General features: G+C 29.7%; 58 protein-coding genes (2 of these 58 cut by a window edge). 51 read left to right on the plus strand and 7 right to left on the minus strand.

Features of this window, described 5'->3' with window-relative positions; translation table 11 throughout:
• The 6 genes from rlmN to H8S10_RS00305 all read left to right on the plus strand — a co-directional run.
• Positions 1–853: the 3' portion of a 23S rRNA (adenine(2503)-C(2))-methyltransferase RlmN gene (gene rlmN / locus H8S10_RS00280; protein WP_055263247.1), read on the plus strand. 179 nt of this gene lie to the left of the window's left edge; the window shows 853 of its 1032 coding nt (coding positions 180–1032); its start codon lies beyond the left edge, outside the window; its stop codon occupies positions 851–853.
• A 17-nt stretch (positions 854–870) separates the two neighbouring features.
• The gene (locus H8S10_RS00285; RefSeq protein ID WP_186837558.1) at positions 871–1581 is read left to right on the plus strand and encodes a Stp1/IreP family PP2C-type Ser/Thr phosphatase; all 711 of its coding nucleotides are present in this window, start codon (positions 871–873) and stop codon (positions 1579–1581) included.
• Positions 1582–1583: 2 nt separating this feature from the next.
• Positions 1584–3599 (plus strand): Stk1 family PASTA domain-containing Ser/Thr kinase, encoded by a 2016-nt coding sequence (gene pknB, locus H8S10_RS00290; protein WP_186837559.1) that lies wholly within the window; start codon positions 1584–1586, stop codon positions 3597–3599.
• A gap of 183 nt (positions 3600–3782) precedes the next feature.
• Positions 3783–4646 (plus strand): ribosome small subunit-dependent GTPase A, encoded by an 864-nt coding sequence (gene rsgA / locus H8S10_RS00295; RefSeq protein ID WP_055263253.1) that lies wholly within the window; start codon positions 3783–3785, stop codon positions 4644–4646.
• Complete coding sequence (gene rpe / locus H8S10_RS00300; RefSeq protein ID WP_055263255.1) at positions 4646–5293, plus strand: ribulose-phosphate 3-epimerase; 648 nt, start codon at positions 4646–4648, stop codon at positions 5291–5293. The genes rsgA and rpe overlap by 1 nt, the downstream gene beginning before the upstream one ends.
• A gap of 1 nt (position 5294) precedes the next feature.
• Positions 5295–5933, plus strand: a complete 639-nt coding sequence (locus tag H8S10_RS00305) for a thiamine diphosphokinase (RefSeq protein ID WP_055263257.1) — start codon at positions 5295–5297, stop codon at positions 5931–5933.
• 276 nt (positions 5934–6209) lie between these two features.
• On the opposite strand, the gene rpmB is transcribed toward H8S10_RS00305, so the two are convergent.
• Positions 6210–6401, minus strand: a complete 192-nt coding sequence (gene rpmB / locus H8S10_RS00310; protein WP_005213497.1) for a 50S ribosomal protein L28 — start codon at positions 6399–6401, stop codon at positions 6210–6212.
• 217 nt (positions 6402–6618) lie between these two features.
• On the opposite strand from rpmB, the gene H8S10_RS00315 reads away from it, so the two are divergent.
• The 6 genes from H8S10_RS00315 to H8S10_RS00340 all read left to right on the plus strand — a co-directional run bounded on the left by H8S10_RS00315 (position 6619) and on the right by H8S10_RS00340 (position 12468).
• Positions 6619–6969, plus strand: coding sequence for an Asp23/Gls24 family envelope stress response protein (locus tag H8S10_RS00315; protein ID WP_055263259.1), 351 nt, complete (start codon positions 6619–6621; stop codon positions 6967–6969).
• An 11-nt stretch (positions 6970–6980) separates the two neighbouring features.
• On the plus strand, positions 6981–8621 hold the full coding sequence (locus H8S10_RS00320; protein WP_055263261.1) for a DAK2 domain-containing protein: 1641 nt from the start codon (positions 6981–6983) through the stop codon (positions 8619–8621).
• A 79-nt stretch (positions 8622–8700) separates the two neighbouring features.
• A complete protein-coding gene (gene recG, locus H8S10_RS00325) occupies positions 8701–10731 on the plus strand; it encodes an ATP-dependent DNA helicase RecG (RefSeq protein WP_186837560.1) in 2031 nt (676 codons plus the stop codon).
• 140 nt (positions 10732–10871) lie between these two features.
• Complete coding sequence (rsmD, locus tag H8S10_RS00330; protein WP_055263265.1) at positions 10872–11426, plus strand: 16S rRNA (guanine(966)-N(2))-methyltransferase RsmD; 555 nt, start codon at positions 10872–10874, stop codon at positions 11424–11426.
• 12 nt (positions 11427–11438) lie between these two features.
• Positions 11439–11930: a pantetheine-phosphate adenylyltransferase gene (coaD, locus tag H8S10_RS00335; protein ID WP_055263267.1), complete on the plus strand. Its 492-nt coding sequence runs from the start codon at positions 11439–11441 to the stop codon at positions 11928–11930.
• Position 11931: 1 nt separating this feature from the next.
• Positions 11932–12468 carry a hypothetical protein gene (locus tag H8S10_RS00340; protein WP_055263269.1) on the plus strand — a complete coding sequence of 179 codons (537 nt, stop codon included), beginning with the start codon at positions 11932–11934 and terminating at the stop codon, positions 12466–12468.
• Here H8S10_RS00340 and ylbJ read toward each other — a convergent pair.
• Both ylbJ and H8S10_RS00350 read right to left on the minus strand, forming a co-directional pair.
• Positions 12454–13629 (minus strand): sporulation integral membrane protein YlbJ, encoded by a 1176-nt coding sequence (ylbJ, locus tag H8S10_RS00345; RefSeq protein WP_186837561.1) that lies wholly within the window; start codon positions 13627–13629, stop codon positions 12454–12456. The genes H8S10_RS00340 and ylbJ overlap by 15 nt on opposite strands.
• A gap of 51 nt (positions 13630–13680) precedes the next feature.
• On the minus strand, positions 13681–14886 hold the full coding sequence (locus H8S10_RS00350) for a nucleotidyltransferase (protein WP_055263273.1): 1206 nt from the start codon (positions 14884–14886) through the stop codon (positions 13681–13683).
• A 216-nt stretch (positions 14887–15102) separates the two neighbouring features.
• Between H8S10_RS00350 and pta the strand changes: the two genes are divergently transcribed.
• The 19 genes from pta to H8S10_RS00445 all read left to right on the plus strand — a co-directional run bounded on the left by pta (position 15103) and on the right by H8S10_RS00445 (position 32241).
• On the plus strand, positions 15103–16107 hold the full coding sequence (gene pta / locus H8S10_RS00355; protein ID WP_055263275.1) for a phosphate acetyltransferase: 1005 nt from the start codon (positions 15103–15105) through the stop codon (positions 16105–16107).
• Positions 16108–16128: 21 nt separating this feature from the next.
• The gene (locus tag H8S10_RS00360; RefSeq protein WP_055263277.1) at positions 16129–17328 is read left to right on the plus strand and encodes an acetate kinase; all 1200 of its coding nucleotides are present in this window, start codon (positions 16129–16131) and stop codon (positions 17326–17328) included.
• A gap of 168 nt (positions 17329–17496) precedes the next feature.
• On the plus strand, positions 17497–17997 hold the full coding sequence (locus H8S10_RS00365) for a DUF177 domain-containing protein (protein ID WP_055263279.1): 501 nt from the start codon (positions 17497–17499) through the stop codon (positions 17995–17997).
• 12 nt (positions 17998–18009) lie between these two features.
• Positions 18010–18195 carry a 50S ribosomal protein L32 gene (gene rpmF / locus H8S10_RS00370; RefSeq protein ID WP_005213472.1) on the plus strand — a complete coding sequence of 62 codons (186 nt, stop codon included), beginning with the start codon at positions 18010–18012 and terminating at the stop codon, positions 18193–18195.
• Positions 18196–18252: 57 nt separating this feature from the next.
• Entirely contained in the window at positions 18253–19251 is a 999-nt protein-coding gene (gene plsX / locus H8S10_RS00375; protein ID WP_186837562.1) for a phosphate acyltransferase PlsX, read from the plus strand.
• 76 nt (positions 19252–19327) lie between these two features.
• Positions 19328–19558, plus strand: coding sequence for an acyl carrier protein (gene acpP / locus H8S10_RS00380; protein WP_032118133.1), 231 nt, complete (start codon positions 19328–19330; stop codon positions 19556–19558).
• 112 nt (positions 19559–19670) lie between these two features.
• Positions 19671–20369 carry a ribonuclease III gene (gene rnc / locus H8S10_RS00385; protein WP_186837563.1) on the plus strand — a complete coding sequence of 233 codons (699 nt, stop codon included), beginning with the start codon at positions 19671–19673 and terminating at the stop codon, positions 20367–20369.
• Complete coding sequence (locus H8S10_RS00390) at positions 20362–21396, plus strand: radical SAM protein (RefSeq protein ID WP_055263285.1); 1035 nt, start codon at positions 20362–20364, stop codon at positions 21394–21396. Before rnc ends, H8S10_RS00390 begins: the two co-directional genes overlap by 8 nt.
• 244 nt (positions 21397–21640) lie before the next feature.
• Positions 21641–25198 (plus strand): chromosome segregation protein SMC, encoded by a 3558-nt coding sequence (smc, locus tag H8S10_RS00395; RefSeq protein WP_186837564.1) that lies wholly within the window; start codon positions 21641–21643, stop codon positions 25196–25198.
• Between the two features lie 10 nt (positions 25199–25208).
• Positions 25209–26117 carry a signal recognition particle-docking protein FtsY gene (gene ftsY, locus H8S10_RS00400; RefSeq protein ID WP_055263289.1) on the plus strand — a complete coding sequence of 303 codons (909 nt, stop codon included), beginning with the start codon at positions 25209–25211 and terminating at the stop codon, positions 26115–26117.
• Positions 26118–26363: 246 nt separating this feature from the next.
• Positions 26364–26693, plus strand: coding sequence for a putative DNA-binding protein (locus H8S10_RS00405; protein WP_055263291.1), 330 nt, complete (start codon positions 26364–26366; stop codon positions 26691–26693).
• Between the two features lie 20 nt (positions 26694–26713).
• On the plus strand, positions 26714–28063 hold the full coding sequence (ffh, locus tag H8S10_RS00410; protein ID WP_186837565.1) for a signal recognition particle protein: 1350 nt from the start codon (positions 26714–26716) through the stop codon (positions 28061–28063).
• A 41-nt stretch (positions 28064–28104) separates the two neighbouring features.
• Positions 28105–28350 (plus strand): 30S ribosomal protein S16, encoded by a 246-nt coding sequence (rpsP, locus tag H8S10_RS00415; RefSeq protein ID WP_032118140.1) that lies wholly within the window; start codon positions 28105–28107, stop codon positions 28348–28350.
• Between the two features lie 44 nt (positions 28351–28394).
• Positions 28395–28634: a KH domain-containing protein gene (locus tag H8S10_RS00420; RefSeq protein ID WP_032118141.1), complete on the plus strand. Its 240-nt coding sequence runs from the start codon at positions 28395–28397 to the stop codon at positions 28632–28634.
• Between the two features lie 102 nt (positions 28635–28736).
• Positions 28737–29234, plus strand: coding sequence for a ribosome maturation factor RimM (gene rimM, locus H8S10_RS00425; RefSeq protein ID WP_055263295.1), 498 nt, complete (start codon positions 28737–28739; stop codon positions 29232–29234).
• Positions 29224–29937, plus strand: a complete 714-nt coding sequence (gene trmD, locus H8S10_RS00430) for a tRNA (guanosine(37)-N1)-methyltransferase TrmD (protein ID WP_055263297.1) — start codon at positions 29224–29226, stop codon at positions 29935–29937. The genes rimM and trmD overlap by 11 nt, the downstream gene beginning before the upstream one ends.
• Before the next feature lie 113 nt (positions 29938–30050).
• Positions 30051–30401, plus strand: coding sequence for a 50S ribosomal protein L19 (gene rplS, locus H8S10_RS00435; protein ID WP_055263299.1), 351 nt, complete (start codon positions 30051–30053; stop codon positions 30399–30401).
• A gap of 147 nt (positions 30402–30548) precedes the next feature.
• Complete coding sequence (gene ylqF, locus H8S10_RS00440; RefSeq protein ID WP_055263301.1) at positions 30549–31421, plus strand: ribosome biogenesis GTPase YlqF; 873 nt, start codon at positions 30549–30551, stop codon at positions 31419–31421.
• Between the two features lies 1 nt (position 31422).
• On the plus strand, positions 31423–32241 hold the full coding sequence (locus H8S10_RS00445) for a ribonuclease HII (RefSeq protein WP_186837566.1): 819 nt from the start codon (positions 31423–31425) through the stop codon (positions 32239–32241).
• Here H8S10_RS00445 and H8S10_RS00450 read toward each other — a convergent pair.
• A complete protein-coding gene (locus H8S10_RS00450) occupies positions 32238–32609 on the minus strand; it encodes a YraN family protein (RefSeq protein ID WP_055263305.1) in 372 nt (123 codons plus the stop codon). The genes H8S10_RS00445 and H8S10_RS00450 overlap by 4 nt on opposite strands.
• 110 nt (positions 32610–32719) lie before the next feature.
• Here H8S10_RS00450 and H8S10_RS00455 point away from each other — a divergent pair, with 110 nt between their 5' ends.
• The 16 genes from H8S10_RS00455 to H8S10_RS00530 all read left to right on the plus strand — a co-directional run bounded on the left by H8S10_RS00455 (position 32720) and on the right by H8S10_RS00530 (position 53290).
• Complete coding sequence (locus tag H8S10_RS00455) at positions 32720–34246, plus strand: YifB family Mg chelatase-like AAA ATPase (protein WP_186837567.1); 1527 nt, start codon at positions 32720–32722, stop codon at positions 34244–34246.
• Positions 34247–34268: 22 nt separating this feature from the next.
• Positions 34269–35324, plus strand: a complete 1056-nt coding sequence (gene dprA / locus H8S10_RS00460; RefSeq protein WP_186837568.1) for a DNA-processing protein DprA — start codon at positions 34269–34271, stop codon at positions 35322–35324.
• A 52-nt stretch (positions 35325–35376) separates the two neighbouring features.
• The gene (gene topA, locus H8S10_RS00465; protein WP_186837569.1) at positions 35377–37461 is read left to right on the plus strand and encodes a type I DNA topoisomerase; all 2085 of its coding nucleotides are present in this window, start codon (positions 35377–35379) and stop codon (positions 37459–37461) included.
• Positions 37462–37604: 143 nt separating this feature from the next.
• Positions 37605–38381, plus strand: coding sequence for a GTP-sensing pleiotropic transcriptional regulator CodY (gene codY / locus H8S10_RS00470; protein WP_055263313.1), 777 nt, complete (start codon positions 37605–37607; stop codon positions 38379–38381).
• 262 nt (positions 38382–38643) lie between these two features.
• On the plus strand, positions 38644–39345 hold the full coding sequence (gene rpsB / locus H8S10_RS00475; protein ID WP_055263315.1) for a 30S ribosomal protein S2: 702 nt from the start codon (positions 38644–38646) through the stop codon (positions 39343–39345).
• A gap of 84 nt (positions 39346–39429) precedes the next feature.
• A complete protein-coding gene (gene tsf / locus H8S10_RS00480) occupies positions 39430–40341 on the plus strand; it encodes a translation elongation factor Ts (protein WP_186837570.1) in 912 nt (303 codons plus the stop codon).
• Between the two features lie 70 nt (positions 40342–40411).
• On the plus strand, positions 40412–41122 hold the full coding sequence (gene pyrH, locus H8S10_RS00485; protein ID WP_055263318.1) for a UMP kinase: 711 nt from the start codon (positions 40412–40414) through the stop codon (positions 41120–41122).
• A 14-nt stretch (positions 41123–41136) separates the two neighbouring features.
• On the plus strand, positions 41137–41694 hold the full coding sequence (gene frr, locus H8S10_RS00490) for a ribosome recycling factor (protein WP_055263320.1): 558 nt from the start codon (positions 41137–41139) through the stop codon (positions 41692–41694).
• A gap of 75 nt (positions 41695–41769) precedes the next feature.
• Positions 41770–42525 (plus strand): isoprenyl transferase, encoded by a 756-nt coding sequence (locus H8S10_RS00495; RefSeq protein WP_055263322.1) that lies wholly within the window; start codon positions 41770–41772, stop codon positions 42523–42525.
• A gap of 16 nt (positions 42526–42541) precedes the next feature.
• On the plus strand, positions 42542–43336 hold the full coding sequence (locus H8S10_RS00500; protein ID WP_186837571.1) for a phosphatidate cytidylyltransferase: 795 nt from the start codon (positions 42542–42544) through the stop codon (positions 43334–43336).
• 211 nt (positions 43337–43547) lie between these two features.
• Entirely contained in the window at positions 43548–44708 is a 1161-nt protein-coding gene (locus tag H8S10_RS00505; protein ID WP_055263326.1) for a 1-deoxy-D-xylulose-5-phosphate reductoisomerase, read from the plus strand.
• A gap of 11 nt (positions 44709–44719) precedes the next feature.
• On the plus strand, positions 44720–45739 hold the full coding sequence (locus H8S10_RS00510) for a M50 family metallopeptidase (protein WP_186837572.1): 1020 nt from the start codon (positions 44720–44722) through the stop codon (positions 45737–45739).
• Positions 45740–45750: 11 nt separating this feature from the next.
• On the plus strand, positions 45751–46800 hold the full coding sequence (ispG, locus tag H8S10_RS00515; RefSeq protein WP_055263330.1) for a flavodoxin-dependent (E)-4-hydroxy-3-methylbut-2-enyl-diphosphate synthase: 1050 nt from the start codon (positions 45751–45753) through the stop codon (positions 46798–46800).
• 142 nt (positions 46801–46942) lie between these two features.
• Positions 46943–47902, plus strand: coding sequence for a patatin-like phospholipase family protein (locus H8S10_RS00520; protein ID WP_055263332.1), 960 nt, complete (start codon positions 46943–46945; stop codon positions 47900–47902).
• Positions 47903–48007: 105 nt separating this feature from the next.
• Positions 48008–52345, plus strand: coding sequence for a PolC-type DNA polymerase III (locus tag H8S10_RS00525; RefSeq protein ID WP_186837573.1), 4338 nt, complete (start codon positions 48008–48010; stop codon positions 52343–52345).
• A gap of 153 nt (positions 52346–52498) precedes the next feature.
• On the plus strand, positions 52499–53290 hold the full coding sequence (locus H8S10_RS00530) for a class I SAM-dependent methyltransferase (RefSeq protein ID WP_055263338.1): 792 nt from the start codon (positions 52499–52501) through the stop codon (positions 53288–53290).
• A 58-nt stretch (positions 53291–53348) separates the two neighbouring features.
• Here the strand turns inward: H8S10_RS00530 and H8S10_RS00535 are convergent, their stop codons facing one another.
• Positions 53349–53507, minus strand: coding sequence for a hypothetical protein (locus H8S10_RS00535; protein WP_156334246.1), 159 nt, complete (start codon positions 53505–53507; stop codon positions 53349–53351).
• A 310-nt stretch (positions 53508–53817) separates the two neighbouring features.
• On the opposite strand from H8S10_RS00535, the gene H8S10_RS00540 reads away from it, so the two are divergent.
• Positions 53818–54012 (plus strand): hypothetical protein, encoded by a 195-nt coding sequence (locus H8S10_RS00540; RefSeq protein ID WP_186837574.1) that lies wholly within the window; start codon positions 53818–53820, stop codon positions 54010–54012.
• Between the two features lie 72 nt (positions 54013–54084).
• Here H8S10_RS00540 and H8S10_RS00545 read toward each other — a convergent pair whose 3' ends face one another.
• The gene (locus H8S10_RS00545; RefSeq protein WP_186837575.1) at positions 54085–54507 is read right to left on the minus strand and encodes a hypothetical protein; all 423 of its coding nucleotides are present in this window, start codon (positions 54505–54507) and stop codon (positions 54085–54087) included.
• 119 nt (positions 54508–54626) lie between these two features.
• Positions 54627–55694: a nitronate monooxygenase family protein gene (locus tag H8S10_RS00550; protein ID WP_186837576.1), complete on the minus strand. Its 1068-nt coding sequence runs from the start codon at positions 55692–55694 to the stop codon at positions 54627–54629.
• Positions 55695–55886: 192 nt separating this feature from the next.
• Here H8S10_RS00550 and H8S10_RS00555 point away from each other — a divergent pair, with 192 nt between their 5' ends.
• The 3 genes in view from H8S10_RS00555 to fabK are tightly spaced (at most 42 nt apart) and all read left to right on the plus strand, a layout consistent with a single transcriptional unit that may run on beyond the window.
• Positions 55887–56861 carry a beta-ketoacyl-ACP synthase III gene (locus H8S10_RS00555; RefSeq protein WP_055263346.1) on the plus strand — a complete coding sequence of 325 codons (975 nt, stop codon included), beginning with the start codon at positions 55887–55889 and terminating at the stop codon, positions 56859–56861.
• Positions 56862–56903: 42 nt separating this feature from the next.
• Positions 56904–57128, plus strand: coding sequence for an acyl carrier protein (gene acpP, locus H8S10_RS00560; RefSeq protein ID WP_055263348.1), 225 nt, complete (start codon positions 56904–56906; stop codon positions 57126–57128).
• 18 nt (positions 57129–57146) lie between these two features.
• Positions 57147–57671: the 5' portion of an enoyl-[acyl-carrier-protein] reductase FabK gene (gene fabK / locus H8S10_RS00565; RefSeq protein ID WP_055263350.1), read on the plus strand. It continues 402 nt past the right edge of the window; 525 of the gene's 927 nt are visible here — the first part of the coding sequence; it begins with the start codon at positions 57147–57149; its stop codon lies beyond the right edge, outside the window.

Genomic DNA, 57671 nt, shown 5'->3' on the forward strand with positions numbered 1-57671 from the left:
AGGAATACCTAAAATTGAAGAAGTATATGAGTCTTCTTTAGATGGAACTAAAAAAATGCTTTTAAGATTTAGAGATGGAAACATAATAGAATCAGTAATAATGCAATATAAACATGGAAATTCAATATGTATTTCAACACAAGTAGGGTGCAGAATGGGATGTAAGTTCTGTGCTTCTACCTTAGGTGGGCGTGTTAGGGATTTAACTTGTGGAGAGATTTTAGCACAAGTTATTATAGGTAAAAAAGTATGTGGTGATAGAATTTCAAATATAGTACTTATGGGAAGTGGGGAACCTCTAGATAATTTTGATAATGTTATGAAGTTCCTTAAACTAGTAAATGCTGATTATGGATTAAATATTGGTCAAAGACATATTACTTTATCTACATGTGGTATAGTACCTAAAATAATTGAATTAGCAGATAAAGAGATGAGCATAACATTAGCGATTTCATTACATGCATTTAGCGATGAGAAGAGAAAAGAAATAATGCCTATAGCAAATAAGTATACTATATCTGAAATTTTAGATTCCTGTAGATATTACATAGAAAAAACAGGAAGAAGAATTACTTTTGAATACTCATTAGTTTCAGGAGTAAATGATAGTAAAGAAGATGCTAGATCGCTAGGAAGAATTTTAAAAGGTATGTTATGTCATGTTAATTTAATTCCTGTAAATGAGATAAAAGAAAATACGCTAAAAAGACCATCTAAAAAGGTTATAGAGGAATTTGAAGAGATATTAAAGAATAATGGTATTGAAGTTACTGTAAGAAGGGAAATGGGTGCAGACATAAATGCTGCTTGTGGACAGTTAAGAAAGAGTTACATAGAGTCTGCTAAGTAAAAGGAAGGGGTTATTGTATGGTTAGTATGAAGAGTGATAAAGGGATAGTTAGAAGTTTAAATGAAGACTATGCTGATTTTTATGAAGGAAATAACTATAAGATTTATGTTGTAGCTGATGGAATGGGAGGCCATAATGCTGGAGAAGTAGCAAGTAAAATGGCTGTGGAATCAGTAATTGAATATATAAATAAGCAGGACTTATTAGAACACTCTTTAGAAGAAGCTATTTTATATGCCAATAGAAAAATATATGATCTTTCAATAAAAGAAAAGAGTTATGGTGGCATGGGAACAACATTAACCGCTTGTCTTGTAAGAGATAATATAATTGAGATTGCAAATGTTGGAGATAGTTGCTGTTTTGGTTTGAATGAAAAAGGAATAATCAAATTAACAAAAGATCACTCGTTGGTACAAGAACTTATAGATTCAGGATCTTTGACAGAAGAGGAAGGTAGAAATCATCCTAAGAAGAACATAATAACAAGAGCATTAGGTACTTCGAAAGATGTAGTAGTAGATATATTTAAAATTGAAAAGAATAAGTTTAAAGTCTTTTTACTTTGTTCAGATGGATTGATTAATGAAGTATCTAAAGAAGAAATTTTTAATATTATTACTAATAGTAAAGATTTAGATCAGGCTACTAATGAGCTGGTTTCTTTAGCAAAAGAACAAGGGGGAAGAGATAATATTACTGTCTTGCTGTTTGGAGGAGAGGTGTAGAAATGATCGGGATGATATTAGGGGATAGATATGAGTTATTAGAAGTAATAGGTGAAGGTGGAATGGCTGTAGTTTACAAGGCTAGAGATAAAAAGCTTAATAGACTAGTAGCAGTAAAAATTCTAAAAAAAGAATTTGCTGATAATAAAGATATATCTGAGAAGTTTAAAAAAGAAGCTACAGCTATAGCTAATTTATCTGATATGAATATAGTTAATGTATTAGATGTAGGACATGAAGATGAAGATAATATAGACTATTTTGTAATGGAATTAGTTGAAGGAAAAACATTAAAAGAGATAATATTATCAAATGGAAAGATTAGTTGGTCTACAGCAAGTACAATTGCAATTCAAGTAGCTAAAGCTTTAGACTGTGCTCACAGAAATGGAATTATTCATAGAGATGTAAAACCACAAAATATACTAATAACTGAGCATGGTGATGTTAAAGTAACAGATTTCGGAATTGCAAAAAGTGCAACATCTTCTACTATTACAAATACAACAACAATTATGGGATCAGCTCACTATTTATCTCCAGAACAAGCTAAAGGTACATTTATAGATTATAGAACAGATTTATATTCTTTAGGGATAGTATTATATGAAATGGTAACAGCTAAGCTTCCTTTTGATGGAGAATCACCAGTTACTATTGCTTTAAAGCATATACAGCAAGAGCCAATCGAGCCTAAAAAGTTAAATGATGCAATACCAGAAAGTTTAAATAATTTTATTCTTAAAGCTATTAGCAAGGATCCTATTTTAAGATATCAAACTGCAAAAGAAATGATTAGTGACTTACAAAGAATAAAAGAAAATCCTATGGTAGGAATACAACCACCTTCTGAAAATGATGGTGGAAGAACTATCGTGATGAGTCCTATTAAGACTGATGTTAATCCAAAACCCAAAAAAGCTGATAAAGTAATCCAACACCAAAATCGAATAGATAATGAAGAGTATGAAGAAGATGAAGAAGATTTTGATGATGATTATTTTAAGAAGAAAAATAAGAAAAAAGGCAAAGGATTAATAGTTGGTGGAATAATAGTAGTTCTTTTATTACTAGTAGGAATCTTTACAACTATATTTCTTAGTGGAAATAAAGTTGAACAAATTAAAGTTCCTAATATAGTAGGTAAGAATTTCGATGAAGCAAAAAAAGAAATTGAAGCATTAGGTTTAAAACTTGAGGTAGAGAAAACAGAAAATAGTGATAAACCAGATGGTGAAATTTTAAGTAGTAATCTGTTAGCTGATGCAATGATAGATAAAGGATCAATTATTAAAGTTGTTGTTTCAGGTGGAGTAGAAAAAGTTATTGTACCAAATTTAAGAGATTATGAAGAAAATGTAATAAAGCAATATTTAGATTCTAAAGGATTTAAATATGAATTAAATTATGAATTTAATGATGATGTTGAAAAAGGATATTATGTTAGTCAAGATCCTAAGGCTGGAACTGAAATACCTAAAGGTGATACTATTTATGTAACTATAAGTAAGGGCCCTGAGGTTAAATTAGTTAAAGTTAAAAACTATATTGGATATAATGTTAATGATGCAAAAGCAGATTTAGAAAATCAAAAGTTTATAGTTAATATTATTGAACAAGAAACAGATAGACAAAATGAAGATGGAAAAGTAATAGATCAACCTGTTAAAGATATTGAAGTTAAAGAGGGAACATCTATTGATCTTTATGTAGGAAAATACGTTGAACCTACAACAGATATAAATCAATTTATATCAGAAGGAATGCTACTATCAGATGCAATTGTTGTATTAGATTCTAATAATATTAAGTATAGCGTAGATGGAGGAATGCCTCCAGCAGCAGAAACTAACCAATATAAGGTGGTAGGATTTACACCAAGCATAAAAGATGGTGAACTTGTTAAAATACAAGTAGAAAAGATAGAATCATTACCTACGGATACATCTCCAGAAAGTCAATCTTCAGAAAATCAACCTTCAGAAAATCAATCGCCAAATAACGAAGGATCAAATTAAAATACTAAATGGTATTAGACTAATTTATATAATGAATACCCCTTTATAGTAGAAGTTTCATAGATAAAATTGCTTCTATAAAAGGGGTATTCTTATTATATTTATAGGTAATAGCTTAAATATATTGCATTTTTTATTAAAAGGTGTTTATTATAATAAGAGAACAAATTCTTTGGAGGAAATATGAAAGGAAAAATAATTAAGGGAATTGGTGGTTTTTACTATGTAAAAACATCAGAAGGACTTATTGAATGTAAGGCCAGAGGTAAATTTAGACATAAAGATATGAAGCCTATGGTTGGAGATGATGTAGAAATAGAAGTTAGTAATGGTAAAGGGGTAATTGAAGATATATTTGAGAGGAAATCTCAATTGATTAGACCTACTGTTGCAAATGTAACTCAGGCTTTTGTTGTTTTTGCTGTCAAAAATCCAGATATAAATTTTGATTTATTAAATAGGTTTTTGATTTTATGCGAACACAATAATATTAAAGCAGTAGTATGTTTAAATAAGGTGGATTTAGTTTCAGAAGAAGAGAAAGAAGCTATAAGGCAAAGAATAGTAGATATAGGCTATGAAGTGTTATACATAAATGCAAAAAAAGGAATTGGAGTAGAAAAGCTTAGAGAGAAGTTAGATAATAATGAAACAGTTTTATGTGGGCCGTCAGGGGCTGGTAAATCAACACTAATTAATACATTAACTCAAAAGTTCCATATGGAAACAGGGGAAGTATCAGAAAAGATAGGAAGAGGTAAACATACAACAAGGCATAGTGAATTAATAGATGTAGTTGGTGGATATATAGTAGATACTCCAGGATTTTCAACGTTAGAAGTAAACTTTATTGAAAAAGAAGATTTAAGATATAGTTTTCCGGAATTTGAAGAGTATAATAATTTGTGTAAATTTAGAGGGTGTCTTCATTATAAAGAACCTAACTGTGCAGTAAAAAAAGCAGTTGAAGAAGGCAAAATTAACAAATATAGATATGATTTTTATATAAGAACATTAGAAGAGAAAATGGATGGGAGGAAATATTAATGATAAAGATTGCACCGTCAATATTATCAGCAGATTTTTCGAAATTAGGAGAGGATATAGAGAAACTTCATAATGCTGGAGCTGATTTCATTCATATTGATGTTATGGATGGAAGATTTGTTCCAAACATAAGTTTTGGTATGCCAATAATAAAAGCTATAAGAAATAGAACAGATAAAGTTTTTGATGTTCATTTAATGATTGAAGAACCATCAAAATATATTGATGACTTTATAGCAGCAGGAGCAGATTTAATCACTATACATTATGAAGCAGAGAAGCATATAGATAGAGCTATACAGTATATTAAATCTAAAGGTGTTAAGGCTGCTGTAGCGCTTAATCCAGGAACACCTACAACTGTTTTAAAGGATATAATAAGTGAATTAGATATGGTGCTTATAATGTCTGTAAATCCTGGATTTGGTGGGCAGAAGTTTATAAAATATTCTATAGATAAAATAAAAGAAGTTAAAGCTATGAGTGAAAAGGTTAATAAAGATTTGCTTATTCAAGTTGATGGAGGAATTGACCCTTCTAATGTTTTAGATGTTATTGAAGCAGGAGCAAACGTTATTGTAGCAGGTTCAGCAGTGTTTAAAAATGGAGAGATAGAAAAGAATATTTCATTATTAAGAGGAAGATAGTATGAAGGCTTTAATAGTTTCAGGAGGAGAAAGACCGTCTATAGAGTTGTTAAAAGAAATAGCGGCTGAATCAGAGCTAATTATTGGTGCTGATAAAGGTTGTGATTCTTTATATGATTCAAAAATAATACCTAAATATATAGTAGGAGATTTTGATTCTGCTAATATTAAAAAAGTCAATTATTTAAAAGAATATGGAGCTATAAAGTTAGAATTTAACCCGGAAAAAGATTTTACTGATTCAGATAGTGCACTAAATTTAGCAATAGAAGAAGGGGCTAATGATATAATATTATTAGGGGTTACAGGTAGTAGATTAGATCATACCTTTGGAAATTTAGGATTACTAATTAGCGCGTTGAATAAAAATGTTAAGGCTACCATTATAAATGAAAATAATAAAATATTTATCGTTAGAAATAGTGTTTCTTTAAATAAAGATATAAGATACAAGTACATATCATTTTTATCTTATGGAGATGTAGTAAAAGGGCTAACTATAAGAAATGCAAAATATAATTTAAAAAATTATGATCTTTTTATAGGAGATACTATGACAGTGTCTAATGAATTTATAGATGAAAATATAGAAGTAGAATTTAAGTCAGGTAAACTTTTAGTAATTTACTCTAATGATTAAATAAATTGTCTAAAAATAAAATAATATTTATTTTAAAATTTCTTAAAAATTAATCACCTAATTCCTTACTAATGCATAATATGAATATGTAGGAAAGGTGATTTTTTTTAGGAGGGATTTTAATGAGGATAATAGCAATAAAATTACCGAAGTTTTTATCATCTATTATTAAGTTTTTTACAAGAAAAAAATAATTACATAGGGATATAATGATACCTATAAAATTAAAAAATAAAAAATGCAATTGAGTTAATCAATTGCATTTTTTATTTGAACTTATATTGCTCTTTCAACCTTACCAGATCTAAGGCATCTTGTACATACATGAACAGTTTTTGGTGTTCCGTTAACTAAAGCCTTTACTCTCTTTATGTTAGGAGCCCAAGTTCTCTTAGATTGACGATGTGAGTGTGAGTATTGAGTTCCAGATACAACACCTTTGTTACAAACTTCGCATCTTCTTGCCACTTGAAAACACCTCCTTATTATGTGAAGATAAATTCTCTTCAATAGGACAAAATAGATTCTATCATAAAATATATACAATTTGCAAGCGAAAATAAAAAAAAATAGAAATATACTAATAATATTTTTTATGAAAACCTATATAAGGATAATTTTACTTGAATTAATAGGTTAACTAATATACAATATTTTATAAGGATAATTATAAGGAGGATTCTATATGGTTGGATATGTAAACAATCTTGGAAATATACGTTACTCTGAGGAAGTACTTGCTAAAATAGTAGGTTTATCTACTATGGAGTGCTATGGCGTTGTTGGAATGGTTTCTAAAAATGCTACAGAAGGATTTTGGGAACTTATAAGAGTTGAAAACTTAAGTAAAGGTGTAAAATTAAAATTTAATGATGATGATAAATTAGAAATAGAATTATTTGTTATGGTTGAATACGGAACTAAGATTTCTGTTATAGCAAATAATATAATACAAAAGGTTCGTTATAGCGTTGAAAATTATACTGGATTAAGTGTGGCTTCAGTAACAGTAAACGTTCAAGCGGTTAGAGTCTAGGAGGTAACATAATGAAATATGAAAGAATAAACGGCCATGATTTTTATAATATGGTTGTTAATGCTAGCAATAGACTTGTAGAGGAAAGCGATTTTGTAAATGCTTTAAATGTTTTCCCAGTTCCAGATGGAGATACAGGAACTAACATGTCTATGACATTTAAGGCTGCAGTTAAAGAAATTGAAAATTTAAACTCAGAATCTATAGGAGAAACTTCTAAAAAGTTAGCTAAAGGTGCCCTAATGGGTGCTAGAGGAAACTCAGGTGTTATTTTATCACAAATTCTTAGAGGAATATCTAAAGGATTAGAAGGAAAAAATGATGTAGACTCTACTGAACTTGCGTTAGCATTTTTAGAAGGGAGCAAAGCTGCGTATAAAGCAGTAATGCGTCCTACAGAAGGAACTATTCTTTCAGTTATAAGAGCAGCGGCTGAAGCAGCTGTAAAAGAAGAAAAACAAGATGTGGTAGAGTTGTTAAAAGTTGTTGTTGATGCATCAAAGGTAATGCTTGATAAGACTCCAGATCTTTTACCAGCTTTAAAGAAGGCTAAAGTAGTTGATTCAGGTGGTATGGGATTATATATAATTTTACAAGGAATGTATGATGCCCTTAAGGATGATATAAAAGCTGAAATAAAAGATGTGGTTGTAAAAGATGCAAATATGTCAGGTGCTGGAGCTGGATCTGCTAATGATGTAGATATTAAGTTTGGATACTGTACAGAATTTATTATATTAGGTGATGCTAAGAAAGCTAAAGCATTCCAAGATGAAATTGAGCCATTAGGTGACTCTATGATAGTAGTTGGATATGATGATGTAATAAAAGTACATATTCATACTAATAATCCAGGACTAGTTTTAGAAAAAGCAGTAGCAGTAGGTGAATTATCTAAAATTAAAATAGATAACATGAGAGAAGAGCATAGAGAAATGCTTGAGAAAGAAGAACTATTAGCAGATAAGCTTGAAGAAACTGAAGAAGTAGAAAAGAAGAAGTATGCTTTTGTATCTGTTGCAATGGGAAGTGGAATCACTAGTGTTCTTAAAGATTTAGGTGTTGATTACGTTATTGAAGGTGGTCAAACAATGAATCCATCTACTCAAGATATGATGGAGTGTATTTCAAAGTTAAATGCTGAGCATATATTCATACTTCCAAATAATAAAAATATAATAATGGCAGCAAATCAAGCAGCTGAAATAGCGGATAAAGATGTTAGAGTAATACCTACTAAGAGTATTCCACAAGGTATAACTTGTATAACTATGTTTAATCCAGAGGAAGATGCAGAAGTAAATGAAGCAAATATGATGGAAGCTCTTGATATGGTTAAGACAGGCTCTGTAACATATGCTGTAAGAGATACTGAAATGGATGGTATCGAAATAAAAGAAGGAAATATGTTAGGTTTAGTGGAAGGTAAAATCAAAAAAGTTGGAGATGACTATTTTGAAGTTGCTAAAGAAATACTTGAGTCTATGATAGATGATGAAAGTGAACTTATAACTATTTTCTATGGTAGTGATGTTGAAGAAAGTAAAATAGAAGATTTTGTAGCTGAATTAGAAGAGAAATATGAAGACTTCGATGTACAATGCTATAAAGGAGATCAACCTTTATATTACTTCATAATGTCAGTAGAATAATAATAAAAGGCTGTTGCAAATGCACAGCCTTTTTGCGTATAATTATTAAAATATACTTAATTTGGGATGAGGTGTATTTATGGATGTTACTAAAGATATAGGAAGTTTAAAAGGTGTGGGGCCAAAGCTTAAAGAGAAGCTTAATAAATGTGGAATTTTTACTATTTTAGATTTGCTTTTATATTTTCCTAGAGATTATGAGTTCTTAAGAAGTAATATATCAATTGATGAAATTGATGAAAAAGAAAAGCAGGTTTTGACTTGTAAGTGTACTAGTATAGAAAGAGATGTAAAGACGAGAACAGGAAAATTTATAACTACTATAAAATTTGATTATTTAGGGCATATTGTAGATGGAAAATGGTTTAATCAAAGATTTATAAAAAACTCATTTAAAGTTGGAGAAAGTTATGATTTGTTGGGGAAATATAAAAAGATAGGCAATAGGTTAGAAATAGTTAATCCTATTGTTGGAGTAAAAGTTGCTAAAGAAAATGAAATTGTACCAAAATATAGCTTGAAAGGAGATATGACAGATAAAATTTTAATAAAGCTTATAAATCAATGTATAGAGGATTTGAAAATTGAAGATAATCTTCCTAAAGAGTTAATAGAAAAGTATAAGCTTACTGATTTAGATTTTGCTATAAGAAATATTCATTTTCCTTCAGGTAGAGAAGCATTAGAAAAAGCTATAACAAGATTAAAATTTCAAGAGTTATTTAATTATTCTATGAAGTTGCTTATATTAAAAAGAAAGCTAAAGAGTAAAAATGGAATAAAATTTGAATGGGCAAAGGAGTTAACAGATCTTAAAGAATCTCTCCCATATAGTCTTACTGAAGCTCAAACAAGAGTAGTTAGAGAAATACTTAGAGATCAAAAAAGCCCATTTCCTATGAATAGACTTGTACAAGGAGATGTTGGAAGTGGTAAAACTGTAGTAGCTCTTATAGCAATGTTTAATGTTGTAAAAAATGGGTATCAGGCTACTTTGATGGTGCCTACAGAGATATTAGCTAACCAACATTATTTGGAAGCGAGAAAGTTATTAGAACCATTTAATGTACATATAGAACTTTTAACTGGTAGTACATCGCTAAAGGAAAAAAAGAGAATAAAAGAACTTATAGCAACAGATACTCCTATGATAGTAATAGGAACGCATGCATTAATTCAAGAAGATGTAGATTTTGCAAATTTAGGTCTAGCAATAACAGATGAGCAGCATAGATTTGGAGTTGAGCAACGAAATAAACTTATTAATAAAGGGAGAAGACCTGATGTATTAGTTATGACTGCTACCCCTATACCTAGAACCTTGGCTTTATATGTGTACTCTGACTTAGATATATCGGTTATTGATAAGTTACCACCTGGAAGAAAGCCGGTTGAAACAAAATTCTTCTTAGAAAATGATAGGGATGCTGGTTATTCTTTAGTTATGGATGAAATTAATAAAGGGCGACAAGTGTATATTGTATGTCCGTTAATTGAAGAAGATGAAAAGATGGAGCTTAATTCTGTTGAAAAGTTATATAGAGAACTAAAGGAAGGAATTTTTAGAAATGTAGAAGTTGAGATTTTGCATGGTAAAATGAAGCCTAAGGAAAAAGACGATATAATAAATAGATTTAAGAAAAATGAGACAAAGGTGATTATTTCAACTACAGTAATTGAAGTAGGAGTAAATGTTCCTAATGCTTCGGTTATGATAATTGAAAATGCTGAGAGGTTTGGTTTAGCTCAGCTACATCAATTAAGAGGAAGAGTTGGAAGAGGGCAGTATGAATCTTATTGCATTTTAATCGGTAAAGCTAAAAGTGAAGTAACTAAAAAAAGAATGGAAATCATGACTTCATCAACTGATGGATTCTATATATCAGAACAAGATTTGAAGTTAAGAGGATCAGGTGAAATGTTTGGGATGAGACAAAGTGGTGATGAAGGATTAATATTAGCTAATATATATGAGGATTTAGCGATTTTAAGGTGCGCAAGAGAAGAGGGTAAGCAATTATTAAATTCAACTGATCCAGAAAAGATACGACTTTGTAATGAGATAGCTGAATCACTTGATAGATGGAGTCAGTATATCTGCTTTAATTAAAGCAGAGTTCAAATTTTAATTTAGAGATAATCGAGCTCGTACAATAGACGTTACGAGAAGATGTTTGATTAAATAAATAAATTGTTAAGTGGAAAATTATATGATAGAATTAAAATGTTAAAAAAAAAGGAGGAATTACAGTGAGAATTATAGCAGGAAAAGCAAGAGGACGTAAATTAATACCTCCAGCAACGATGGAAACAAGACCTACTCTAGATAGAGTAAAGGAATCTATGTTTAGCATAATACAAAATCATATTCCAGATGCTGTAGTAGTGGATGTTTTTGCAGGAACAGGGAGTTTAGGATTAGAAGCTGCAAGTAGAGGTGCTAAAGAAGTTTATTTGGTAGATAGAAGCAAAGATGCATTTTCTTTATTGAAACAGAATATTGAAAATCTTAAGTTTGAGGATACATGTTATGCATTGAATAAAGATTCGTATGAAGCTTTAAAGTATCTAGCTGATAAAAATAAAGTTTTTGATGTTATTTTTATAGATCCACCATATTGTAGAGAAATGATACCAGAGGCAATGAAGATAATTCATGATAGAAAGTTATTAAATGAAGATGGAATTATAGTAACTAAAATTGATTCTATTGAGGAAATATATGAAGGAAATGATAATATAGCTTTATTTAAAAGTAGAAAATATGGTAATACAACAATATGTTTATATAAAATTGAGGAGTAAAAAAGAAAGAAAATGAAAGTAGCAATTTATCCAGGTAGCTTTGATCCAATTACAAATGGGCATTTAGATATTATAACTAGAGGCTCCAAAATATATGATAAACTTATAGTAGGAGTACTAGTGAATATAGATAAAAAAGGTTTATTTAGTATAGAGGAGAGAGTTGAGTTAATAAAGAAAGTAACTATGCATTTGCCAAATGTTGAAGTTATATGTTTTAATGGACTTTTAGTTGATTTAGCAAGGAAGTATGAAGCTAAAGTTATTTTAAAAGGGTTAAGAGCGGTTTCGGATTTTGAATATGAATTTCAAATGGCTCTTATGAACTCTCAATTAGATCCGAATATTGAGACCTTATTTATGATGACTTCATCAGAGTATTCTTATTTAAGTTCATCATCTGTAAAACAGGTAGCTAAGTTTGGTGGGAACATAAGTGGGTTAGTGCCTGATGAGATAATTACAGAAGTGTATAATAAGATAAGAGATTTAGGGGGGGAGTAGCTTGAATAAGCTAGAATTGAATATTATTGATTTGTTAGAATATTTACAAGAGATGTTAGATAGTTCTGCAAAAATGCCTATTACTGGCAAGGTTATGGTTGATAAAAAAGAATTTAAGGAAGTTATAGACCAAGTTATTAATTATTTACCAGATCAACTAAAAAAAGCTGAATGGGTAATGAATGAAAAAGATAGAATACTTTCAGAAGCTCAAAAGGAATTTGAGATTGCAAGAAGAGAAAGTGCTCAACTTATGAAAGAGAAAGTTGAAAATCATGATTTAGTTAAAGAAGCTAAAATTCGTGCAAATGAAATAATAGCTTTAGCACAAAGAGATGCAAAAGCTATTAGAGTAGGTTCAAGAGAATATTCTAATGAAATTCTTTTAGAACTTGATAAAGAGGTTGAAAATAAAAAGATTGAACTTATAACAGCAATGCAAGAATCCTTTGAAAAAGCTGCTAAAGAAATTGATGAAAAATTAAGTGATACTGGTAAGATTATAAAAGAAAATATTGCTGAATTAAGAAACATGTAAATTCTTTTTATATCTTATAAAAGTACATATAAGTGATAATATCAATATACAGTAGATAATAAGAAGTATTTTATTATCTATATAAAAAGTTTGAATTGGAAAAGTTGATACTGGGGTATCTTTTACAAAAAAGATACATGCTATAAATGTAATTATAAAACTTATTATTCCTTGAATAAATTTTAAAAATGAGTATTTAAATAATGAAATATTTAAGTCTCCAATAAAAGAACTTATTTGTGCTATAACAGATAATCCGGAAAAAGAACAAATAAAACTTATTATAGATAGCTTTAATATTAACGGTAATGTAGATGAACTGATAAGCTTACAACCGTTAGTGAATTCGATGCTACCTAGTAAAGTTCCATATAAAGAAGATGAAGGTATATTTAAAAAATCTTCTATGTTTTTAAAAGTAATGCTTATATAAGCATTACTTTTTATTATGCTTATAATAATTGAAAAAATGATAACGAACGCACCAACTTGTAATGTTGTGTTTACACTGTTTTCAATAGAAGTTTTTAAAGCAGAGCCTATAGATACTTTTTTGAATCCGGAATGCATAACCTTTGAATTTTTATTAAAATCTCCTTTAGGAATAGTAATAATTCCAATGATTAGTGGAGAAAGATAGTTAGCTATTAAAAGTATAAAGCCTAATTTGGTATTTCCAAACATGGTAGCTCCTACAGAACCTATTAAAAACATAGGACTAGCATTTGATGCTATATTTAATAATCTTTCGAATTCTTTCTTATTAATATATCCTAAATTGTATAAATCGCAACAATACTTACAACCTAATGGATAACCGCATAGCACACTTGCTGCTATAGGAAATGAAGAATTCTTTGAAAGTTTTAAAGGTCTACATAATAAAGGTCCAAGGATTTTTGAATATAATGATATCCCATCATAACAAATTAAAAGATTACATATAAAAGAAAAAGGAAATATAGTTGGTAATATAGTTTTTATAACTAAATTTAAACCGACTAAAGAAGCGTTTATACAATCTTTCAGATTTAATACAAATAAAATAATACAAAATGAAATTAAAAAGCTTACAAAATAATTCTTATTTATATTAAGAAGTTTTAGTAATACAAATATAAGAATAAAAATTGAAAGCCATAAGAATATAATACTATGCATAGAAACTCCTCCCATCTATAGTATTTATATGCTTATGACTTTATAATATTATTATTTTATTATCGGATTTTTTAAATAATCTGATTTTGGATTTAAATTTGGGTTAAGAATAGAATAAGCTTTTGTTGCTAAAATATCTAATTCCAATAATGGATTATTAGGGTGTTTAGGAACTTTTGTAATCAAAGGTATAGAAGAGGTCTTTTTTATTGAAGATAAAATTTCTCTTCCTTTTGAATTAAACCCTAAAATTCGTCCAAAATTATATTGACTTATAGTGTTTTTATCAAAGTTATAATTATCAAAGCCGATAAAGATTTGAGTAAGTAATCTTGAAATTTTTGTGTAAGTATATCTTTTGCTTTTTACTCTAAGAATTAAATCATCATAAGAAGTGCTGTCTATAACTTCTTTTAATATTTTCTTATCTAAACCTTCTGATGCTTCATAAAGATTGTTAAAATTTACGCAATTAGTTGAGATTTTATATCTTAAAAATTTATATAAATCTTCATCAAAAGAAAAAGTGTATCCATCGTTTTTTAGGGATTTTAAAATATTATATGATGGTTCTGGCATTACTGAACTCAAAGTGTTAATAGAGTATTCATTATCAGAAAGTGCTTTTCTAATAGATGTAGCAGAAGAGAAAGTACTTTCTATATTAGTTTCATTGTAATTGCTGCCTTCACGTTTTAAAGTATATGGTTTTATTTTGCTTTTTTCTAATAGAATAGCTTTAATATATTCTATTCCTAATATATTATTTGAAGATGAAATAACATCTTTAATAGAATCATCCTTTGAAAAATCTATTAGTGATTTTTCCCTAGCTTTAGCAAAAGAAATTCCTTCTTTAAGATTGTTTTTTAACATATTGTTAAAAGAGTCATTATTTGTAGTTAAAATTTTAGCAATTTTATAAAGTGAATCCACGTCTCCGCATTCAGAACCAAAGTAAAGATTATCTACGACTCCTAGAGAATTTAAAATAGAGACAGCACCTCTAGCGAAAATTTCAGCAGAAGAAACTGCGTAAAAAGTCGGTAACTCTAGTACCAAATCTACTCCGTTTTCTAGAGCCATTTCGGTTCTTTTCCATTTATCGATTATCGCTGGACCACCTCTTTGTACAAAATTTCCGCTCATTATACATACTATTCCATCACAGTTTGTAGCTTTCTTTGCCTCGGTAATATGATATAAATGACCGTTATGAAATGGATTATATTCTGTAATTATACCTGTAATATTCATATTAGCGCTCCTTTTAGGGAAATATAAAATCATTATAACATAAGATAAAAAAAGTAAAATAAGTTATAGTAAAATGATATAATACATAATATTCAGAAAATTAATAATATAAAGAATTAAATATTTAAAGTAAATTTCTATTGAAAAATATAGCTATATAGGAGTATATTAGATAATGAATGATTCGTCCTTGTGACTACGAAAGGAGAAATTAAAATGGAACTTATGAATAAATTATTCGAAGCTGCAAAAGCAAATAAGCAAAGAATAGTTTTACCAGAAGGTGAAGAGCAAAGAACTATAATTGCTACTGAAGAAATTAAGAACCAAGGGTTAGCTTATCCAATACTAATTGGTAATCAAGAAAATATAATGAATATGGCTAAAGAGCTTAATGTTGATTTATCTGGTGTTGAAATAATTGATCCTAACAGTTATGAAAAGATTGATGAGTATGTAAAAGCCTTTTATGAAATAAGAAAAAATAAAGGTATGACAATGGAGAAAGCTGAAAAAATAGTGAGAGATCCACTATATTTTGGTACTATGATGGTTAAGTTAGATGATGCTGATGGTATGGTATCAGGTGCTATACACACTACAGGAGATCTTTTAAGACCAGGTCTTCAAATCATCAAGACAACTCCAGGGGTATCAGTTGTATCAAGCTTCTTCATAATGATGGTACCAGATTCACCATATGGAGAAAATGGTATGTTATTATTTGCAGATTGTGCTGTTAATCCAAATCCTACATATGAACAATTAGCAGCAATAGCTATAGCTACTGCAGATACTGCTAAAAATTTATGTAAGGTAGAACCAAGAGTTGCGATGTTATCATTCTCAACTATGGGAAGTGCTGATCATGAGCTAGTTGAAAAGGTAAGAAAAGCTACTGAACTTGCAAAAGAATTAAGACCAGATTTAATGATCGATGGAGAAATGCAATTAGATGCAGCTATAGTTGGAAAAGTTGCTGCTCAAAAAGCTCCAAATAGCAAAGTTGCTGGAAGAGCAAATGTATTAGTGTTCCCAGATTTACAATCAGGAAATATTGGATATAAATTAGTTCAAAGATTTGCTGGTGCTGAAGCTATAGGACCTATGTGTCAAGGTTTTGCTAAACCAATAAATGACTTATCAAGAGGATGTAGCTCAGAAGATATAGTTAATGTAGTTGTGCTAACAGCTGTTCAGGCTCAAGCTCAAAATAAGTAATATATTAAGAGGTGTTTATAAATGAAAGTATTAGTAATTAATTGCGGAAGCTCATCATTAAAATATCAATTAATCGATATGGCTACAGAAGAATCTTTAGCTCAAGGATTAGTTGAAAGAATAGGAATCGAAGGTTCTGTTTTAACTCAAAAAGTTGAAGGAAGAGAAAAATATATAGTTAAAGAAGCTATGAAAGATCATAAAGATGCTATAAGATTAGTTTTAGCAGCTTTAGTAGATGAAAACAACGGAGTTATTTCATCTATGGAAGAAATCAATGCTGTAGGACATAGAGTTGTTCACGGTGGAGAAAAATACAACAAGTCAGTTGTTATAAACGATGAAGTTAAAAACTATATTGAAGAATGCTTTAAGTTAGCTCCATTACATAATCCAGCTAATATGATAGGTATCAAGGCTTGTGAAGAATTAATGCCAAACACTCCAATGGTAGCTGTTTTTGATACTGCTTTCCACGGAACAATGCCAGAAGAAGCTTACCTATATGCTTTACCATATGAATTATATGAAAAGCACGGAATTAGAAAATATGGATTCCACGGAACTTCTCATAAATACGTTTCTCAAAAAGTTGCAGAAGTTATGGGTAGAGATATAAAAGATCTTAAGATTATAACTTGTCATTTAGGAAATGGATCAAGTGTATGTGCAGTTAAAAATGGAGAATCAGTTGAAACTTCTATGGGATTCACACCACTTGAAGGTTTAGCAATGGGTACTAGATCAGGTAGTATAGACCCAGCTATAGTTACTTTCTTAATGAAAGAAGAAGGATTAACTGCTGATGAAGTTACAGATTTATTAAATAAAAAATCAGGAGTATTAGGAATTTCAGGAATAAGCTCAGACTTTAGAGATATTGAAGATGCTGCTTATAAAGAAAAAGTTCACAGAGCTCAATTAGCTTTAGATATATTCCACTACAAAGTAAGAACTACTATAGGTGCATACGCTGCTGCTATGGGTGGAGTTGATGCTATAGTCTTCACAGCTGGTGTTGGTGAAAATGGACCAGAAACAAGAGAAGAAATACTTAAAGGATTAGAATTCTTAGGTGTTAAATGTGATACAGAAGCAAATAAAGTTAGAGGAAAAGTAAGAGAAATATCTACAGCAGATTCTACTGTTAAAGCATTTATAATTCCAACTAACGAAGAGTTAATGATTGCAAGAGATACTTTAGAATTAATATCAAAGTAATTATTATATAAATAGCTTGACTTTTAATGTCGGCGTAGATATAATAAATTGTGTTTGAAATGGGTAAATTAAAGCCTAAGGAGTGAAAATGGTGCTTTGCTCAAGCTATACGTAATGTATAATATATCTTCTTTAAGATATGAGGAGTAAAATCCAGAGCTTATAATTATGGAAGTACAATTTTTAGATTTACTTGTCAAAGATGGAAGAAAGAAAGCGGTTGATTTCTCACTTGATTTAGAACCTATAAAGTTTGAAGGAGAAATCATTAAAGCAATCAAACCTGTTAAGGTAGAGGGACAAATAGTATCAAGAAATGATGTTCTTGAATTAGAAGCCACTATCAAGACAGAATTAGAACTTAATTGTTCAAGGTGCTTAGATACCTTTATCTATCCAATAGATATTGATATAGAAGAAAGGTTTACAAATAATAAAGAACTTCAAGATGAAGAAGGGATTATATTTGTAGAAGGGGATACTTTAGATTTATCCCTAATTGTTGAAAATAGTATTATTTCAACCTTACCTATCAAGAGACTTTGCGCTGAAGACTGTAAGGGTCTTTGTTCCAATTGTGGAGCCAATTTAAATGTTGACAAATGTAGTTGTAACAATTATGATGTCGATATTAGGCTAGCAAAGCTCAAAGAGTTGTTTGGGGAATAAGGAGGTGTAATAATGGGAAATCCAGCGAGAAAGACATATAGAGCAAAAAGAGATTCTAGAAGAGCTCAAACTTTTAAGTTAAGCTTACCAGGAATAGTTGAATGTCCACAATGCCACGAAATGAAGATGGCTCACAGAGTTTGTAAGAACTGTGGATTCTACAAAGGTAAAGAAGTTGTTGCTTCAACTGAAGAATAAAGAAAGTCATATGACTTTCTTTTCTTTTATATATAAAGAAATAAAGGGGTGAACCAAATGAAAATAGCTATAGATGGTATGGGTGGAGATCATGCACCTAAGGCTGTAGTAGAAGGTGTTGTAAAGGCTACAGAAGAATTTAAGGATATAGAATTTTTCATAACAGGACCAGAAGAACAGATTAAAGAAGAGTTACAAAAGTGTAATTATATTGGAGATAGAATAAAGATAGTAAATGCTACTGAAGTTATAACTAATAATGAGCATCCAGTTATGGCTATCAGAAAGAAAAAGGATTCAAGCATTTGTAAAGCTTTAAACCTTGTTAAAGATAAAGAATGTGATGCTGTTATCTCTGCAGGAAGTACAGGAGCTTTCTTAGCTGGATGTACTTTTGTCGTAGGTAGAATTAAAGGAATAAAGAGACCAGCACTTGCGCCAATAATGCCAGGGAAAAATGGGCCATTTATGATAGTTGATTGTGGTGCTAATGTTGATTGTAAGCCAGAGCATTTAATTAATTTTGCGTATATGGGAAAAGAGTATTATAAGGGTGTTATGGAAAATAATAATCCTAAGGTAGGACTTGTAAATATAGGTGCTGAAGCTGAAAAAGGAAACGAATTAACTAAAGCTACTTATAGTTTATTAGAGCAAGAGGATGGATTAAACTTTGTAGGTAACGTAGAACCTAGATATATTTCAGATGGAGACACTCAAGTTTTAGTATGTGACGGATTTGTAGGTAATACAGTATTGAAAATGTATGAAGGTACTGCATCAAATCTTTTAAATATAATTAAAGAAGAGATTTTATCAACAGGAATAAAATCAAAAATCGGAGCAGTTTTATTAAAACCTGTTTTTTCAAATATTAAAAAGAAGTTTGATTATAAAGAATATGGTGGAGCACCATTTTTAGGTGTAGATGGTATATGTATAAAAGCTCATGGAAGTTCTGATGCTAAAGCTTTCAAAAGTGCAATAAGACAAACAAAGAATTTTTATGATAGTAAGGTACTAGATAAGATAAAAGAAGGTTTAGAAAACAAGTAATTTATATTGCTTTTAATATTGACGAGTAACTTAATATATAATATTATCTAAGTGGGTGAATTTAGGAGGTGAGAATATGTTTGAAAAGATTAGATCAATAATATCTGAAAAATTAGGTATCGATGAAGAAGAAATCACAATGGAATCTGCTTTTATTGAAGATTTAAATGCAGATTCATTAGATATAGTTGAACTTATTATGGCTTTAGAAGATGAATTAGAGATGGAAATTCCAGATGAAGAAGCTGAAACTTTCGTAACTGTGGCTGATATAGTTAAGTTTATGAAAGAACATGGTGAGGAATAATTAAATCCCGCAATATTGCGGGATTTAATGTTTAAAACAAAATTAGTCTATTCTTGAATTTGTTTAGAAATAGAAGCAAGTTGAAGAATATACTTGTAAGGAGCTGTACAAGATGAATAACTTTTATCAAAAAGAAGTGGAGGATGTAGTAGGGATAAAATTTAATGAACCGAGTTTATTAATGACTGCATTGACACATTCTTCATATGCTAATCAACATAGAGATGAAGCATACAATGAAAGATTAGAATTTTTAGGTGATTCTATTTTACAATTATGTATTACTGAATATCTATTTCTAAATTATAAGGAGAAAACTGAAGGTGAATTAACAAAGATTCGTAGTTTAATAGTTTGTGAAAATTCGCTGTATGAAATTGGAAGAGAACTGAATTTAGGATATTTTTTAAGAATGAGTAAAGGTGAAGAGCTTACAGGAGGAAGAGAGAGAGTATCTCTTATAGCTGATGCTGTAGAAGCTTTAATTGCTGCAATATACCTAGATAAGGGGTTAGAATTTACTAAAGATTATATTTTAGGTAGATTTGAAAAAATAATTAAAAGAGCAATTAATAATGACATAATATTAGATTATAAAACTAAACTTCAAGAACTATTGCAAAGAAATGGTGAAATATCTATAGTATATGAATTAATTAAACATGAGGGACCACCTCATAGAAGAAAATTCTTTACTCAATTAATAATAGATAATAAAGAGTTTAGTAAAGGCGAAGGTTATAGCAAAAAGGAATCGGAACAAAATGCAGCTAAGTCAGCTCTAAAGATTTTGGAGGATATAAATGAGTAAGAACTACTATATTATACCTGTTTTTATATCTCATCAAGGCTGTCCACATCAATGTGTATTTTGTAATCAAGATAGAATAGCTAGAGTTGTTGAGGATGAAGTTACAGAAAGTGATGTTAGAAAAACAATAGATGATTACTTAGAAACTATAGATGCAAAAGGAGCAACTTTAGAAGTTTCCTTTTTTGGAGGAACATTTACAGCAATACCGGTACAAAAGCAAAAAGAATTACTAAGTGTGGCGTTAGAATATAAAAATAGAGGTTTAATTCATAATATAAGACTATCAACTAGACCAGATGCTATAAATAGATACATCTTAGATTATTTAAAAGAATATAAAGTTGATATTATTGAACTTGGAGTTCAATCTTTAGATGATGAAGTTTTAATAAAAGCTGGTAGAGGACATACTGCAGAACAAGTAAAAGAAGCATCTATACTTATAAAAGAGTATAATTTTACATTAGGTCATCAAATTATGCCAGGATTACCTGGAGATACTTTTGAGAAGGATATATATACAACAAAAGCTTCTATTAGTATGAAGCCTGATATATGTAGAATATATCCGGCACTTATAATCAAAGATACTCCAATGGAGAAGATGTATGAAAGAGGAGAGTATATACCATATTCCTTGAAAGAAGCAGTAGATATATCTACTGAGATGTTAAAGCTTTATAAAGAAGCTAAAATTAAAGTGATAAGAATAGGACTTCAACCAACAGAATCTATAACATGGGGGCAAGATATTATCGATGGACCTTTCCATCCAGCATTTAGAGAACTTGTTGAAGGAAATTTAATATGTAGTAGCTTAAAAGAGAAAGCGCCTTGTGATAAGGATATTATTATAGAAATTAATCCTAAAGATGTAAGTAAGCTATATACAAATAAAAAGGAATATTTTAAAGAATTCACTAATAATAGAAGTGGAAAAGTTTTTGTTAAAGTTGAAAATAAAGTTAAAAGAAATAGAATTAGATTAACTGTAATCGAAAAGAAAGAAGAGTTTAAAATTTAGTATAGTTTCAATCATTATAAGGGAGTTAGCTTATTTGCCTAACTCCTAAAGTTTTATTATATAAAGATATAAGTCTATTTATTGAAATTTTTATATCTTTGCTATAAACTAAGAATGAATGGAGTGATAATAATGAAAAAGAAGACTAGAGAAAAGTTAGTTTATATTATTTCGATATTTATGTTGGTAGCATTTATATTAGGATTATTACCAGCACTTATATAAATAGATAAGGAGTGTGCCAATGTTTTTAAAGTCACTAGAAGTACGTGGATTTAAATCCTTTGCAGATAAAACAGAGCTAAACTTCAAAAAAGGAATAACTGCAGTAGTAGGACCAAATGGAAGTGGAAAAAGTAATATATCAGATGCGGTTAGATGGGTTTTAGGTGAACAAAGTGTTAAAAGCCTAAGAGGTGGAAAAATGGAGGATGTTATATTTGCAGGTACTCAATTTAGAAAACCGGTAGGACTAGCGCAAGTTTCACTTTGTTTAGATAACTCAGATGGTTCATTACCTATTGAATATAATGAGGTAATAGTAACTAGAAGAATATTTAGATCTGGAGAGACAGAGTATCTAATAAATAAACAAAAGTGTAGATTAAAAGATATAGTAGAATTATTTATGGATACAGGTATAGGTAAAGAAGGATATTCATTAATAGGGCAAGGTAAAATAGATGCTATATTAAGTGGAAGACCTGAAGAAAGAAGAGCTTTATTCGAAGAAGCAGCAGGTATTGTTAAATATAAGGCTAGAAAAGAAGAAGCTGAAAAAAAATTAGAAAATACAGAAAATAATCTTGTAAGAATAAGAGATATAATATCAACTTACGAAGAAAGATTAGGACCTTTAAAAGAAGAAAAAGAGAAAGCTATAAAATATAAATCTTTAGCAGATGAGTTAAAGGTTAAAGAGGTCTCTTTAATAATTTATCATTTAAATAAAGTAAAAGCAGACTTAGAGATACTAGTAAAAGAAATTGAAGAAAGAGAACGTGAAATAGGTTCAAAAAGAGAAAATATATCAAGATATAAGAGTGAAATTGTTTCTTTAGAAGAGGCTATAGAGGAAATAGAAAGAAAGAATAAAGAAGAGAGGGAAAGATATTATAGCGAAAAAGAATCTATGGCTAAAAACTCAAAAGACATAGATTTATTTAAAGAAAGAATATCTAACTTTAAAAGCCTAATAGCAAAAGAAGAAAAAGAAATAAATGATATAAGAGTTAAATTAAATGATTTAAATAAAGAAAAAGAACTTTTAGAAAAAGAGATAGATGATAAGCTTGAAGAAAGAAGACAGAAAGAACTATCAATAAGAGAAGTAGAAAGAAATATTTCGGAGAATAATAGAGATATTTCTAAAATAGAAGCAGAATTAAATAGATTAAAAGATAGTGAGTATGAATTCTTATCTAAAAACTCTGAAATAAAAAATAATATAAAATCCATAGAAAAAGATATATTAAACACAAATGAACAAAAGGAAGCTTTGATTCTATCTATTAATAATCTTAAGAGTAATTTAACTATTAATATAGCAACTATTGAAAAGTTAAGAGAGAATGTTTTAAAGACAAAAAATGATATAAAACTTCTTGAAGAAGGCGTAATAGAGCTTAAGAGAGAATTATCTAAAACACATAACAAGTTAAATCAAAAAGAAACTCAAATAAAAGTTCTTACAAGAAACATAAACGGTTTAGAAGCTACTCACTCCGCATTGAGTAATTTGGAGAAACATTATGAAGGATATAATAGAACTGTAAAAAATTTAATGGAACATATCTCAGATGGGAAAGTACAAAATATTGGAGATATAAAAGTATTAGGTGAAATATTTAATGTTGATAAACAATATGAAATAGCTATTGAGATTGCATTAGGTGCAGCTATTTCTAATGTAATAACTAAAAGTGATAGAGATGCTAAGGTTTTAATTCAATATTTAAAATCAAGAAATTTAGGAAGAGCTACATTCTTGCCGCTTAACATAATAAAAGGTAAGAGGCTTAATGTTCCTGAAAATTTAAAGAAGATTGATGGATACATAGGGATAGCATCTGATTTGATAATTGTAGACAAGAATTATAAAGATATTGTTGATTATAATCTTGGTAGAACAATAATAGCAAAAGATATGGATTCAGCTTTAGTTATTTCAAAGGCTGGAAATCATAATTATAAAATTGTAACCTTAACAGGAGAAGTTATAAATCCAGGAGGAGCCTTAACAGGAGGAAGTATCCAAGGGAAGAGTGGTAATCTTTTAGGAAGAAAAAGAGAAATAGAGGAAATTGAAGTTAAGGTAGAAAAATTAAAAGGTGAGTATAAAAAAGAAAGTGAACTTTTACAACAGATAAAAGAAGACATTAAAAAGATTGATGAAGATATAATTGATAGAAGAGAAGAAATTCATCAAAAGAATATTGATTTAACTATTTTAGATGGAGAAACAAAAAACCTTGTAATTGAAGGAGAAAAAATTAAAAAATCACTAGAATACTCAAATGATGATTTAAAAAAGAAAGCAATATTTATTGATAGTTTAAATAAGCAATTAGAAGTAAAAAATGAAAAACTTAAATCATTAGGTATAAAGAATTTTGAAAGTAAAGAAAAAATAAAGCTTCTTGAAGAATCATATGATATTAAGAAAAGAGAATTAGATTTATTAAAAGAGAAGGCTACAGAAATGAAAATTTCTAGAGCAACCTTAGATGAAAGCATTCAAGGTAAGAAAAATGAGTTATATTCTAAAAAAACAAATATTGCGGAAAGAGAACAGAATATAAAAAATCTTTCATGGGAAATTAATGAAAAACAAGATAATATTAAAGCTTTAGAAGATGGAATAAAAAATAAGACAGCTATAATTGAAAAAATTAATGATAATATTAGATCTTTAGAGGAAGTTTTTAAAGAAGATGAAATTAAAAAGATTTCATATAAAGAAGAACTAAAAGTAAAAGAGACTTTAGCCAATGAAATAATAGAGGATGTAAGAGTTTTAGAAGCTGAACTAAATAAGAGAACAATTCAAAAGGTAAAATTAGATAGTGAAGAAGAGGGACTATTTAGTAGGTTAAACGGAGAAATTAATTTAACTTTAGCAGAGGCTATGGAAATCGCTATAGAAATTGATAATATCTTAAAAGTTAAAGAAGAGATAAGTAGATTAAAGGGTAAGATAAGCGCCATAGGTACTGTAAATTTATCTGCAATTTTAGAATATGATGAAGTTTTAGAAAAGTATGAATTTATGTCATCTCAAGAGCTGGATTTAGAACAAGCAAAGAATGAGCTGTTAGATGTTATAAGTGAAATGACTATAAAAATGCAAAAAATGTTTAGAGAAAACTTTGAAATATTAAATGAGAACTTTGGAGAAACATTCAAAGAGTTATTTAAAGGTGGAACGGCAGAGCTTATATTAGGTGAGGGTGATGAACTAAATGCTAATATAGTCATAAATGTACAGCCACCAGGGAAAAAACTTCAAAATATAAATCTTATGTCAGGAGGAGAAAAGGTACTTTCTGCAATAGCATTATTGTTTGCTATATTAAAGATGAAGCCTACTCCATTCTGTATATTAGATGAAATTGAAGCCGCTTTAGATGATGCTAATGTATTTAGATATGCAGAGTTTTTAAAACAGTTCTCTGATAATATTCAGTTTATAGTAATAACCCATAGAAAAGGTACTATGGAAGTAAGTGATGTTATGTATGGTGTTACAATGGAGGAAAAGGGTATATCTAAAGTTGTTTCCGTAGACTTAACAGAGAATTAGGAGGAAGATTATGTTTGGAAAATTATTTGATAGCTTAAAAACAGGATTAACTAAAACAAGAAATGCGTTAACGGACAAGATAAATGAAACTTTAAAACTTGCAGTAACAATAGATGAAGATTTATATGAAGAACTTGAAGAAATTTTAATTATGGCTGATATAGGTATGGATACAACAATGGACATAATTGAAAGGCTTAAAGATAAAATAAGAAAAGAAAAGATTAATGATGTTGAAATGGTACAACCTGCTTTAAAAGAAGTTATAGCAGAGATGATGAAGGGCACTGATGAAGTAGTAGATGAGTCAGGAAAAAAAGTAGTTCTAGTTATAGGGGTTAATGGAGTAGGTAAAACTACATCAATAGGGAAATTAGCTGCTAAAAATAAGCAAGCAGGTAAGAAAGTACTATTAGCAGCGGCAGATACTTTTAGAGCTGCAGCTATTGATCAATTAGTAGTGTGGAGCGAAAGAGCAAAAGTAGATATAGTTAAGCATGGAGAGGGATCAGATCCAGCAGCGGTAGTTTTTGATGCTATTAATGCATCAAAAGCAAGAAATGTAGATTTATTAATTTGTGATACAGCAGGAAGACTTCACAATAAAAAGAACCTTATGGATGAGCTTGGAAAAATAAATAGAATTATTGAGAGAGAATATTCAGGGGTGAAAAAAGAAACTTTATTAGTTTTAGATGCTACTACAGGTCAAAATGCTGTGATTCAAGCAAAGCAATTTATGGAAGTGTGTCCTGTTGATGGTATAATATTAACTAAATTAGATGGAACTGCAAAAGGTGGAGTAGTAATTTCTATTAAAAATTCTTTAAATATACCTGTAAAATATATTGGTGTAGGTGAAGGAATAGAAGATTTACAAGAGTTCGATGCAGAAAGTTTTGTAGAAGCACTATTTTAATTAAGAATTAATAGTTAATGACTAAAGTCAGTGAAGACTGGCTTTAGTTTAAATAAAATAAAAAATTAAATTTTAAAATAAATTTGTAACATTAAATTTAGTTGGATTAGTGAATGAAATGCTAGTAAAATAGCTATTTTAGCGTTTTTAAATATGAGAGAAAACATTAGTAAAAAGTGTTAAGTAAAAATACTTGACACATATAAATACTTCTGTTAAAATCTCATATGTGGGTAAGGTGATTACATGGAAGATAGGGTTGAGATTTCTTTATTAATGGATCTATATGGTGCATTATTAACAGAGAAACAATATAGTATTATGGATTTATATTATAATGAAGATTTATCTTTAGCTGAAATTGCTGAATTAAATCAAACGAGCCGACAAGCGATCCATGACCTTATTAAAAGATGCTATAAACAATTTCTAACTTATGAAGGTAAATTGATGTTGCTAAAAAAGTCGTTAGAAAGAGAAAAAAAGATAGCTTCACTTTTAGATGATATTGATATGAAATATTCTATTGACAAAATAGATTATGATAGGTATAAAGAGATTCTAGAAGAGCTATAAAGGCATATTAGGAGGTTAACATGGCTTTTGAAGGATTAGGCGAAAAGCTACAAAGTACGTTTAAGAAGCTTAGAGGTAAAGGTAAAATAACTGAAAAAGATATTAAAGAAGCCATGAGGGAAGTAAAGCTTGCATTATTAGAAGCTGATGTTAATTTTAAAGTGGTAAAAACTTTTGTTAAGAATGTTAGTGAAAAATGTGTTGGTAGTGAAGTTTTAGAAAGCTTGACACCTGCTCAGCAAGTTATTAAGATAGTTAATGATGAACTTACTGATCTTATGGGTGGTAGTGAGAGCAAATTAGAATTTGCAAGCGTAGGACCTACAGTAATTATGTTAGTAGGGCTACAAGGTGCAGGTAAAACTACAATGTGTGGTAAGCTGGCACTACAATTAAGAAAGAATCACAACAAGAAACCACTTTTGGTAGCTTGTGATATATATAGACCAGCAGCGATTAAGCAATTAGAAGTTGTTGGGAAGCAAATTGATGTTCCAGTATTTCAAATGGGTGATAAAGTAAGTGCAGTAGAAATAGCAACTGAAGGTATAAAGCACGCAAGAGAAAATGGAAATAATGTAGTGATTATTGATACGGCTGGTAGACTTCATATTGATGAGGCTCTAATGACTGAACTAGAAGATGTAAAAAAAGCTATAAATCCATCAGAGATTTTGCTTGTAGTTGACTCTATGACAGGACAAGATGCTGTAAATGTTGCAGAAAACTTTAATAATTCTTTAGATTTAACTGGTGTTATTTTAACTAAGTTAGACGGAGATACTAGAGGTGGAGCTGCACTTTCAATAAGACATATGACATCTAAACCAATTAAATTTATTGGTGTAGGTGAAAAAATGAGCGATTTTGAAGTATTCCATCCAGATAGAATGGCTTCAAGAATTTTAGGAATGGGAGATGTTCTTTCATTAATAGAAAAAGCTCAAGAAGCAATTGATGAAAAAGAGGCTAAGGAACTTGGCCAAAAGATGATGGAGAATGATTTTACTTATGATGACTATTTAACTGCTATGGAGCAGATGAAAAAATTAGGTTCATTAAGTAAAATTATGGAGATGATACCAGGTGTTCCAAAAGAAATGAAGGATATTGACTTTGATGCTAGTGAGAAACAACTAGGGAGAGTTAAAGCAATTATATATTCAATGACTCCAAAGGAAAGAAAAAATCCTAAATTGTTAGCTGGTTCTTCTTCAAGAAAGAAGAGAATAGCTAAAGGATCAGGAACATCACTTCAAGAAGTTAACAAACTTATAAAAGGTCATGAAATGATGAGAAAGCAAATGAAGCAGATGAAATCATTGACTAAAAGGTCTAAAAAAGGACTGTTTGGCAAATTGCCTTTTTAAGTTGAGATAAATTTTAATCCTTTAAAGGAGGTGAAATAAACATGGCAGTAAAAATCAGATTAAGAAGAATGGGTGCTAAAAAAGCTCCTTTCTACAGAGTTGTTGTTGCTGATTCAAGAAGCCCAAGAGATGGAAGATTCATCGAAGAAATCGGGTACTACAATCCAATAACAGAACCTGCAGAAATCAAGATTGATGAAGAAAAAGCTACAAAATGGATAAAGAATGGTGCTCAACCTACAGACGTAGTTAAGAGACTTTTCGATAAAGCTGGTCTTAACAAGTAATTTTTAGGAGGTGAAGTCTGGTGTTAGTTTAACATCAGAGCCTAATGAAAGAATTAGTAGAAGTAATCGCTAAGTCATTAGTTGATAATCCTAATGAAGTTCATGTAAATGAAGTTCAAGGAGAGCAATCATTAATTCTTCAATTGAAGGTTGCTCCTGAAGATATGGGTAAGGTTATCGGTAAACAAGGTAGGGTAGCTAAAGCTATTCGAACTGTAGTAAAAGCCGCAGCATTAAACGAAGAAAAAAAAGTAGCAGTTGAAATTATCGATGCAAAGAGTTAGGATTTTCCTAACTCTTTTTTTATTAATCTTTGATATTTTATAAAAAGTTTGATATAACTAATAGATGAAGATAGAAAAATAGGTAAAACAGGAGTGAAAATAGTGAGCGAAGTATTAAAGGTAGGAAAAATAGTAAATACTCATGGTTTAAAAGGTGAAGTTAAAGTTATGGCTTTAACTGATGATCAACGTAGATTTGATGATTTAGATTATGTTTTAATAGATAATAAAGAAGTAAAGATAGAGAGTTGTAAATATCAAAAAGATAGAGTTATTGTTAAACTTGAAGGAGTTAATAAAGTAGAAGAAGCTGAAAAGTTGAAAAATAAATTTATGGAAATTCCAAGAGAATTTGCTGTAGAGTTAGATGAAGATTGTTACTTTCTAGCAGATTTAAGAGAGTGTACTGTGTTTGATACAGATGGAAAAGAAATTGGTGAAGTATATGATATAATTCAAACAAAGAATAACGATGTATATTGGATTAGAAAGCCAAAAGAAGTTTTGATACCAGCATTAAAAGATATAGTGACAGAGATAAATATAGATGATAGAAGAATTATCATTAGACCTATAGGAGAATGGATGGATGAAGATTAATATTCTTACTTTATTTCCTGAGATGTTTGATATTTTTAATCATAGTATTGTAGGAAAAGCAAGAGAGAAAAATTTGATTAGCATTGAAGCAACTAATATAAGAGATTATACTTTAAATAAGCATAAAAAAGTAGATGATTATCCTTATGGTGGTGGAGCTGGAATGGTTATGTCTGCACAACCAGTAGTAGATTCTATAAGGGCGGTAAAGAAAAATAATAAAGGTAAAGTCATATTTTTAGGGCCAAGAGGTAAAACTTTTGATCAGAAAATGGCTGAAGAATTATCAAAAGAAGATGAACTTATATTTTTATGTGGACATTATGAAGGAATAGATCAACGAGCTTTTAAGGAAGTTGATATGGAAATTTCTTTAGGTGATTTTGTTTTGACTGGAGGAGAGATGGCTGCAATTCCAGTTATTGATTCAATTTTAAGACTTGTGCCAGGAGTTTTAAATAAAGAAGAAAGCCATCAAGATGAATCTTTTTCTGATGGATTATTAGAATATCCTCAGTATACAAGGCCTGAAATTTTTGAAGATGAACGAGTTCCAGATGTATTATTATCTGGACATCATGAAAATATAAGAAAGTGGAGAAGACTTCAATCTTTGTTGGTAACTAAGGAGAGAAGAAGTGATTTATTTAAAAAAATTACTCTAAGTAAAGAGGATATAAAATTATTAAATAGCAAAAAATAATAGCTTGAAATATAATTATACTTATGTTAGAATATGTTTTGTGCTAGTACGGGCGGTCCTCTGTCAAAATATTTGTTAAGAACGTCAATTTATCATTTAGGAGGGAATGCACAATGAACGAAATTTTAAGAGCTATAGAAGCAGAACAAATCAGAACTGACTTACCTAACTTTAGAGTTGGAGACAACGTTAAAGTTCACGTAAAAGTTAAAGAAGGAAACAGAGAAAGAATCCAAGTATTCGAAGGAACTGTTATCAAAAAGCAAAACGGTGGTTTAAGAGAAACTTTCACAGTTAGAAGAGTTGCTTACGGTGTTGGAGTTGAAAGAACTTTCCCAATGAACGCACCAATCATCGAAAAGATGGAAATCACTAGAAGAGGTAAAGTTAGAAGAGCTAAGTTATTCTACTTAAGAGATAGAGTAGGTAAGGCTGCTAAAGTTAAGGAATTATTAACTAGATAATTTAAGTTAATAAAGATATTAAGGGACTTAGTATTAAGTCCCTTTTTCTTGTAATAAAATACTTTTATATGTCAAGAATAGAGATAGGAGTATTAAAAAAGTAAATTGCAGTTAAATTTATGCATATTTAAGGAAGAGGTGTAGAATATGGCTACAATAAATTGGTTTCCTGGTCATATGAAAAAAACTCAAAGGGAAATAAAAGAAAATTTAAAGTTAGTAGATGCGATTATAGAGATAAGAGATGCAAGAATTCCAAGGAGTTCAGCAAACCCAGATATAGATAAATTGTGTGGAAATAAACCAAGAGTAATTCTTTTAAATAAAAGTGATCTAACAGAAAGTAAAGTTACAAAAGCTTGGATAAAGGAATTATCAAAGGAAAATGTAACAGCGATAGAAGTCAATTGTCTAAAAGGTCAAGGATTAAATCAAATTAAACCTGCATTAGAAGCTCTATTAAAAGAAAAACATGATAGATTAAGAGCTAAGGGATTAGTCAAGATAATGACTAGAGTCATGGTAGTTGGAATACCTAATGTAGGAAAGTCTACTTTTATAAATAAGATGGCGAAAAATAATATAGCTAAAACTGGAGATAGGCCAGGGGTAACAAAGAGTAAACAATGGATTAAAACGCCATTAGGGATTGAAATGTTAGATACGCCAGGAGTTTTATGGCCAAAATTTGAAGATGAAACAACTGCATTAAATCTTGCTTTCACAGGAGCAATAAAAGATGAGATTATGGATACAGAGGAGCTTTCATATCTTTTAGTAAAAAGGCTTCAAGAAAATTATGCTAAAGAATTAATGACTAGATATAAATTAGAAGAAGTATGCGAAGATCCATATGATACTTTAAGTGCTATAGCAAGGAAAAGAGGATGCTTAATGTCAGGTGGAAGAATTAACTATGATAGAATAGCAACGATACTTCTTGACGAGTTTAGAGGTGGAGTAATAGGAAATATATCACTAGAACGTCCAGATGATATATTAGTTAAAGGAGAAAACTAGTATGAAGTTACTAAATAGTGATATAGTAGCGTTAAAATTTAAAGATATAAAGGAAGAGGTAGCAAACATTGATGTAATCTCTTCTTATAAAAAAGCAGAGTTTGATTCTATAGTCGATTTATTACTAAAAGATTCAAGAAAAAATGTAAATGCATTAGGAAATAAACTTCTAAAAGAAAAAAATAAAATTTTAGATGAAATAAAAAGAGTTAGAGCCATGTATGATTTTGATAAATCTTTTGGAGACTTTAACATAATTGCTGGTGTAGATGAGGTTGGTAGAGGACCACTTGCCGGACCAATAGTTTCTTGCGCTGTAGTATTAGATTTAAATGTTTTAGATGAACAATTATTATTATGGATAAATGATTCTAAAAAATTAAATGAAAAGAAAAGAGAAGAACTAGCAGAGATAATAAAAGAGAAAGCATTAGCTTATCATATAGCAAGTTGTGATTCGGAAGAAATAGATAAAAGAGGCATAGGAGTATGCAATAATGCGGTATTTCTTGAAGCAACAAACTCGTTGCAAATTAAGCCTGACTTAGTTCTTTCTGATGGATATACTATTAAGGGGATAGATATCCCAAATAAGTCAGTGATTAAAGGGGATACTAAGTCAGCTAATATAGCAGCAGCATCAATAGTTGCAAAAGTTTATAGAGATAAGCTTATGAAAGAGTATGCTGTTAAATATCCATATTATGCATTTGAAGAAAATGTTGGTTATGGAACATCAAAACATATTGATGGAATTAAAGAATATGGGCCTTGTAAAATACATAGAATGTCATTTTTAAAGAATATATTAGAGGATTAATAGAGTCTAAAGGCATCTTTGATGTGATTAATAGCAAAATCTTGATTAAATTTATTAAACAGTACTTCAATTACATCATATCTTATATTATACTTGTTAAGTTTATTAATTAAAATGTAATAAGAAGAGACTTTTATTATTTGTCTTTGTTTATAGTAGGTAACAGATTCCACGGGTAATCCATAGGAATTTGTGTACCTACTTTTTACTTCTGTAAAAATTATAATATCATTAATTGTACTAATAATATCTACTTCACCTAATCTGTTTCTATAATTCATTTCTAAAATTCTATGGTTAAGGTTTATAAGATATTTGGAAGCTAAATTTTCTCCATAATTCCCTATATTTTTATTATAATTATTCATTATATCACTCCTATATATTTTAAAATATTATCCAAACAAAAAGAAAATTATTCAAATCATATGTGTTTAAGATAAGATTCTATGTCAATAATCCTAGAAGGGTGATAAAAATGGCAATAAAAATAATAAGTGCAACACATCGTGGACTTGATGGAGTTTTAATAAGTGTAGAAGTGGATATTATGAAAGGGCTACCAACATTTAATATAGTTGGTTTACCAGATGCATCAGTTAGGGAGTCAAAAGAAAGGGTTAGAGCAGCTATAGTTAATAGTGGATATGAATTTCCATTAGGAAGAATAACTATAAACCTATCTCCAGCTGATGTAAGGAAAAATGGGACACTATTAGATTTACCAATAGCATTAGGAATTCTAATGGAGTCTAATCAAATTATTAAGAGAGATCTTGAGAAATTCATAGTTTTTGGTGAGTTATCATTAAGTGGAGAGTTAGTAGGTATAAAAGGGGCTATCCCTATTATTTTTGAAGGTGATAGTAAAAAGAAGAAAAATTACATATTCCCTTTAGATAATTTAAGTGAAATGAGACATTTTACTCTAGGAAATTTCTATCCATTTAAATCATTAGAGCAAGTTGTTTCTTTCATAACAAATGAAGATTTGCTTCCCTATAAGAATAGGAAGCAAATTAATAAAGGAAAAGAAAAATTTAAGTTGGATTTTGGAGATATTATAGGGCAATATACAGCAAAAAGAGCTATGGAAATAGTTGCTGTAGGTAGACATAATATATTTTTATTTGGTTCTCCTGGATCTGGAAAGAGTATGCTGGCAAAAGCATTACCATCAATATTACCACCATTAACTATTGAGGAGCAAAAGGAAATTGCTAAGATATATAGTGTTTCTGGATTATGGAATAAAGGATATTTTATAGAAAGGCCGTTTAGAGCTCCGCATCATACTACAACTAAAACTGCGCTTATTGGTGGAGGTAACGAAATAAAGGTTGGAGAAATAACTTTAGCTCATAATGGAGTTTTATTTTTAGATGAGATTCTAGAATTTAGCAATGAGTTACTAGAAGTATTGAGACAGCCTTTAGAAGAAGGTATTATAAATATTTCGAGGTTAAGAGAAAATTATACATTGCCAAGTAAATTTATTCTTGTAGGAGCATTTAACCCATGTAAATGTGGAAGATTTATGGAAGATGAAAATAATTCTTTGTGTGAATGCACAGAATATGAAAAAAGGCGATATTTAAATAAAATATCTAGGCCATTAATGGATAGAATCGATTTATTTAATTATGTTCCTAGAATAAAATACGAAGAAATTACTGACAAAAAAGACTATATTGATTCTGACAAGATGCGACAGAAAGTTTTAGAGGCTGCTGAAAGACAAAGCTTTAGATTAAAGGATACAATTTATAATTATAATTCAGAGATTGTTGGTAAAGATGTATTTAGAATATGTAACATAAGTTCTAAAGGAAAGAAAGTACTAGAACAATATTATAATAAATACAATATAACTCTTAGAGGATATGTAAAGATAATTAAAGTTGCAAGAACTATAGCTGATTTAGAAGGTAGTGATGAGATTGCTGATTACCATATAATTGAAGCTTTGCAATATAGAAAGAATGCTTTTGGTGAAATAATATAAAGTTTAAAGGGGAAGTAGTTAAATGAGAGAGTATGAATTATGGTTTATAGTGGCGAATATTTCTAACGAAACTAAAATAGAATTAATTAAAAAGTATAATAACGAAGAAAATATTTATAATAATATTGATAGTATAGATAATTGCTATATTTATAAAGGTAGTGAATATACAAAATTGAAATCGACTTCGCTAAGTCAGGGAACTGAATTATTTCAATATATTAATAAAAATAACATTAGTTATGTCACAATAAATTCAGATCAATATCCAGAATCTTTAAAAGAAATTAATGAACCACCCTATGTGTTGTTTTATAAAGGAAACTTATCTTTATTAAATTATAATATGGTTGCTATAGTTGGATCACGTAAAAATACAACTTATGGAGAGGCTGTAACAAGGCAAATAGTTGGAGAACTAAGGAATATAGATTATGGAGTTGTTAGTGGTGTAGCTTATGGAATTGATACAATAGCACATAAAGAGTGTCTAAATAGAGGAATAAAAACAATTGGAGTTTTAGGCTGTGGTATAGATATAGTATATCCTAAAGTAAATAAGATGGTTTACAAAGAAATAGAAAAAAATGGGCTATTGATATCTGAATTTTTACCTATGACAAAGCCAATGCCATATAACTTTCCTAGGAGAAATAGGATTATTACAGCTTTAAGCAAAGGTGTAATAGTTGTAGAAGCAACAGTTAAAAGTGGTTCTTTAATAACTGTAAATTACGCATTACAATATGGAAGAGATGTTATGGCTGTACCAGGACCGGTTTTAAATAGCAATAGCAAAGGATGTAATTTATTGATAAGAGATGGAGCAAAGGTATTTGTAGAATTAGATGATTTATATTGTTTTCTTAATGTGATTAAAAAAGATGGGAAAAATATAGAAAAAAATACCATAAAATTACTTTTGAGTGATGTGATAAGTAGCGAACCGATTCATTTAGATAAAATAATAGAATGTGTAAATATTGACAGAGTGGCTTTATTTGAGTTATTATTTGAAATGCAAAATAGAAATGAACTAATTTGCTTACCAGGCAATTATTATGCGAGAATAAATTAATGATAAATGGGGGTGAAGAACTCCTGAAATAAATGAAATAGGAGTTTGTGAAATGGGTCAAAAACTTGTTATAGTGGAATCACCTGCTAAAGCTAAAACAATAGGAAAGTATTTAGGGAAAAATTATATTGTTGAAGCTTCAATGGGACATGTAAGAGATTTACCTAAAAGTAAATTAGGTGTTGATATAGAGGATAACTTTACGCCAAAGTATATCACAATACGAGGAAAAGGTGATTTGTTAGATAAATTAAAGAAGAGTGCTAAAAAAGCAGATAAAATATATCTTGCAACCGACCCCGATAGAGAAGGAGAAGCTATTTCATGGCATTTAGCAAATGTTTTAAAGATATCTCCAGAAGAGAATTGTAGAATAGTATTTAACGAAATAACTAAAACAGCAGTAAAATCTTCTATAAAAGAAGCGAGAGCGATAGATCAAAATCTAGTTGATGCTCAACAAGCTAGAAGAGTGTTAGATAGATTAGTTGGTTATGAAATAAGTCCTATTTTATGGAAAAATGTTAAGTGGGGTCTAAGTGCTGGTAGAGTGCAATCAGCAGCTTTAAAACTTATTTGTGATAGAGAAGAGGAAGTAAAAGCATTTATACCAAAGGAATATTGGACAGTAGATGTAGTATTAAAAAAAGATAAAAAGAAATTTCCTATTAGATTGTTAAGATATAAAGATAAAAAGATAGAGATAGATTCTAAAGATGAGGCTGAAAAAATAATTGAAGACTTATCAAATGATAAATATAAAGTTACAGCTGTTAAAAAAGGTAAAAAAACTAAAAATCCTTTACCGCCATTTACAACTAGTACTTTACAACAAGACGCTTCTAGAAAGCTAAACTTCGTAACAAAAAGAACGATGTCTATAGCGCAGGTGCTGTATGAAGGTGTTGAAGTTAAAGGATATGGAACTGTTGGTTTGATTACTTATATGAGAACTGACTCTGTAAGAATTTCAGAAGAAGCTCAAGGAAAGGCACGTGACTTTATAGCAAATAGTTATGGAGATGAATATATACCAGCTACTCCAAGAAATTATAAAAGCAAAAAGAATATACAAGATGCGCATGAAGCTATAAGACCATCATATGTTGAAATTACACCAGAAGTTGCAAAAGATAATTTAACTCCAGAACAATATAAGTTATATACACTAATTTGGCAAAGATTTGTAGCAAGTCAAATGGCAGGCTGTGAATTAAATACTAATAGTATAGATATAACTAATGGTGATTATAAATTTAGAGCCACTGGTTCAACGATGAAATTTGATGGGTTTATGAAAGTGTATGATTACACTACTGAAGATGAAGAAAGTGATGTTTTATTACCTACGTTAGAGGAAAATGAGATTTTAGATTCTCATTCAGTTGATGGAAATCAACACTTTACTCAACCACCAGCAAGATATACAGAAGCTTCTTTTGTTAAATTGTTAGAAGAGAAAGGAATAGGACGTCCAAGTACTTATGTTCCGACAATATCTACTCTCTTAAGTAGGGAATATATTGTAAGAGAAAAGAAGAATTTAATACCAACTGAATTAGGGTTTATTGTCAATAATATACTTTCAGATTATTTTAAGCAAATTGTGGATGTAGATTTTACAGCTGAAATGGAACATAAATTAGATAATATTGAAGAGGGCAGTGAGTCTTGGACTAAAGTAGTAGCTGAATTCTTTGGACCATTAAAAGTTGCTATTGATAAAGCTGAAAAAGAAGTTTCAAAAGTAGTAATTGAAGATAAAGTAAGTGATGTTCCATGTGATAAGTGTGGAAGAATGATGGTTATAAAGCATGGAAGATACGGAGATTTCTTAGCATGTCCTGGTTATCCAGAATGTAAAAATGCTAAGCCTATAGTAGAGGAATTAGATGTACCGTGTCCGAAATGTGGAGGAAAAATTTTGGCTAGAAAGAGTAAGAAGGGTAAAAAATTCTTTGGATGTTCTAATTATCCTAATTGTGACTTTGTAAGTTGGAATGAGCCTTTAAATGAAAAATGCGATAAATGTGGATCATACATGGTCTTAAAGTTTAGTAAAACAAAAGGTAAATATGCTCAGTGTTCTAATACTGAATGCAATGAAACTAAAAAGTTAGAAGAAAAAACAGAATAAAAAGACCCTCATTTCAACTATGTCGAAAAAGTGTAAAAAATGTTGAAATCTTTAATTGCTTATGATACTATGATTATATCTATGAGAATTATAATGGTTAGAAAATGTTGAATATTAAAGGTTAAATGAGGGGAATGATATTTATGTCATCATTATTAGATAAAACGAGAAAGCTAAATAGAATATTACAAAAGGGTGGAACTGAACCAGTAGCATTTGAAGATATATGTGCACTTTTAAGTGAAGTTTTATGTGCTAATGTTTATATAATAAGTAGAAAAGGAAAAATTTTGGGACATACATTTCTAGAAAACTTCGAATGTGAAATAATGAGAAAGTATGTAGTTAATGATAAAATGTTCCCTGGAATATACAATGATGACTTATTAAGTGCATCACAAACTATAGCTAATATCAAAAATAAGGGATTATGTGTCTTTGAGGGTGAAGGACAATGTCCAATGAAAGATAAAGTTTCTACTGTTGTTCCGATAATTGGAAATAGAGAAAAGTTAGGAACTCTACTTTTAGCTAGATTTGGTGAAGAATTTACAGATGAAGATTTGGTTTTAGCAGAATATAGTGCTACAGTAGTAGGAATGGAAATATTAAGAGCTAAACAAGATGAATTAGAAGAAGAAGCAAGAAAGAAGGCTGTAGTTCAGCTAGCAATTGGAACTTTATCTTATTCAGAACTTGAAGCTATTGAACATATTTTTAATGAGTTAGAAGGAAATGAAGGGTTATTAGTTGCTTCAAAAATCGCTGACAAAGTAGGAATTACTAGAAGTGTAATTGTTAATGCGTTAAGAAAATTTGAAAGTGCAGGAGTAATTGAGTCAAGATCTTTAGGAATGAAGGGAACTCATATAAAAATATTAAATGAAAAATTAATTCATGAACTTAAAAAAATGAAATAATTGTTAAAGCTGTGAAAATCACAGCTTTTTTTATTAAATTATTTAGAATTATTTTTAAAAGTTTTAGGTAATAATAATAAACGTAGTGAATTATTTTATAAAGATAAAAAAGTTGAAAAATTTTTATTGCTAGGATATATAGCTTGTGTTATACTATCCTAGGTAACAAAATACACACATAGTCCAATAAATAAAGTCGGTGCCTTTTTAGGAAACTTTATTAAAATGAAGACTATGGAGGAAAAAACCAGGAGGTAACAGAATGTCAGTTATATCAATGAAACAATTATTAGAAGCTGGAGTTCACTTTGGACACCAAACTAGAAGATGGAACCCTAAGATGGCTCCTTATATATTCACAGAAAGAAATGGAATATATATAATCGATCTTCAAAAAACAGTTAAAAAGGTTGAAGAAGCTTATAACTTCATCAGAGAAGTATCTGCAGAAGGAAAAGATATCCTTTTCGTAGGAACTAAGAAACAAGCTCAAGAAGCTATCCAAGAAGAAGCTATAAGATCAAACATGCACTACGTTAACAACAGATGGTTAGGTGGTATGTTAACTAACTTCAAGACTATAAAGACTAGAATAGCAAGATTAGAAAAGTTACAAAAAATGGAAGAAGACGGAACTTTCGAAGTTTTACCTAAGAAAGAAGTTATCAAATTAAAAGGTGAAATGGAAAAATTAGAAAACAACCTTGGTGGTATCAGAAACTTAGACGTTAACAATATTGGAGCTATGTTCGTAGTAGACCCAAGAAAAGAAAAGAACGCTATATCTGAAGCTAAGATATTAGGAATCCCAGTTGTAGCTATAGTTGATACAAACTGTGACCCTGAAGAAGTAGATTACGTAATTCCAGGTAACGATGATGCAATAAGAGCTGTTAAATTAATAACTGCTAAACTTGCTGATGGAATTATCGAAGCTAGACAAGGTGAACAATTAGCTGAATAATATTTTAAAAGGTAGGTGAGGGAAACTTCATTTACCTTTTAGCCTAAAATATGGTTTACATTTAATGTTAAGGAGGAATTTAGGATGATAACTGCTAAATCAGTTAAAGAATTAAGAGAAATGACTGGTGCAGGAATGATGGACTGCAAAAAGGCTTTAGTTGCAACTGAAGGTGACATAGAAAAAGCTGTTGAATTTTTAAGAGAAAAGGGATTAGCTGCTGCTGCTAAAAAAGCTGGTAGAGTTGCTGCTGAAGGTATCGTTAAGACTTTCGTAAGCGCTGATAAGAAAACTGCTGGTATGGTAGAAGTTAACTGTGAAACTGACTTCGTTGCTGCTAACGATGAATTTGTTAGCTTTGCTACTAAAGTTGCAGAAATGGCTGCTAACACTTCAGCTACAACTGTTGAAGAATTAGTTGCTGAAAAATTTGAAGGAGAAACTACTGTTCAAGAAGCTTTAACAGCTTTAATCGCTAAATTAGGTGAAAACATGACAGTTAGAAGATTCGTTAAATTTAACATAGAAAATGGTGCGATAGCTAGCTACATACACGGTGGCGGAAGAATTGGTGTTATGGTAGAAGTTTCTTGCGACACTGATAGCGCTGTATTAGAAGAAGTTGCTAGAGAAGTTTGTATGCAAGTTGCGGCTGCAAATCCTCTATTCTTAAGCAGAGAACAAGTAGATAACGAATCTTTAGAAAAAGAAAAAGAAATCTACAGAGTTCAAGCATTAAATGAAGGAAAACCAGAAAATATCGTTGAAAAAATGGTTATGGGAAGAATTCAAAAGTACTATAAAGAAGTTTGTCTTTTAGATCAAGCATGGGTTAAAGATGGAGATAAATCAATAGCTAAGTTCTTAGAAGAAAAATCTAAAGAAGTTGGTTCTCCAATAGCTATCACTAGATACGCTAGATTCGAAAGAGGAGAAGGTATCGAAAAGGTTGAAGAAGACTTCGCAGCAGAAGTAGCTAAGACTATGGGTATGTAATATCAAGGAGAACACTTTTGTGTTCTCTTTTTTTAGAAATTATATTATACAGATTGCGGGAGGTATTTCCATGGAGAAATGTGCTTATAAAAGAGTTATGTTAAAGGTTTCAGGTGAAGCTTTATCAGGAGAAAATGGTTTTGGATTTGATTTCGAAACAGTTGGAAGAATTGCTAGAGAAGTCAAATCTTTAGTAGATATGGGCGTAGAAGTTGGTTTAGTTGTAGGTGGAGGAAATATATGGAGAGGTAGAACTGGTGAAGGAATGGACAGAACTACCGCTGATCATATGGGAATGTTAGCTACATGTATAAATGCTTTAGCACTTCAAGATGCTTTAGAAGGAATTGGAGTTTTAACTAGAGTACAAACAGCTATAGAAATGAAAGAAATTGCAGAACCTTTTATAAGAAGAAGAGCAGTGAGACATTTAGAAAAAGGAAGAGTTGTAATATTTGGAGCAGGATCAGGTAATCCATATTTTTCAACTGACACAGCTGCAGCATTAAGAGCAGCAGAAATAGAAGCAGATGTAATTCTATTAGCAAAAAATGTTGATGGTGTATACGATAAAGATCCAAATAAGTTTGCAGATGCAAAAAAATATGATAAACTTACATATATGGAAGTTATTGAACAAGGGTTACAAGTTATGGATACAACTGCAACAACTCTATGTATGGACAATAATATCCCAATATTAGTATTTGGAATAAGTGATGAAGGTAATATAAAAAGAGCGATTAAAGGTGAAAAGATAGGTACAATAGTATCTAAGTAATAAGGAGGTAAAATATGATTAAAGACATAATTAATACTGCAGAAGCTAAGATGAAAAAAACTGTTTCAGTTTTAACTTCAGATTTATCGACAATGAAAGCGGGGAGAGCAAACCCAACAATGCTTGATAGAATTTTCGTTGACTACTATGGAAGCCAATGTCAATTATCTCAAGTAGCAAATATTTCTGCTCCAGAACCAAGAATGTTAGTTATTACTCCATGGGAGAAGCCTTTATTAAAGGAGATAGAAAAAGCTATATTAAAATCTGATTTAGGAATAAATCCTTCAAATGATGGATCAGTAATAAGATTATTAGTTCCAGAATTAACAGAAGAAACAAGAAAAAGACTTGTTAAAAATGTTAAGGCTGTAGGAGAAGATGCTAAAATAGCTATAAGATCTATAAGAAGAGATGCTAATGAAAAGATTAAAGCATTAAAGAAAGATGGACACATATCTGATGATGAAGTTAAAAAGGCAGAAGATGGAGTTCAAAAGAAGACTGATTTATTCGTTAAAGAAATAGACGGAATAATAGTAGCTAAGGAAAAAGAGATTATGTCAATTTAAAACCTGCTATTTAGCAGGTTTTTTCCATAATATATTTTTCAAAGGTTGCTTTGTGATGATGGAGGAGAGTTAAATATGCTTAAGCTATTTAAAAAGGATAAAGAAATTAATGAAGAAATTCAACTTGATTTTAATAAAATTCCTAAACATATAGCTATAATTATGGATGGAAATGGAAGATGGGCTAAGAAAAGAAAACTTCCAAGATCGATGGGACACAAAGCTGGTGTAGAAACTATAAGAAAAATCCTTAAAGAAGCTGATAGATTAGGTGTAGAATATATGACTTTGTATGCATTTTCTACAGAAAATTGGAAAAGACCAAAAGATGAAGTAGAAGCATTAATGAAATTGTTAGTGCAATATTTAACTAATGAAGTTGAAGCTTTGCATCAAAATGGAGTTGTTTTAAGAATTTTAGGTGATGTTGATGCTTTACCAGATCAAGTTAAGAATAAAATTTATGAAGCAATAGAATTAACAAAAGATAATAAAGGAATAGTTTTAAATGTTGCTTTTAATTACGGTGGTAGAGATGAAATAGTTAGAGCTGTAAAAAATATAGCTTCTGATATAGAATCTGGAAAGATAAATAAAGAAAATATAGACGAAGATTTATTTAATAATTATCTATACACAAAAAATTCGCCAGATCCAGATTTAATCATAAGACCTTCAGGAGAGCAAAGAATAAGTAACTTCTTGTTATGGCAATGTGCTTATTCAGAATTTTGGTATTCTAATGTAAATTGGCCTGATTTTAGTGAATCCGATTTACAAAAGGCTATTTATGATTATCAAAATAGAGATAGAAGATTTGGTGGAGTATAATAATTGAGGTGGATATATGAAATCAAATAGTAGATATTTAGGAGCGCTAATACTTGCTCCCCTATTAATATTTGTATTTTTGGGGGGAATGCCATTAAAGTTATTTACAATAGTAATTTCAGCAGTTGGATTATACGAGTTTTACAATGCGCTTAAAAGCAAAGAGATAAAGACATTACCAATAATAGGATATATTCTATTAGCTATATATTATTTAATCAATAATAATTTTGAAAATATGTTATATATTCTTATTTTTATAACTGTAATAGCTTTAATAATTCCAGTTATAGACTTAAAGTATTCATTTATGGATGTAGCTGTAACTATTTTGGGATTTATTTATGTAGGAATATTATTTAGTTTTTTACCTATTATCAATAATAAGGTAAGAGGACAATACTTAATATGGCTAGTATTTATTGGATCTTGGATTTGTGATACTTTAGCATATTATAGTGGAAAATATCTAGGCAAGAAAAAGTTATGTCCAAAAGTTAGTCCCAAAAAAACTATAGCAGGTGCTTTAGGCGGATTTCTAGGAAGTGTTATAGGATGTGGAATTTTTGGGATGATAATTGGTAAATATGTACCTGGAGTAGATTTAATTCATTACTTTTTAATTGGAGCTTTATGCGGAATTATGGGACAGTTTGGAGATTTAGTAGCATCTTCAGTTAAAAGAGCTGTTGGTATTAAAGATTATGGTAATATAATTCCAGGACATGGTGGTATATTGGACAGATTTGACTCTATTTTATTTAATGGAATGGTAGTATTTTATTATTTAACTTTTATTGTTAAAATATAAATAATGCTAAAATAGGAGCTATTTTTAATGGCTCCTATTTTAGTATTCTTTATATTAAAAAATAAGTAATGTATTTACAAATTTAAATATATAATTAAAAGAAGGTAACATTAATTGTTTTTCTGAAAGGAATAATATAAAATATCAATAAGGAATTACATAATTTATATTGTTTAGTAAAACATATAAATTAAAAACGTAGGAGGTAAAAATGAAAAACATTTCTATTTTAGGAGCTACAGGCTCCATAGGAACGCAGACACTAGATGTTATTAGAAATTCAACTAATAAAATAAATCTTATAGGGATTACAGCAAATTCTTCTGTTAAGAAGGTAATTGAAATTATAAAAGAATTTTCACCTAAATATGTGGCTATGATGGATAAAGATTGTGCTAAAGAAATACAAAATTATTGTAGTAGTAATGATCTTGACATAAAGGTTTTAGAAGGTATAGAAGGATTAATAGAAATAGCTTCATTAGATGAAATTGATACAGTAGTTACATCGGTAGTTGGTATGATTGGTTTAAGACCTACTATGGCAGCTATAGAAGCAGGAAAAGATATAGCTCTTGCTAATAAAGAGACTTTAGTTGTAGCAGGGGAACTTGTAATGGACAAAGCAAGAGAAATGGGAGTGAAAATACTTCCAGTGGATTCTGAGCATAGTGCTATATTTCAGTCTTTAAGTGGGTATACTTCAAAAGATATAAATAAAATAATTTTAACAGCTTCAGGTGGACCTTTTAGAGGTAAAAAAATAGAGGAACTTAAAAATGTTACTGTACATGAAGCTTTAAAACACCCTAAATGGAATATGGGGAAGAAGATATCAATAGATTCTGCTACTTTGATGAATAAGGGATTAGAAGTTATTGAGGCACATTTCTTATTTGACTGTGATTACGATAATATTGAGGTAGTAGTACATCCTCAAAGTATAATACATTCTATGGTAGAATATAAAGATGCTAGTATTATAGCTCAATTAGGTTCACCAGATATGAGATTACCAATTCAATATGCATTAAATTATCCAGAAAGAATCGAGAGAATTGCAAAACCTATAAGTTTTTATGAAATTGCTACATTAACATTTGAAAAGCCTGATTTACATACTTTTAAATGTTTAGAACTTGCATATAAAGCAGGAAAAGAAGGTGGTCTTGCTACAACTATTTTAAATGGTGCAAATGAAGAGGCTGTAGCATTATTATTAGAAGAAAAAATTAAATTCTTACAAATAGCTGAAATAATTGAGGAATCATTAGAACACTTTAAAGATGAAAAAAATAATGAATTAACTTTAGACAATATAATAGATTTAGATTGCAGAGTAAGAAAATACATTAGAAATAAATGGTGTTAGGAGGAAAATAAGTGTATATAATAGCAGCGATACTTGGTTTTAGTTTGCTTATAATAGTTCATGAATTAGGACATTTCATAATGGCTAAGGTAAATGGCATAAAAGTAGAAGAGTTTTCAATTGGAATGGGACCAGAGATTTTTTCTCATAAGGGAAAAGAAACACAATATTCATTAAGACTATTTCCTATTGGTGGTTATGTTAAGATGTTAGGTGAAGAAGAAGTAGTAGATGATGAAAGAAGCTTCTCAAGTAAATCACCATTAAGAAGAATTTCAGTTATTCTTGCTGGAGCAATTATGAATATACTTTTTGCTTTAGTAATTTTTACAGTATTTTTCTTCAATAGAGGATTTAGTACACAAACAGTAAGTAAGGTAGTAGAGAATTCTCCAGCTTTAGAATCAGGCTTACAGGCAGGAGATACTATTTTAAAGATTAATGGATCAAGAGTATTCACGCCTAGTGATGTTTCTATAGAGATTCAATTATCTAAAGGTGATAATGTAAATTTATTAGTTGATAGAAATGGAGAAAAAGTAGATTTATCTATTACACCTAGGTTGGTAGAAGAGAATGGTAGTCAAATATACCAAATAGGATTTTATTATTCTGCTGTAGAAAATCCTACAATAGGGCAGGCAATTAAAGCAACATTTAATGAAACAATATCTTTGGTTGGGCAAACGTATAAAAGTTTAAAATTACTAGTAACAGGTAAGTTAAACTTTAAGACAGACGTTGGTGGGCCAGTAACAATAATAAAAATTTCAGGGCAAGCAGCTAAAAATGGGCTATATACACTTGCATATTTCTTAGCATTTATAAGTATAAATTTAGCAGTGTTTAATTTATTGCCATTCCCAGCATTAGATGGTGGATGGACAGTAATTTTGCTTATAGAATTAATAACAAGGAGAAAAGTCCCAGATAAGATAGTAGGAGCTGTAAATTATGTTGGGTTTATGATATTAATAGGATTTATGATAATAGTAACATTGAAGGATATAATTTTCCCAGTTAAACTTTAGGAGATGAATAAATGGAAAGAAGAATTACAAGAAAAGTTAAAGTCGGAAATGTTTATGTTGGTGGAGATGCACCAGTAAGTATTCAATCTATGACTAATACAGATACAAGAGATGTAGAAGCTACTTTAAATCAAATAAGAGCATTACATGTAGCAGGTTGTGAAATAATAAGATGTGCAGTACCTGATATGAAAGCTGCAGAAAGTTTAAAGGAGATTTGTGAAAATTCTCCTATGCCTGTAGTTGCAGATATACATTTTGATTATAGATTAGCGCTTAAATCTATAGAAAATGGCGTTTCTGCAATAAGATTAAATCCAGGTAATATTGGAAATGTTGAAAGAGTTAAAATAGTTACTGAAGCGGCTAAAGAAAAGAATATTCCGATAAGAATTGGTGTTAATTCAGGTTCTTTAGAAAAAGATATACTAGAAAGAGATGGTAGACCAACAGCAAAAGGTTTAGTTGAATCTGCTTTAAGACATGTAAAAATATTAGAAGAATTGAACTTTTTTGATATAGTAATATCTATAAAGTCTTCCGATGTTCCTATGATGATAGAAGCATATAGATTAATGAGCAAAGAATGTGATTATCCACTTCATTTAGGTGTTACTGAATCAGGAACTGTATTCCGTGGTACTATAAAGTCAACTTTAGGGATAGGAACATTATTAGCTGAAGGTATTGGTGATACAATTAGAGTGTCATTAACAAGCGATCCTATAGAAGAAATAAAAGTTGCAAAAGAAATGCTTATAGCTTTAGGCTTAAGAAAGCAAGGTATGACATTTGTATCTTGCCCTACCTGTGGAAGAACTCAAATCAATCTTATAAAAATTGCAGAAGAAGTTGAAAAGAGACTTGAGAATTGTGATAAAAATATAAAGGTTGCAGTAATGGGTTGTGTTGTTAATGGCCCAGGGGAAGCAAGAGAAGCTGATATAGGTATTGCTGGAGGAAATGGTGAAGGATTAATTTTCAAAAAGGGAGAAATAATTAAGAAAGTTAAGGAAGAAGACTTAATTGAAGAGTTAATGAAAGAAATAGAGAAACTTTAATAAACGGAGGATACATTTTAAAATTGAGATGTATCCTCTGTTTAATTTAGAATTTAAAGTTAAGAATTAATAAATGTTAGTTAATATATGTACTATGAAGTAATATTATTTATTATAAAATTGTGAGAGGTGATACTTGAATATGATTACTAAGAAAATAGATGATATAAACATAGGTCTAGTTTTATCTGGGGGAGGGGCAAAAGGTGCATATGAAGCAGGTGTTTTTAAGGCTATGTGGGATTTAGATATAGTTAAAAATATATCTGTTATATCTGGAACATCTATAGGAACGGTTAATGGTTTAATGTTTTCTATGGATGATAGCAATGTTTTAGAATCAAGTTGGGCAAATGTTAGTTATTCAAGATTTATTTTAAATGAAGATAGTATACGAAATAAAAATATATCTGATGCAGTTAAAAGAATATATACTGGTGAGAAAGCTACAATTGAGACTCATCTAGCTAGACAGGGAGACATAGGCTTATTATCACAATCTGGAGTGAAACAGTTTATAGAAGAATATATAAATATGAATGAAATAAAGAAGTGTAATAGAACTATATATGCTTGTGCTTATAATATTAACTTAGGGCATCCTGAATATTTTAGATTAAATGATTATTCAGAAGATGAAGTAATAGACATAACATTAGCATCTTGTGCAATTCCTTTTATATTTAAACCAATACAGTTTAAAGGATATAAATATGCAGATGGAGGAATTAATAATCCTAAGTATCCAAATAAAAATGCTGATAATGTTCCAATAAAACCAGTAATTAATCACAAGTGTGACCTTATAATAGTAATTTATTTGTCACATAAAGATAAAATTGATAAAAAGTATTTTAAAGATAACAATATAATAGAAATATATCCTTCAGCTCACTTAGAAACTATTCAAGGAATGGGAACTATAAACCTAAATCAATCTACATTAAATGATAGGGTTGAACTAGGGTATAGAGATGGATTAGTAGCATTGTCTCCTATAGTTATAGCATTGATAAAGGGAAGAAATATTGAAGAATTAATAAAAAGGAATAATGAAAATAATAATAATTTATTAAATAGATTTAAACTATTTAATTTATAGTGCATATAGTTAGAAATTAATACAAGTTCTAAATTTATTTAAGAAAAATAAATTTGTGTTATAATAATGTAGTTACTTATTGATAAAGTTGATTGGGGGTACAAGATGGGCAAAGATGTTTTAAAAAAGTTAACCCTTGAAATAAATAAACATGAGAGCTTAGAAGATAAAGAACTTAAAATAATAAAATTTCAATTTTTAAAAAAGAGCAATATATTGAAAGTAGTTTTAAGAGGAAAAGAAAAATTAGCTATAGAAGAGGAACAACTAATAAAAAATATTATATGTAGAACACTTATGATAAAAATTACTGTTGAAATAATCTTCTATAGAGATGCTAGTGATATAAGCTTAGAAGAAGTAATAAATGATCATTGGGTAGAATGTGTATCAGATATAATTAAGAAGACGCCTTTATGTAAAACTTTATTGTTGAATTGTAAGAAGATAGTAAAAGATAATAAGGTTTTAGTTCTTAATGGATATGATAAACTTACAGAGCATTTAAATTCTAAAGATGGTAGTAAAAATATAGAGAATAGCATAAAAATTATATTTGGAATTAATTGTAGAATAGAAATAAAATTCGATCCATCGATGGAAGTTATAATAGATCCAGAAGAAGCAGCGAGAAAAGAAAGAGAATTAATTGCAAAGGCTATGTCAGATAGGGCTAAGGAGGTAAGTGTAGCTCCGCAAGTTACAAAACCTGCTAGTAAGCCAGCTGAGAAGAAACTATATGAAAAGAAGGAAAATACATATAAAAGAGAAGCTAAAGCAGAGAATGCCATTTACGGTAGAAATATTTCTATTGAGGCTACTGCAATTAGAGATATAAATGAAACTTCTGGGTATGTAGCTGTACTTGGAGAAGTCTTTAAAGTAGAGACTATGGAAACAAAGACTGGAAAGATAATATTAACATTCTATATAACAGACTTTACAGGATCAATAATTGTTAAATGCTTCTTAAAACCTCAAGAAAAAGAAGAAGTTCTTGATAATATTAAAAAGGGACTTTATTGCAAAGTAAGAGGAGAAGCTGTTTATGATTCTTATGCAAGAGAAGTTGTACTTATGGGAAGAGATATTTTAAAGATGAAAAAGATAGAAAGAATGGATGGAGCTGAAGAAAAAAGAGTTGAGCTTCATTGCCATACTACTATGAGTGCTATGGATGGAGTTACCCCTGTAAGTAAGATAATAGAAAGAGCTGCTAAGTGGGGACATTCAGCAGTTGCAATTACAGATCATGGAGTTGTTCAAGCATTTCCTGATGCCCAAAGTGCTGCTAAGAAAAATAAGATAAAAGTACTATATGGTGTTGAAGGATACTTAGTAGATGACGGAGTACCATTAGCATTAAATGAAAAAGGACAAAGTCTAGATGATACATATGTAGTGTTTGATTTAGAAACAACAGGGTTTTCTCCGAAAAATGATTCTATAATTGAAATTGGTGCTGTTAAGATAAAAAATGGAGTAATAATAGATAACTTTAGTGAATTTGTAAATCCAAGAAGAGCTATACCATATAAGATAACAGAATTAACTGGAATAACTGAAGATATGGTAAGAGATGCACAGAGTATACATGATGTATTACCAAGGTTTATTGACTTTATTGGAGATTCAGTTGTAGTTGCACATAATGCAAGCTTTGACTGTAGTTTTATAGCAAAAAATTGTAATGATATGGGATTAGAATTCTCACCTACAGTAGTTGATACAGTACAGGTTTGTAGATTTTTATATCCAGAATTAAAGTCGGTAAAATTGAATATAGTAGCAAAATATTTAGGTGTTAAACTTGAAAGCCATCATAGAGCGGTAGATGATGCTAAAGCTACAGCTGATATTTTACTAGAGTGTATTAAGAAGATAAAAGAAGAGTTAGAAGTTGAAACTTTAACAGAGCTTAATAAGGTATTCTTGGATAAAGTTGATATAAAAAAATTACCGACATATCATATAATTATATTAGCTAAAACTCAAGAAGGTATAAAAAATTTATATAAGCTGGTTTCAGAGGCACATATAGATAACTTCTTTAGGAGGCCAAGAACTAAAAAATCAAGACTTATGGAAATGAGAGATGGCTTAATAATTGGTGGAGCTTGTGAGGCAGGGCAAATTTATAGAGCTGTGCTTGGTGGTCAAAGTGATGAAGAAATTAAAGAGATAATGAGTTTTTACGATTATGTTGAAATTCAACCGATAGCAAATAATGCATATCTAATAGAAAAAGGTAATGTTAAGGATGAAAATGAGTTAAAGGAAATTAACAGAAAGATTTATAATTTAGCAAAGGAAATAAATAAACCGACAGTGGCTACGGGAGATGTTCACTTCTTAGAACCTTATGATGAAGCTTTTAGAAGAATAATAATGGCAGGGCAAGGTTTCGGTGATGCAGATAACCAGCCACCACTATATTTTAAAACTACCGAAGAAATGTTAAAAGAGTTTTCGTATTTAGGTAGTGAAATTGCTAAAGAGGTAGTAATTAAGAATCCACAAGCAATAGCAGATTCTATAGATGTAGTAAAACCTATACCAGATGAAACATATCCACCTAAAATTGAAGGTGCTGATGATGATATTAGAAATATGACCATGAATAAAGTACACTCAATTTATGGAGAGAATTTACCAGAAGTTGTTCAAAAAAGATTGGATAAAGAATTAAATTCTATTATTAATAATGGATATGCTGTTCTTTATCTTATTGCACAAAAGTTAGTGGCAAAGTCATATTCTGATGGATATCTAGTTGGATCAAGAGGATCTGTTGGATCTTCTTTTGTTGCTACTATGTCAGATATAACAGAAGTTAATGGATTACCACCACATTATGTTTGTCCGAAATGCAAAAAGTCACATTTCTTCTTAGATGGATCAGTAAGTTCTGGAGCGGATTTAGAAGATAAAGATTGTCCAGATTGTGGTGTTCCTTATATTAAAGATGGGCATGATATACCTTTCGAAACATTCCTAGGTTTTGAAGGTGATAAAGAGCCAGATATAGACTTAAATTTCTCAGGAGATAACCAAGCGGATATTCATAAGTATACAGAAGTATTATTTGGTAAAGGATATGTATTTAAAGCTGGAACAATAGGTACAGTAGCTGAAAAAACAGCCTATGGATTTGTTAAAAAATATCTAGATCAAAAAGGTATGCAAGTATCACAAGCAGAAATAGAAAGATTGACTATAGGATGTACTGGAATAAAAAGAACTACAGGGCAACATCCAGGTGGTATTATGGTTGTTCCTAATTATACAGAAGTATATAACTTCACACCAATACAAAGGCCAGCAGATGATTCAACGTCAGATGTTACAACAACACACTTTGATTATCATTCAATATCAGGTAGATTGCTTAAGTTAGATATACTTGGACACGACGATCCGACGGTACTTAGAATGCTTCAAGATATTACTGGAGTAGATCCTAAGACTATACCGTTGAATGATAAAAAAGTATTATCATTATTTACATCTCCTGATGCTTTAGGAGTTACTAAAGAGGAATTAGAGTGTGAAGTTGGTTCATATGGGCTGCCGGAGTTTGGAACTAAATTCGTTAGGCAAATGCTTGTGGATACACAACCACAAACTTTTTCGGACTTAGTAAGAATATCAGGTTTATCACATGGTACTGATGTTTGGCTTAATAATGCTCAGTATTTTATTAAGGAAGGATATACAACACTTAGAGACTGTATAGCTACAAGAGATGATATTATGGTTTATCTTATGTATAAAGGCGTAGCTCCTAAAACTGCTTTTACAATAATGGAAAGTGTAAGAAAAGGTAAGGGGCTTACTGAAGAGTTTGAAAAGACCATGAAAGAAAATAACGTTGAGGATTGGTATATAGAAAGTTGTAAAAGAATTAAGTACATGTTCCCGAAGGGACACGCCGTTGCGTATGTAATGATGGCTGTTAGAGTTGCTTACTTTAAAGTTTATTACCCACTTGCTTATTATGCAACATATTTTACAGTAAGAGGAGCTGATGACTTTGATGCAGATTTGATTTGCAAAGGTGAAGGGGCTGTTCATGCAAAATTACAAGAATTGTATGCACTTGGAAATAGTGCAACTGTAAAAGATAAGGGATTAATTACTGTTTGTGAACTTTCTTTTGAAATGTATAAAAGAGGATTTAAGATGCTTAAGGTTGATTTATATGAATCAGATGCAACTAAATTTTTAATAGTAGATAATTCATTGAGACCTCCACTAAGCTCTCTTCAGGGAGTTGGAGTAAATGCAGCTAAAGCAATAGCTGAAGCAAGAGTTAATGGAGAATTTATATCTAAGGAAGATTTAAGACTTAGAACTAAGGTTTCTAAAACAGTTATAGAAACTTTAAGCAATCATGGATGTTTAGAAGGAATGTCTGAGACAAACCAATTATCATTATTTTAATATTTATAGTTAAGAGATTAATTTTAAATTTTATAATTTTAAATTAATCTCTTTTATTATAAATAGAATTAATAATAGAATGATACTATAAAATTAACAAATATTAAGTTTTAATCATAATATGAATACAAATAATATTAATGGGAGTTAATTGTGAATTATAGTGACCTTTATAATTTAATAGGAGTTAAGGCTGAAATAAATAGATTAGAAAGACAAGTTAGCCTAGGATGGGAAAAAGAATTTAGAACTTTGAAATGGTTAGGGTTAGAAGATGGTATGAAAATACTAGATTTAGGAGGAGGACCAGGATTTTTTTCAAAGCTTTTATTAGAAAATTTGCCAAATTGCAAAGTTACTTTATTAGAGCCAGATAGTGATTTTATGAAATTTGCCAAAGAGAATCTAAGCGAGTATGAAGGTAGAGTGGAATTCAAAGAAGAATCAATTTATAATAATAGTCTGGATGGTGAAAAATATGACTTTGTAGTAAGTAGATTTGTTTTTCAACATTTAGATGATCCTATAGCTGCAAGTAAAGAGATCTATAGGGTTTTAAAGTATGGAGGTATAGTTTCAGTTATAGATTCAGATAGAGGGGTATGGGGAATAAGTGAACCGGACATATTAAAAAATGAAAGAAATATACTTGGGAGACTAGAGAAGAAAGCTAGATGGAATAGGGAAGTTGGAAGAAAGCTTTTAAGAATACTAAAACTAGGAGGATTTAATGGATTAGATTTTGAGGCTGTAGCTATCCATAGTGATATAGTTGGCGTTGGAAGCATTGCAGGAGAAATGAATATTACAAATGAAGATATTAAGAATTTATCCAGAGTTAATCCTAAGCTAGCTCATTTGTTAAAGCAAAGTAAAGATATGATCAGTTCTAAAAATACAATAGTTATTCTTATAAATCTAATTGCTAAAGGTGTTAAACAGTAGTTTAAATAATAAGTAATAAGGCTTGAGGAGAGTATTTGGCTCTTCTCAAGCTTTTATTTTAGTTATTCCACCATTTAGGTAACATTATTTTGTAGGTTGGTTCTTGATAATCATAAGATTTAAAATCATAAGCATTAAATACAGATAAACTATAAACTATATTACTAATTAAATTAAGTTGTAAAAAAACTAAAAGAATAAATGTTAATTTTTTCATTTTGATATCTCCTTATAAAAGAATATAAATTATATTAATAATAGTATTAGTAATAAAGTGACATATTATAAATATAAAAATTTATAATAGCAATTAATATATAAGAGGTGAAGTATCGGTGGTAAAAAAGAATAAAGATGCAAAAAGCAAAGGAAAGGAAAGTTTAAAAAGTAAGGAAGAAGTAGATTCAATAGTAGCTTATAGAAATTATTATCCTAATGATAAAGAGGTATAAAGGTTATATACTATAAATAATAAAATTTAATAAAATTTTATATTAAAGGAAAAATTGATGAAAAAATAATATAAAATGGTAGAGCTTTTAGATGTAGAGAGCATATATAAATATAAATTATATTGTAATGACGACTTTGTAAATGAGTATATTGACAGAGAAGCAATTGAAAAGGCTAAAGAGAATCTAGTAGAATTAGATAAATTAAGAGAAGAAGCTCCAGAGTTTAAAATTCTAGATATTTTAGAAAAGTTTATAAAAAGTACATAAGTTAAGTGAAAATTATAATTATATATAATGAAAAAATGCTATTGCAGTTTTAAAGGAGCAATAGCATTTTTTTTAAGTTCTAAAATCAAATTTAGTTGAACATTTTTTACAAGTTACAACTATATTTCCCTTTCCTCTTGGTAATCTTAATTTTTGCTTACAGTTTGGACATTTTGTAATCTTATAGTTTTTCTTTTGATTTAACCAATAGTTAAAGTTTTCAAATATTTTAGAAATGTTATTTAGGTCATAAACTGGTATATTGTAAGGAAGGGATTTTCCGAATTTTGATAATAGTTTATTTGTATAAGTATAGAATATATTATATTCTTCTCTTCGTTTATATATTTTCTTTGAAAAAGCTCTATAAAAAGCAAATATTAACAATGCAATAGAAAATATTCTAGTAATATCCCATATATTTAAAATACAAGATAATAAAATAAGGAATAAAGATAATAAATCTACTCCATAAGAACCTTTTAAAAAATTCATTTTATCACTCCTAAAAATATTAATTATGTATATTATAGTATAAAAATATTAATGGGACAATTTATTATCGTAAATAAAAAGTTAATAAATAATTAATTTTAATAGGAGTAAAAAATAAATTATGATATTTCAAGATCTTTAGTAAGGTCTGATAATACATCACTTACTGAAGTAATTGAGTTAATTCTATGTGCGTTTGAGCCGCAAAAAATTAATCCGTTATCTGTATCTCCTTTTACTGCTGTGATTAATGTTTCTGAGATGCAGTAAGGGGTAGTGGCAGGATTACAAGGAATTAAACAATTATAGCATTTTTTTACGGGTATATTTTCTTTTTTTAAAGTTTCAGTAAATTTATTTCTTAAAGCTCTACCTGGCATACCAACAGGGCTCTTTACTAATTCAATGTCATTTTTGGTACTATTTATGTATGCATTTTTAAAGTTGATATGAGCATCACATTCATGAGTAGCAACGAATCTTGTAGCTACTTGAGCACCACTAGCACCTAAAGATAAGTATTTTTTAAAATCATCAGAATCAAAGATTCCACCGGCAACTATAACAGGAATTTTTTTGTTGAATATTTTTTCGAAATTAGATATCTCTTGTATAACTTCTTTGATGGATTTATCAAAATTTTTTATTTCATCTTCCAGGTTATCTTTTTTAAAACCTAGATGGCCACCAGCTAGTGGACCTTCAACTATTATAGCGTCAGCAGTTTTATTATAATGTTTATACCAGTACTTCAATATAACATTAGTAGCTTTAGCTGATGAAACTATAGGAACTATTTTAATTAAACTTTCACCTATAAACTCTGGTAGCTTTAATGGTAGACCAGCACCAGATATTATTAAATCAGCACCACCTTCTATAGTGGCTTTGATATGTTCTTTATAATAATTAGTTGCAACCATTATATTTACACCTATTATTCCATTAAATGAAATTTCTTTAGCTCTTCTTATATGTTTTTTTAATCCTCGTATATTAGCCTCAGTTGTGTTTTCTTCGAAATCGTCCTCCATATATCCGGCATGAGCGGCAGATATCACGCCTATAGCGCCATGTTTTGCAACATTCCCAGCTAAGTTTGACAATGATATACCTACGCCCATACCTCCTTGTATTATGGGTAATTTTGTTATTAAATCTCCGATTATTAATGGTTTAATTTTCATAATAAACTCCTTTAAATAAATAGTTTGATAATCAAAGTAATAATGCTATTATAGTAGTATGAGTAAAAAAACACAAGGTTTTTATAAAAAATATAAATGTTGACAATATTGGGGAAAAGTATTATTATACAAATAATTTGATATTCAAAATATTTGATATTGAATTAAATAAAATGAGAGAAGAGGACTGATATGAAAGGAGTTAAGATAGTAGGAATAGGACATTATTGCCCAAGTAATGTAGTTAGTAATGAATATATATCATCCTTAGTAGACACTTCTAATGAGTGGATAATAAAAAGAACTGGTATTAAAGAAAGAAGAATATCTAGTGGTGAAGGTACAGTAGATATTGCTGTTAAGGCTAGTGAAGAAGCTCTGAAAAATAGTGGGTATACTTCAGAAGATATTGATTTAATTATAGTAGCCACTACTTCGCCAGATAGAATAATGCCATCTACAGCTTGTAGTGTACAAGAAAGATTAGGATGTGCAAATGCAACAGCTTTTGATATATCCGCAGCATGCTCGGGGTTTGTATATGGTCTTATAGTAGCTAATAGTTTACTAAAAATTAATGAAAAAACTAGAGCATTAGTGATTGGAGCGGAAGTTTTATCAAGAATTGTAGATTGGAAAGATAGAAATACTTGTGTTTTATTTGGAGATGGTGCAGGAGCTGCAATTTTAGAAATTAGTGATGAATGTGGAATTATCGGTACTTATTTTGGTTCTGATGGAGAAAGAGGAGTAAAAGCTTTGACTAGCACAAGTCTTTCTTTAAATAATCCATTTGTAAAAGAGTGTGATGAAGAAAAAAGATATATAGATATGGAAGGTAGAGAGGTATTTAGATTCGCAGTATCAATAATACCAATCATAGTAAATAATCTTTTAGAGAAATCAGGAGAAAAGATAGAGAATATAAAATATATAATACCACATCAAGCAAATTCAAGAATTATTGATGAAGCTTCAAGGCGATTAGGAATAACTAGTGATAGATTTTATATAAATCTAGAGAGATATGGAAACACATCTTCAGCTAGTATACCAATAGCATTAGATGAGATGGTGAAAAAGGAACTTATAAAAAAAGGTGATAAGATAATTTTAGCTGCCTTTGGTGGCGGATTAACTTGGGCAGGAACATTAATAGAATTTTAAATATAAAATAAAAAATTAAATTTGAATTTGGAGGAATTTATTATGATATTTGAAAAAATTAGAGGAATAGTAGCAGATCAATTAGGAATAGAAGAGGAAAACATAACTTTAGAAACAAGATTTATAGAAGATTTAAATGCAGACTCATTAGATTTATTCCAAGTTATTATGGAGTTAGAAGATGAGTTTAATGTAAAAGTGGAAGATGTTGAAAATATAAAAACTGTTGGAGATGCAGTAAAGTTTGTGGAATCTGTAACAAAATAATAGATTGGAGTAGATTTTATGAAAAATGATATCTGTAAAATGTTAGATATAAAATATCCAATCTTCCAAGGGGGAATGGCTTGGGTATCAGATAGTTCATTAGCCTCAGCAGTTTCAAATGCTGGAGGGTTAGGTATAATCGCAGGAGCAACAGCTCCTGTAGATTATATTAGGGAAGAAATAAGAAAAACTAAAAAGTTAACAGATAAACCTTTTGGTTTAAATATAATGTTACTTTCTGATAACGCAGAAGAATTAGCTAAGATTGCAGTAGAAGAAGGTGTTAAGGTTATAACTACTGGAGCGGGAAATCCAGGTAAATATATGAGTATGTGGAAAGAAGCTGGAATCAAGGTTATACCTGTAGTTCCATCAGTTGCATTAGCTAAAAGGATGGAGAGAGCTGGAGCTGACGCTGTTATAGCAGAAGGATGCGAATCAGGTGGTCATGTTGGAAAGTTAACAACCATGGTATTAGTTCCACAAGTTGTGGATGCAGTTAATATTCCTGTAATAGCAGCAGGAGGAATCTGTGATGGAAGA

The sequence above is a fragment of the Clostridium sp. NSJ-49 genome (genome assembly GCF_014287725.1).
Classification (GTDB): Bacteria; Bacillota; Clostridia; order Clostridiales; family Clostridiaceae; genus Clostridium; species Clostridium disporicum_B.

Coding starts and splice junctions, on each gene's coding strand:
- tsf (WP_186837570.1), top strand. CDS start 39,430: ATGATAACTGCTAAATCAGTTAAAGAATTAAGAGAAATGACTGGTGCA.
- rnc (WP_186837563.1), top strand. CDS start 19,671: ATGAATAACTTTTATCAAAAAGAAGTGGAGGATGTAGTAGGGATAAAA.
- rpe (WP_055263255.1), top strand. CDS start 4,646: ATGATAAAGATTGCACCGTCAATATTATCAGCAGATTTTTCGAAATTA.
- H8S10_RS00305 (WP_055263257.1), top strand. CDS start 5,295: ATGAAGGCTTTAATAGTTTCAGGAGGAGAAAGACCGTCTATAGAGTTG.
- H8S10_RS00545 (WP_186837575.1), bottom strand. CDS start 54,507: ATGAATTTTTTAAAAGGTTCTTATGGAGTAGATTTATTATCTTTATTC.
- ftsY (WP_055263289.1), top strand. CDS start 25,209: ATGTTTGGAAAATTATTTGATAGCTTAAAAACAGGATTAACTAAAACA.
- H8S10_RS00315 (WP_055263259.1), top strand. CDS start 6,619: ATGGTTGGATATGTAAACAATCTTGGAAATATACGTTACTCTGAGGAA.
- H8S10_RS00535 (WP_156334246.1), bottom strand. CDS start 53,507: ATGAAAAAATTAACATTTATTCTTTTAGTTTTTTTACAACTTAATTTA.
- H8S10_RS00285 (WP_186837558.1), top strand. CDS start 871: ATGGTTAGTATGAAGAGTGATAAAGGGATAGTTAGAAGTTTAAATGAA.
- H8S10_RS00540 (WP_186837574.1), top strand. CDS start 53,818: ATGGTAGAGCTTTTAGATGTAGAGAGCATATATAAATATAAATTATAT.
- H8S10_RS00500 (WP_186837571.1), top strand. CDS start 42,542: ATGAAATCAAATAGTAGATATTTAGGAGCGCTAATACTTGCTCCCCTA.
- frr (WP_055263320.1), top strand. CDS start 41,137: ATGATTAAAGACATAATTAATACTGCAGAAGCTAAGATGAAAAAAACT.
- coaD (WP_055263267.1), top strand. CDS start 11,439: ATGAAAGTAGCAATTTATCCAGGTAGCTTTGATCCAATTACAAATGGG.
- rpmF (WP_005213472.1), top strand. CDS start 18,010: ATGGGAAATCCAGCGAGAAAGACATATAGAGCAAAAAGAGATTCTAGA.
- H8S10_RS00555 (WP_055263346.1), top strand. CDS start 55,887: ATGAAAGGAGTTAAGATAGTAGGAATAGGACATTATTGCCCAAGTAAT.
- H8S10_RS00550 (WP_186837576.1), bottom strand. CDS start 55,694: ATGAAAATTAAACCATTAATAATCGGAGATTTAATAACAAAATTACCC.
- pta (WP_055263275.1), top strand. CDS start 15,103: ATGGAACTTATGAATAAATTATTCGAAGCTGCAAAAGCAAATAAGCAA.
- ispG (WP_055263330.1), top strand. CDS start 45,751: ATGGAAAGAAGAATTACAAGAAAAGTTAAAGTCGGAAATGTTTATGTT.
- H8S10_RS00525 (WP_186837573.1), top strand. CDS start 48,008: ATGGGCAAAGATGTTTTAAAAAAGTTAACCCTTGAAATAAATAAACAT.
- acpP (WP_032118133.1), top strand. CDS start 19,328: ATGTTTGAAAAGATTAGATCAATAATATCTGAAAAATTAGGTATCGAT.
- H8S10_RS00495 (WP_055263322.1), top strand. CDS start 41,770: ATGCTTAAGCTATTTAAAAAGGATAAAGAAATTAATGAAGAAATTCAA.
- H8S10_RS00405 (WP_055263291.1), top strand. CDS start 26,364: ATGGAAGATAGGGTTGAGATTTCTTTATTAATGGATCTATATGGTGCA.
- H8S10_RS00350 (WP_055263273.1), bottom strand. CDS start 14,886: ATGAATATTACAGGTATAATTACAGAATATAATCCATTTCATAACGGT.
- recG (WP_186837560.1), top strand. CDS start 8,701: ATGGATGTTACTAAAGATATAGGAAGTTTAAAAGGTGTGGGGCCAAAG.
- smc (WP_186837564.1), top strand. CDS start 21,641: ATGTTTTTAAAGTCACTAGAAGTACGTGGATTTAAATCCTTTGCAGAT.
- H8S10_RS00365 (WP_055263279.1), top strand. CDS start 17,497: ATGGAAGTACAATTTTTAGATTTACTTGTCAAAGATGGAAGAAAGAAA.
- rplS (WP_055263299.1), top strand. CDS start 30,051: ATGAACGAAATTTTAAGAGCTATAGAAGCAGAACAAATCAGAACTGAC.
- ylqF (WP_055263301.1), top strand. CDS start 30,549: ATGGCTACAATAAATTGGTTTCCTGGTCATATGAAAAAAACTCAAAGG.
- acpP (WP_055263348.1), top strand. CDS start 56,904: ATGATATTTGAAAAAATTAGAGGAATAGTAGCAGATCAATTAGGAATA.
- H8S10_RS00505 (WP_055263326.1), top strand. CDS start 43,548: ATGAAAAACATTTCTATTTTAGGAGCTACAGGCTCCATAGGAACGCAG.
- topA (WP_186837569.1), top strand. CDS start 35,377: ATGGGTCAAAAACTTGTTATAGTGGAATCACCTGCTAAAGCTAAAACA.
- rsgA (WP_055263253.1), top strand. CDS start 3,783: ATGAAAGGAAAAATAATTAAGGGAATTGGTGGTTTTTACTATGTAAAA.
- H8S10_RS00445 (WP_186837566.1), top strand. CDS start 31,423: ATGAAGTTACTAAATAGTGATATAGTAGCGTTAAAATTTAAAGATATA.
- rpsB (WP_055263315.1), top strand. CDS start 38,644: ATGTCAGTTATATCAATGAAACAATTATTAGAAGCTGGAGTTCACTTT.
- codY (WP_055263313.1), top strand. CDS start 37,605: ATGTCATCATTATTAGATAAAACGAGAAAGCTAAATAGAATATTACAA.
- H8S10_RS00390 (WP_055263285.1), top strand. CDS start 20,362: ATGAGTAAGAACTACTATATTATACCTGTTTTTATATCTCATCAAGGC.
- plsX (WP_186837562.1), top strand. CDS start 18,253: ATGAAAATAGCTATAGATGGTATGGGTGGAGATCATGCACCTAAGGCT.
- H8S10_RS00520 (WP_055263332.1), top strand. CDS start 46,943: ATGATTACTAAGAAAATAGATGATATAAACATAGGTCTAGTTTTATCT.
- rpsP (WP_032118140.1), top strand. CDS start 28,105: ATGGCAGTAAAAATCAGATTAAGAAGAATGGGTGCTAAAAAAGCTCCT.
- ylbJ (WP_186837561.1), bottom strand. CDS start 13,629: ATGCATAGTATTATATTCTTATGGCTTTCAATTTTTATTCTTATATTT.
- H8S10_RS00420 (WP_032118141.1), top strand. CDS start 28,395: ATGAAAGAATTAGTAGAAGTAATCGCTAAGTCATTAGTTGATAATCCT.
- H8S10_RS00450 (WP_055263305.1), bottom strand. CDS start 32,609: ATGAATAATTATAATAAAAATATAGGGAATTATGGAGAAAATTTAGCT.
- pyrH (WP_055263318.1), top strand. CDS start 40,412: ATGGAGAAATGTGCTTATAAAAGAGTTATGTTAAAGGTTTCAGGTGAA.
- trmD (WP_055263297.1), top strand. CDS start 29,224: ATGAAGATTAATATTCTTACTTTATTTCCTGAGATGTTTGATATTTTT.
- ffh (WP_186837565.1), top strand. CDS start 26,714: ATGGCTTTTGAAGGATTAGGCGAAAAGCTACAAAGTACGTTTAAGAAG.
- pknB (WP_186837559.1), top strand. CDS start 1,584: ATGATCGGGATGATATTAGGGGATAGATATGAGTTATTAGAAGTAATA.
- H8S10_RS00455 (WP_186837567.1), top strand. CDS start 32,720: ATGGCAATAAAAATAATAAGTGCAACACATCGTGGACTTGATGGAGTT.
- dprA (WP_186837568.1), top strand. CDS start 34,269: ATGAGAGAGTATGAATTATGGTTTATAGTGGCGAATATTTCTAACGAA.
- H8S10_RS00320 (WP_055263261.1), top strand. CDS start 6,981: ATGAAATATGAAAGAATAAACGGCCATGATTTTTATAATATGGTTGTT.
- H8S10_RS00360 (WP_055263277.1), top strand. CDS start 16,129: ATGAAAGTATTAGTAATTAATTGCGGAAGCTCATCATTAAAATATCAA.